The 57,154-nt window shown below is 70.9% G+C and carries 48 protein-coding genes and 1 tRNA gene; 27 read left to right on the forward strand and 22 right to left on the reverse strand.

What is annotated here, in order from left to right:
• A partial coding sequence (locus ACZ6R6_RS23585; protein ID WP_470096591.1) for an NF041680 family putative transposase occupies positions 1-1,339 on the forward strand: 1,339 nt, incomplete at its 5' end.
• Positions 1,340-1,526: 187 nt separating this feature from the next.
• Here ACZ6R6_RS23585 and ACZ6R6_RS23590 read toward each other — a convergent pair.
• On the reverse strand, positions 1,527-2,165 hold the full coding sequence (locus tag ACZ6R6_RS23590) for a GntR family transcriptional regulator (RefSeq protein ID WP_470096593.1): 639 nt from the start codon (positions 2,163-2,165) through the stop codon (positions 1,527-1,529).
• 110 nt (positions 2,166-2,275) lie between these two features.
• Between ACZ6R6_RS23590 and ACZ6R6_RS23595 the strand changes: the two genes are divergently transcribed.
• From ACZ6R6_RS23595 to ACZ6R6_RS23635, 9 genes are read left to right on the forward strand one after another with little or no spacing between them, the layout of a single operon-like run.
• Complete coding sequence (locus ACZ6R6_RS23595) at positions 2,276-4,273, forward strand: beta-galactosidase (protein WP_470096595.1); 1,998 nt, start codon at positions 2,276-2,278, stop codon at positions 4,271-4,273.
• Complete coding sequence (gene gcvPA, locus ACZ6R6_RS23600) at positions 4,270-5,601, forward strand: aminomethyl-transferring glycine dehydrogenase subunit GcvPA (RefSeq protein WP_470096597.1); 1,332 nt, start codon at positions 4,270-4,272, stop codon at positions 5,599-5,601. Before ACZ6R6_RS23595 ends, gcvPA begins: the two co-directional genes overlap by 4 nt.
• A complete protein-coding gene (gene gcvPB, locus ACZ6R6_RS23605; protein WP_470096599.1) occupies positions 5,598-7,157 on the forward strand; it encodes an aminomethyl-transferring glycine dehydrogenase subunit GcvPB in 1,560 nt (519 codons plus the stop codon). The genes gcvPA and gcvPB overlap by 4 nt, the downstream gene beginning before the upstream one ends.
• Entirely contained in the window at positions 7,154-8,383 is a 1,230-nt protein-coding gene (locus tag ACZ6R6_RS23610) for an ATP-NAD kinase family protein (protein WP_470096601.1), read from the forward strand. The genes gcvPB and ACZ6R6_RS23610 overlap by 4 nt, the downstream gene beginning before the upstream one ends.
• Positions 8,380-9,135, forward strand: coding sequence for an SDR family NAD(P)-dependent oxidoreductase (locus ACZ6R6_RS23615; protein WP_470096603.1), 756 nt, complete (start codon positions 8,380-8,382; stop codon positions 9,133-9,135). Before ACZ6R6_RS23610 ends, ACZ6R6_RS23615 begins: the two co-directional genes overlap by 4 nt.
• Positions 9,136-9,172: 37 nt before the next feature.
• Positions 9,173-10,471: an ABC transporter substrate-binding protein gene (locus tag ACZ6R6_RS23620; RefSeq protein WP_470096605.1), complete on the forward strand. Its 1,299-nt coding sequence runs from the start codon at positions 9,173-9,175 to the stop codon at positions 10,469-10,471.
• Between the two features lie 5 nt (positions 10,472-10,476).
• Positions 10,477-11,415 carry a carbohydrate ABC transporter permease gene (locus tag ACZ6R6_RS23625; RefSeq protein WP_470096607.1) on the forward strand — a complete coding sequence of 313 codons (939 nt, stop codon included), beginning with the start codon at positions 10,477-10,479 and terminating at the stop codon, positions 11,413-11,415.
• A 12-nt stretch (positions 11,416-11,427) separates the two neighbouring features.
• The gene (locus tag ACZ6R6_RS23630) at positions 11,428-12,288 is read left to right on the forward strand and encodes a carbohydrate ABC transporter permease (RefSeq protein ID WP_470096609.1); all 861 of its coding nucleotides are present in this window, start codon (positions 11,428-11,430) and stop codon (positions 12,286-12,288) included.
• A gap of 2 nt (positions 12,289-12,290) precedes the next feature.
• The gene (locus ACZ6R6_RS23635) at positions 12,291-14,099 is read left to right on the forward strand and encodes an amylo-alpha-1,6-glucosidase (protein ID WP_470096611.1); all 1,809 of its coding nucleotides are present in this window, start codon (positions 12,291-12,293) and stop codon (positions 14,097-14,099) included.
• Here ACZ6R6_RS23635 and ACZ6R6_RS23640 read toward each other — a convergent pair.
• Together ACZ6R6_RS23640 and ACZ6R6_RS23645 are read right to left on the reverse strand one after the other, a co-directional pair.
• Positions 14,090-15,076, reverse strand: coding sequence for a pirin family protein (locus tag ACZ6R6_RS23640; RefSeq protein ID WP_470096613.1), 987 nt, complete (start codon positions 15,074-15,076; stop codon positions 14,090-14,092). The two genes, ACZ6R6_RS23635 and ACZ6R6_RS23640, sit on opposite strands and share 10 nt — an antisense overlap.
• 134 nt (positions 15,077-15,210) lie before the next feature.
• Positions 15,211-16,596, reverse strand: a complete 1,386-nt coding sequence (locus ACZ6R6_RS23645) for a serine hydrolase (protein WP_470096615.1) — start codon at positions 16,594-16,596, stop codon at positions 15,211-15,213.
• Positions 16,597-16,776: 180 nt separating this feature from the next.
• On the opposite strand from ACZ6R6_RS23645, the gene ACZ6R6_RS23650 reads away from it, so the two are divergent.
• Entirely contained in the window at positions 16,777-18,552 is a 1,776-nt protein-coding gene (locus ACZ6R6_RS23650; RefSeq protein WP_470096617.1) for a sensor histidine kinase, read from the forward strand.
• A gap of 22 nt (positions 18,553-18,574) precedes the next feature.
• Here the strand turns inward: ACZ6R6_RS23650 and ACZ6R6_RS23655 are convergent, their stop codons facing one another.
• Positions 18,575-19,396: a spermidine synthase gene (locus ACZ6R6_RS23655; RefSeq protein WP_470096619.1), complete on the reverse strand. Its 822-nt coding sequence runs from the start codon at positions 19,394-19,396 to the stop codon at positions 18,575-18,577.
• 89 nt (positions 19,397-19,485) lie between these two features.
• Between ACZ6R6_RS23655 and ACZ6R6_RS23660 the strand changes: the two genes are divergently transcribed.
• The 3 genes from ACZ6R6_RS23660 (at position 19,486) to ACZ6R6_RS23670 (ending at position 22,442) form a co-directional block, all read left to right on the forward strand.
• Positions 19,486-21,027 carry a penicillin-binding transpeptidase domain-containing protein gene (locus ACZ6R6_RS23660; protein ID WP_470096621.1) on the forward strand — a complete coding sequence of 514 codons (1,542 nt, stop codon included), beginning with the start codon at positions 19,486-19,488 and terminating at the stop codon, positions 21,025-21,027.
• A gap of 72 nt (positions 21,028-21,099) precedes the next feature.
• Positions 21,100-21,687 carry a TetR/AcrR family transcriptional regulator gene (locus ACZ6R6_RS23665; protein WP_470096623.1) on the forward strand — a complete coding sequence of 196 codons (588 nt, stop codon included), beginning with the start codon at positions 21,100-21,102 and terminating at the stop codon, positions 21,685-21,687.
• Positions 21,681-22,442, forward strand: a complete 762-nt coding sequence (locus tag ACZ6R6_RS23670; protein WP_470096625.1) for an alpha/beta fold hydrolase — start codon at positions 21,681-21,683, stop codon at positions 22,440-22,442. The genes ACZ6R6_RS23665 and ACZ6R6_RS23670 overlap by 7 nt, the downstream gene beginning before the upstream one ends.
• 159 nt (positions 22,443-22,601) lie before the next feature.
• Here the strand turns inward: ACZ6R6_RS23670 and ACZ6R6_RS23675 are convergent, their stop codons facing one another.
• The 3 genes from ACZ6R6_RS23675 to ACZ6R6_RS23685 form a co-directional block, all read right to left on the reverse strand.
• A complete protein-coding gene (locus ACZ6R6_RS23675; protein ID WP_470096627.1) occupies positions 22,602-23,486 on the reverse strand; it encodes a phosphotransferase enzyme family protein in 885 nt (294 codons plus the stop codon).
• A gap of 141 nt (positions 23,487-23,627) precedes the next feature.
• A complete protein-coding gene (locus ACZ6R6_RS23680; RefSeq protein ID WP_470096629.1) occupies positions 23,628-24,554 on the reverse strand; it encodes an aminoglycoside phosphotransferase family protein in 927 nt (308 codons plus the stop codon).
• On the reverse strand, positions 24,551-25,156 hold the full coding sequence (locus ACZ6R6_RS23685) for an alcohol dehydrogenase catalytic domain-containing protein (RefSeq protein WP_470096631.1): 606 nt from the start codon (positions 25,154-25,156) through the stop codon (positions 24,551-24,553). Before ACZ6R6_RS23685 ends, ACZ6R6_RS23680 begins: the two co-directional genes overlap by 4 nt.
• A 55-nt stretch (positions 25,157-25,211) precedes the next feature.
• Between ACZ6R6_RS23685 and ACZ6R6_RS23690 the strand changes: the two genes are divergently transcribed.
• The 3 genes from ACZ6R6_RS23690 to ACZ6R6_RS23700 all read left to right on the forward strand — a co-directional run bounded on the left by ACZ6R6_RS23690 (position 25,212) and on the right by ACZ6R6_RS23700 (position 30,005).
• Positions 25,212-25,946 carry a carbohydrate ABC transporter permease gene (locus ACZ6R6_RS23690; protein ID WP_470096633.1) on the forward strand — a complete coding sequence of 245 codons (735 nt, stop codon included), beginning with the start codon at positions 25,212-25,214 and terminating at the stop codon, positions 25,944-25,946.
• A 24-nt stretch (positions 25,947-25,970) separates the two neighbouring features.
• Positions 25,971-26,414 carry an ABC transporter permease family protein gene (locus ACZ6R6_RS23695; RefSeq protein WP_470096635.1) on the forward strand — a complete coding sequence of 148 codons (444 nt, stop codon included), beginning with the start codon at positions 25,971-25,973 and terminating at the stop codon, positions 26,412-26,414.
• Positions 26,415-26,675: 261 nt separating this feature from the next.
• The gene (locus ACZ6R6_RS23700; protein ID WP_470096637.1) at positions 26,676-30,005 is read left to right on the forward strand and encodes an NPCBM/NEW2 domain-containing protein; all 3,330 of its coding nucleotides are present in this window, start codon (positions 26,676-26,678) and stop codon (positions 30,003-30,005) included.
• 189 nt (positions 30,006-30,194) lie between these two features.
• Here ACZ6R6_RS23700 and ACZ6R6_RS23705 read toward each other — a convergent pair whose 3' ends face one another.
• The gene (locus ACZ6R6_RS23705; RefSeq protein WP_470096639.1) at positions 30,195-30,581 is read right to left on the reverse strand and encodes a nuclear transport factor 2 family protein; all 387 of its coding nucleotides are present in this window, start codon (positions 30,579-30,581) and stop codon (positions 30,195-30,197) included.
• Positions 30,582-30,669: 88 nt separating this feature from the next.
• On the opposite strand from ACZ6R6_RS23705, the gene ACZ6R6_RS23710 reads away from it, so the two are divergent.
• The 3 genes from ACZ6R6_RS23710 (at position 30,670) to ACZ6R6_RS23720 (ending at position 34,167) form a co-directional block, all read left to right on the forward strand.
• The gene (locus tag ACZ6R6_RS23710; protein ID WP_470096641.1) at positions 30,670-31,233 is read left to right on the forward strand and encodes a TetR/AcrR family transcriptional regulator; all 564 of its coding nucleotides are present in this window, start codon (positions 30,670-30,672) and stop codon (positions 31,231-31,233) included.
• Between the two features lie 106 nt (positions 31,234-31,339).
• Entirely contained in the window at positions 31,340-31,831 is a 492-nt protein-coding gene (locus ACZ6R6_RS23715) for a hypothetical protein (RefSeq protein ID WP_470096643.1), read from the forward strand.
• Positions 31,832-32,556: 725 nt separating this feature from the next.
• On the forward strand, positions 32,557-34,167 hold the full coding sequence (locus ACZ6R6_RS23720) for a Coagulation factor 5/8 type domain-containing protein (protein WP_470096645.1): 1,611 nt from the start codon (positions 32,557-32,559) through the stop codon (positions 34,165-34,167).
• 268 nt (positions 34,168-34,435) lie between these two features.
• Here ACZ6R6_RS23720 and ACZ6R6_RS23725 read toward each other — a convergent pair whose 3' ends face one another.
• Together ACZ6R6_RS23725 and ACZ6R6_RS23730 are read right to left on the reverse strand one after the other, a co-directional pair.
• Positions 34,436-34,585, reverse strand: coding sequence for a hypothetical protein (locus ACZ6R6_RS23725; protein WP_470096647.1), 150 nt, complete (start codon positions 34,583-34,585; stop codon positions 34,436-34,438).
• A gap of 198 nt (positions 34,586-34,783) precedes the next feature.
• Complete coding sequence (locus ACZ6R6_RS23730; protein WP_470096648.1) at positions 34,784-36,040, reverse strand: hypothetical protein; 1,257 nt, start codon at positions 36,038-36,040, stop codon at positions 34,784-34,786.
• Positions 36,041-36,616: 576 nt separating this feature from the next.
• Here ACZ6R6_RS23730 and ACZ6R6_RS23735 point away from each other — a divergent pair.
• The 3 genes from ACZ6R6_RS23735 to trhA all read left to right on the forward strand — a co-directional run bounded on the left by ACZ6R6_RS23735 (position 36,617) and on the right by trhA (position 37,919).
• A complete protein-coding gene (locus ACZ6R6_RS23735) occupies positions 36,617-36,829 on the forward strand; it encodes a hypothetical protein (protein WP_470096649.1) in 213 nt (70 codons plus the stop codon).
• A gap of 120 nt (positions 36,830-36,949) precedes the next feature.
• Positions 36,950-37,198, forward strand: coding sequence for a hypothetical protein (locus ACZ6R6_RS23740; protein WP_470096651.1), 249 nt, complete (start codon positions 36,950-36,952; stop codon positions 37,196-37,198).
• A 46-nt stretch (positions 37,199-37,244) separates the two neighbouring features.
• Complete coding sequence (gene trhA / locus ACZ6R6_RS23745; RefSeq protein WP_470096653.1) at positions 37,245-37,919, forward strand: PAQR family membrane homeostasis protein TrhA; 675 nt, start codon at positions 37,245-37,247, stop codon at positions 37,917-37,919.
• Positions 37,920-37,950: 31 nt separating this feature from the next.
• Here trhA and ACZ6R6_RS23750 read toward each other — a convergent pair whose 3' ends face one another.
• Positions 37,951-39,162, reverse strand: a complete 1,212-nt coding sequence (locus tag ACZ6R6_RS23750) for a M20 metallopeptidase family protein (protein ID WP_470096655.1) — start codon at positions 39,160-39,162, stop codon at positions 37,951-37,953.
• A 113-nt stretch (positions 39,163-39,275) separates the two neighbouring features.
• Here ACZ6R6_RS23750 and ACZ6R6_RS23755 point away from each other — a divergent pair, with 113 nt between their 5' ends.
• Positions 39,276-39,833 (forward strand): HdeD family acid-resistance protein, encoded by a 558-nt coding sequence (locus ACZ6R6_RS23755; RefSeq protein WP_470096657.1) that lies wholly within the window; start codon positions 39,276-39,278, stop codon positions 39,831-39,833.
• Between the two features lie 131 nt (positions 39,834-39,964).
• Entirely contained in the window at positions 39,965-41,266 is a 1,302-nt protein-coding gene (gene lat, locus ACZ6R6_RS23760; RefSeq protein WP_470096659.1) for an L-lysine 6-transaminase, read from the forward strand.
• Between the two features lie 152 nt (positions 41,267-41,418).
• Here lat and ACZ6R6_RS23765 read toward each other — a convergent pair whose 3' ends face one another.
• The 8 genes from ACZ6R6_RS23765 to ACZ6R6_RS23800 form a co-directional block, all read right to left on the reverse strand.
• A complete protein-coding gene (locus tag ACZ6R6_RS23765) occupies positions 41,419-41,685 on the reverse strand; it encodes a helix-turn-helix domain-containing protein (protein WP_470096661.1) in 267 nt (88 codons plus the stop codon).
• 156 nt (positions 41,686-41,841) lie between these two features.
• A tRNA-His gene (locus ACZ6R6_RS23770) sits at positions 41,842-41,917 on the reverse strand.
• 73 nt (positions 41,918-41,990) lie between these two features.
• Positions 41,991-42,593 (reverse strand): oligoribonuclease, encoded by a 603-nt coding sequence (gene orn / locus ACZ6R6_RS23775; RefSeq protein WP_470096663.1) that lies wholly within the window; start codon positions 42,591-42,593, stop codon positions 41,991-41,993.
• A gap of 22 nt (positions 42,594-42,615) precedes the next feature.
• Positions 42,616-43,824, reverse strand: a complete 1,209-nt coding sequence (locus tag ACZ6R6_RS23780; RefSeq protein ID WP_470096665.1) for a DUF2510 domain-containing protein — start codon at positions 43,822-43,824, stop codon at positions 42,616-42,618.
• Positions 43,825-43,882: 58 nt separating this feature from the next.
• The gene (locus tag ACZ6R6_RS23785) at positions 43,883-45,268 is read right to left on the reverse strand and encodes a protein kinase family protein (protein WP_470096667.1); all 1,386 of its coding nucleotides are present in this window, start codon (positions 45,266-45,268) and stop codon (positions 43,883-43,885) included.
• Between the two features lie 20 nt (positions 45,269-45,288).
• The gene (locus tag ACZ6R6_RS23790; protein ID WP_470096669.1) at positions 45,289-47,016 is read right to left on the reverse strand and encodes a serine/threonine-protein kinase; all 1,728 of its coding nucleotides are present in this window, start codon (positions 47,014-47,016) and stop codon (positions 45,289-45,291) included.
• Between the two features lie 113 nt (positions 47,017-47,129).
• Positions 47,130-49,043, reverse strand: coding sequence for a protein kinase domain-containing protein (locus ACZ6R6_RS23795; RefSeq protein WP_470096671.1), 1,914 nt, complete (start codon positions 49,041-49,043; stop codon positions 47,130-47,132).
• Positions 49,044-49,119: 76 nt separating this feature from the next.
• A complete protein-coding gene (locus tag ACZ6R6_RS23800) occupies positions 49,120-49,764 on the reverse strand; it encodes a pyridoxamine 5'-phosphate oxidase family protein (protein ID WP_470096673.1) in 645 nt (214 codons plus the stop codon).
• Between the two features lie 67 nt (positions 49,765-49,831).
• Here ACZ6R6_RS23800 and pdxR point away from each other — a divergent pair, with 67 nt between their 5' ends.
• Positions 49,832-51,325, forward strand: a complete 1,494-nt coding sequence (gene pdxR, locus ACZ6R6_RS23805) for a MocR-like pyridoxine biosynthesis transcription factor PdxR (RefSeq protein WP_470096893.1) — start codon at positions 49,832-49,834, stop codon at positions 51,323-51,325.
• Positions 51,322-52,353, forward strand: coding sequence for a phosphotransferase family protein (locus ACZ6R6_RS23810; protein WP_470096675.1), 1,032 nt, complete (start codon positions 51,322-51,324; stop codon positions 52,351-52,353). Before pdxR ends, ACZ6R6_RS23810 begins: the two co-directional genes overlap by 4 nt.
• A 116-nt stretch (positions 52,354-52,469) precedes the next feature.
• Here ACZ6R6_RS23810 and ACZ6R6_RS23815 read toward each other — a convergent pair whose 3' ends face one another.
• From ACZ6R6_RS23815 to ACZ6R6_RS23825, 3 genes are all read right to left on the reverse strand, one after another.
• Positions 52,470-53,288, reverse strand: coding sequence for an alpha/beta fold hydrolase (locus tag ACZ6R6_RS23815; RefSeq protein WP_470096677.1), 819 nt, complete (start codon positions 53,286-53,288; stop codon positions 52,470-52,472).
• A gap of 101 nt (positions 53,289-53,389) precedes the next feature.
• Positions 53,390-53,827 (reverse strand): hypothetical protein, encoded by a 438-nt coding sequence (locus ACZ6R6_RS23820; protein ID WP_470096679.1) that lies wholly within the window; start codon positions 53,825-53,827, stop codon positions 53,390-53,392.
• Positions 53,824-56,835: a glycosyltransferase gene (locus ACZ6R6_RS23825; RefSeq protein ID WP_470096681.1), complete on the reverse strand. Its 3,012-nt coding sequence runs from the start codon at positions 56,833-56,835 to the stop codon at positions 53,824-53,826. The genes ACZ6R6_RS23820 and ACZ6R6_RS23825 overlap by 4 nt, the downstream gene beginning before the upstream one ends.
• Between the last annotated feature and the right edge of the window lie 319 nt (positions 56,836-57,154).

The following is a 57,154-nucleotide window of genomic DNA, read 5'->3' on the forward strand; positions in this document are numbered from 1 at the left end:
CGATGGACCGGTGCGCTCCCTGGTGGAGTTGTCGCTGGTCGGTGAGCATCGCCGTGGTCACGGGGCGTTGTATGCGGCGTTGGAGCGTGGCCGACTGGACATCGGGCGGCTGCGCCGGGCGTTGAGCACGGTGTCCCTGCCCAGAGCGGCTGACGGGCGGCTGGTGCTGGCGGTGGATGTGACCTGCTGGCTGCGGCCGGACGCGCACACCTCACCGGAGCGGATCTTGTGCCATACCTATGGGCGGGGCAAGGACCAGCACATCATGATCCCGGGCTGGCCGTACTCCTTCGTGGTGGCCTTGGAGGAAGGCCGCAGTTCGTGGACCGCGCCACTGGATGCGCTCCGGCTGACGCCTGGGGATGATCTGGCCGCGGTGACCGCTGCCCAGCTGCGCGAGGTGGTCGAGCGGCTGATGGCCGCTGGGCATTGGCGGGCCGGCGACCCAGACATCCTGATCGTGGCCGACGCCGGCTACGACGGCCCTCGCCTGGCCTGGTTGCTGCGTGATCTGCCGGTCCAGATCCTGACCCGGATGCGCTCTGACCGGGTGCTGCGGAGGAGTGCGCCAGCGCGTGTTGCGGGGACCAATGGACGACCGCCACGCCACGGCGGCGAGTTCATTTTCGGCGACCGGGCCAGTTGGGGTGACCCGGATGTGGCCACCCAGACCGACACCCGCCTATACGGACGGGCCACCGCCGCAGCATGGGATCGGCTGCACCCACGGCTCACCCGTCGTGCGGCCTGGGTCGACTCCGTGCAGTTACCGGTGATTGAGGGTACCGTGATCCGTCTGGAGGTGGACCACCTGCCCAGCGGGGCGATCCCGAAACCGGTGTGGCTGTGGTGGTCCCGCGTCGATGCGACGGCCGTCGAGGTGGACCGGATGTGGCAGGCCTTCCTCCGCCGCTTCGACATCGAGCACACCTTCCGGCTGTTGAAGCAGACTCTCGGATGGACGTGTCCCAAGATCCGCGCTCCACAGGCGGCGGATCGGTGGACATGGTTGATCTTGGCCGTCTACACCCAGCTCAGGCTGGCCCGCCCCCTGGCCACCGATCTCCGCCGGCCTTGGGAGAAGCCCGTTTCACCGCACCATCTTTCGCCCGCCCGCGTCCGTCGAGGGTTTCGGCACCTGCGCGCGGCCACGCCCAGCCCCGCCCAAGCGCCGAAACCCTCCCGGCCTGGGCCAGGACGGCCACCCGGCCGGCGCAACAACCAGCCGGCCCCACGCCACGACGTCTACACCACCGCCGGCCTGACCAGCGCGAAGGCCACAACGACGAAACCCAAGCCCAAGAAATCCACTAATCCGCGACCACGACGCACAGGTTAAAGATCAAGCTAGCGCGGCGCGGGACCCGCGCCGCGCCCTCCCGGGAGCCGCTCCGGAGGTGCCGTGGCGGCAGAGGATGCATGGGGACACCCCGGAGGTGCCGTGGCGTCAGGGGTTGCGAAGGGCCGTTCCGGAGGTGCCGTGGCGGCAGAGGACGCGCGGGAGTCGCTCCGGAGGTGCTTGGGTGTCAGGGGATGCGAGACATCATCCGCTCCATGCCGTTGATCCAGTTGTCCCTGAGGGCCGCCGCCGCGCCCTCCAGGTCGCCGTCGATCAGGCACTCGGCCACCCGGCAGTGCTCCTCGGCGGCGCGTTCCATCGGGGTGCTCTCCCCGGTCATCAGGTGGGCGTAGCGGCGCATGCCCGCCTTGACGCTGGTGATCAGGTCGAGTAGCCGCTCGTTGGCGCAGCCGCTGAGCAGCAGGTCGTGCCATTCGTCGTCGTGGCGCTCGATGTCCTGCCGCTCGGCGATGTCGGCCGAGAAGTCCTGGGCGAGCGCGAGCAGCTCCGGGGCGATCCTCCTCAGGTAGGCCGGGTCCGAGCTCTCCAGGGCGAGCACCTCCAGGGCCGCCACGATGGCGCACAGCTCACGGAACTCCTTGCGGCTGACCGGTGCGAATCGGAACCCCCGGCCCTGGTTGCTCTCCAGCACGCCCTCGCCGGCGAGCGTGATCAGTGCCTCGCGCAGCGGGGTGCGGCTGACCCCCAGCTCACCGGCGAGGGCCGCTTCGTTGATGTCGGTCCCCGCAGCGAAGTCGCCCCGGTCGAGCCGGAGCATGAGCTCCTCGCGGATCTGCTCGCGGAGGGGGCGCCGCTCGATCGGCATGGCACTCCTTGGGTTGATCTTGGGCCAAGCGTACCCACTTGACGTGATGCAAAATACTGCACTATGAATTCTGCATTCAAAATATTACATGTCATAGATCGGAGTTACGGGTGGGTCTGACCAGGGTTTCCGGTCTGCTGTTCGGCGGTGACTACAATCCCGAGCAGTGGCCGGAGCACGTCTGGGACGAGGACGCCAGGCTGATGGCCGAGGCCGGGGTGAACATGGCGACCGTCGCGGTCTTCTCCTGGTCCCGCCTCGAACCGAGGCCCGGGGAGTACGACTTCGGCTGGCTGGACCGGATCCTCGACCTGCTCCACGAGCACGGCGTGGCCGCCGACCTGGCCACCGCCACCGCGACCCCGCCGCCCTGGCTGGTGCGCGAGCACCCCGAGGTGCTCCCGGTGGACGCGGGGGGCACGCGCCTGGACTTCGGCTCCCGCCAGAGCTACTGCCCCAGCTCGCCGGTCTTCCGTGACGCCACGGTACGGCTGACGCGGGCGATGGCCGAGCGCTACGCCGACCACCCGGCGCTGGCCATGTGGCACATCGGCAACGAGTACGCCGACCACACGCTCGAATGCTTCTGCGAGGAGTCCGCCCGGCACTTCCGGCGCTGGCTCCAGGCGCGTCATGGATCGGTCCAGGGCCTGAACGCCGCCTGGGGCACCTCCTGCTGGGGCCAGCACTACACCGCGTTCGACCAGGTCAACCCGCCCCGCAAGGCTCCGGGTCCGGTCAATCCGGCCCAGGTCCTCGACTGGCGGCGCTTCTGCTCCGACGCGCTGCTGGAGTGCTTCGAGCTGGAGAAGGCCGTGCTCCGCGAGGTCACCCCGGACATCCCGGTGACCACCAACTTCATGAGCATCCTGCACGGCCTGGACTACTGGAAGTGGGCCGAGGCCGAGGACGTCGTCAGCGACGACGCCTACCCCGACCCCGCCGACCCCGCCTCGCACGTGGCGATCGCGCTCAGCTACGACCTGATGCGGTCGCTGAAACGACAGCCGTGGATCCTGCTGGAGCAGGCGTCGAGCGCGGTGAGCTGGCGCGAGGTCAACGCGCCCAAACCGCCGGGCATGATGCGCCTGCACAGCCTCCAGGCCCTGGCCCACGGGGCCGACGGCGCGATGTTCTTCCAGTGGCGGCAGGCCAAGTACGGTCCGGAGAAGTTCCACTCCGCGCTGCTGCCGCACGGCGGCACCACCTCGCGCGGCTGGCAGGACACGCTGCGGCTGGGGGCCGACCTCGGGCGCCTGGCCGAGATCGCCGGGTCCGAGACGCGCGCCGACGTGGCGCTGGTCCTCGACTGGGACAGCTGGTGGGGCCTGGAGGCCCCCGAGTCGATGCCCTCCAACCGGCTCAGGCTCAAGGAGCTCCTGCAGTCCTGGTACGGGCCGATGCACGCCCGCGGCATCGCGGTCGACCTCGTCCCGGTGGGCCGTGACCTGTCCGGCTACCGCGTGGTGATCGCCCCCAACCTCTACATGTGCACCCCGGAGCAGGCCGAGTGGCTGGCCGCGTTCGGCGGCCACCTCGTCGTCGGCCCGTTCAGCGGCGTCGTCGACCCGGCCGACCAGGTCCACGACGGCGGCGCCCCCGGCCCGCTGCGGGAGCTGCTCGGCCTGGCGGTGGACGAGTTCTGGCCGCTGCCCGACGGACAGCTCCAGCGGGTGCGGTTCGGGGCCGGGGACGGCGGGGCGCCGGCCGTACCGGCACGGACCTGGGCCGAGTGGCTGCGCGTCGAGGACGCCGAGGTGCTCGCCCGCTACGAGGGAGGCGACCTGGACGGCCAGGCGGCGATCACCAGGCGGGGGCGGGCGACCTACCTGAGCTGCCTGCTCGACGATGTCACCCCGGTCCTGTCGGAGGTCCTGGCGGCCGCGGGCGTCCAGCCGGTGGCCGAGGTGCCGCACGGCGTGGAGGCCACCCGCCGGGGCCGCTACCTCTTCCTGCTCAACCACTCGACGACCCCCGCCCCGGTCGACCTGCGGGAGCCGGGGACCGACCTGCTCACCGGCCGCCACCTGAGCGGCCGGATCGACATCCCGCCCCGCGACGCCGTGGTGCTGCGCACCGAGGTCGAGCCAACCGAAGGAGAACGGTGACACACCCCTACATCCCGAACGCCGAACCAGGCGTGCGGGCCGAGATGCTCGCCGCCATCGGCGCCGCGAGCGTCGAGGACCTCTACGCGGTCATCCCGGCCGGCCTCCGCCTCGACCGGCCGCTGGACCTGCCCGAGCCGATGGCCTCCGAGCACGAGCTGGTCGCGCACATGCGCGGGCTGCTGGCGCGCAACACCGACACCACCGAGGCGCTCAGCTTCCTCGGCCACGGCTGCTACCCGCACCACGTCCCGGCCGTCTGCGACGAGGTCAACGGGCGCGGGGAGTTCCTCACCGCCTACGCGGGCGAGCCGTATGAGGACCACGGCCGCTTCCAGGCCATGTTCGAGTACGTCAGCATGATGGCCGAGCTGCTGGAGATGGACGTCGTCAACGTCCCGACCTACGACGGCTACCAGGCGGCCGGGACCGCCATCAGGATGGCGGTCCGCTACACCGGCCGCTCCAAGGTGCTGCTCAGCGGGGCCGTCAGCGCCGACAAGATGAGCAAGCTGCGCGACTTCCTCGACCACGACGTCGAGCTCGTCATCGCCCCGGTCGGGGCGGGCGGCGAGATCGGTGACGTGGAGATCGACGAGACCTTCGCCGCGATCTACCTGGAGACCCCGAACGTCTACGGCGTCGTGGAGACGCGCGGCCGCGAGCTCGCCGACCTCGCGCACGGCGTCGGCGCGCTCCTGGTCGTCTCGGCCGACCCGATCTCGCTGGGCGTGCTCGCCCCGCCCGCCGCCTACGGCGCGGACATCGCCTGCGGGGACATCCAGTCGCTCGGCATGCACCAGAGCTACGGCGGCGGCCACGCCGGATACATCGCCACCCGCGACGAGGAGCGCCTGGTCGCCGAGATCCCCTCGCGGCTGTTCGGCATCGCGCCCACCGCGGTGCCCGGCGAGTACGGTTTCGGCGACGTCTTCTACGACCGGACCTCCTTCGCCCACCGCGAGGAGGGCAAGGAATGGGTGGGCACCGCGGCCGCCCTGTGGGGCATCACCGCCGGGGTCTACCTCGCGCTGATGGGGCCCGAGGGCATGCGCGAGCTCGGCGAGACGGTCCTGGCCCGCACCCGCTACGCGATGGACCGCCTCGCGGGCGCCGGAGCCCGGGTGCTCCACCCCGACGCCGTCCACTTCCGCGAGTTCGCGATCGAGGTGCCCTCCTCCGACGGGCTCCTGGCCGCGCTGCGCGAGCGCGGCATCTTCGGCGGCGTCCGGCTGGACGACCGCACGCTGCTGGTCTGCGTGACCGAGCGGCACTCCAAGGACGACATCGACCGGCTGGCGGCAGCCGTACAGGAGGAACTGTCGTGAGTGGGCACGCGGGAGAGTCGTTCGCGGAGCTGCCGGTGGCGCCCAAGCCGCCGCTGCGCCGCTTCCACCAGGCTCGCTGGGACGAGCCGATCATCTTCGAGCAGTCGCGTCCCGGCCGCCGGGGCATCGCCGTACCGGCCGCGGGGGTGCCCGCGGTGGAGCTGCCCGCCTCGGTACGGCGGGCCGAGCCGCCCAAGCTGCCCGAGATGTCGCAGCTGCACGTGCTGCGGCACTACGTCCGGCTGTCGCAGGAGAACCTGGGTGTCGACCAGGCCATCGCGGTCGGCCAGGGCACCTGCACCATGAAGTACAGCCCCAAGGTCAACGACCGCTTCGTCAACGACCCCAAGGTGGCCGAGCTCCACCCGCTCCAGCCCGACGACACCGTGCAGGGCGTCCTGGAGGTCTACTGGCGGCTGGAGAAGATCCTGGCCGAGATCTCCGGGATGCACCGGGTCTCGCTCCAGCCCGCCTCCGGGTCGGCGGCGATCTACGCCAACATCGCGATGATCCGCGCCTACCACGCCTCGCGCGGCGAGGGGCGGCAGCGGGACCAGGTCATCACCACGATGTTCTCCCACCCGTCCAACGCGGCCTGCGCCAAGACCGCCGGGTACGAGGTCATCACGTTGATGCCCGACGAGAACGGCTACCCCGACATCGAGGCCCTGCGCGCCGCCGTCGGCCCCCGCACCGCGGCCCTGATGATCACCAATCCCGAGGACACAGGCATCTTCAACCCGCGCATCGAGGAGTTCGTCTCCCTGGTGCACGGGGCCGGCGGCCTGGCCTGCTACGACCAGGCCAACGCCAACGGCATCCTGGGCATCACCCGCGCCGCCGACGCCGGGTTCGACCTGTGCCACTTCAACCTGCACAAGACCTTCTCCACCCCGCACTCGTGCGGCGGTCCGGCGGGCGGGGCGAGCGGCGTCTCCGAGCGGCTCGCGCCGTTCCTGCCCGGCCCGACCGTGGAGTTCGACGGGTCGAGGTATCACCTCGACGCCGACCGCCCGCAGTCGGTCGGCAAGATGCGCCCCTTCCTCGGCGTCACCCCGAACGTGGTCCGCGCCTACGCCTGGGTCATGGCGCTGGGAGCCGAGGGCCTGCGCGAGGTCGCCGAGACCGCGGTGCTCAACAACAACTACCTGATGCACAAGATCCTGAGCATCCCCGGCGCCTCGGCGCCCTGGGGCGAGAAGCGCCTGGAGCAGGTCCGCTACTCCTGGCAGGGGCTGTTCGAGGAGACGGGCGTGCACTCGGAGGAGATCGGCGTCCGCGCCGCGGACTTCGGCGTGCACTACTGGACCAGCCACCACCCCTACCTGGTCCCCGAGCCCTTCACCCTGGAGCCGACGGAGTCGTACTCCAAGGAGGACCTCGACGAGTACGCCGCGATCCTCGCCCACGTCGCCGACGAGGCCCGCCGCGACCCCGAGCACGTCAAGGGCGCCCCCTACAACCAGACGGTCCACAAGATCGATCAGACGTCACTGGACGACCCCAAGCAGTGGTCGCCCACCTGGCGCGCCTACACCCGTAAGCACCTGGCATGACCGCTGACCGGCCGACGCCCCCCGCCGCGTCCCGGGTCCTCCCGGGACCGGCGGCCTCCGCCCCGTCTCCCGCCGCCCCGGCGGCGCCCGTGCCCGCGGGCGGAGAGGTCCTCACGGTCGGGCTGATCGTCAACCCGGTCGCGGGGATCGGCGGACCGGCCGGTCTCAAGGGCAGCGACGGTGCCGACGTCCAGCGGGAGGCCCTGGCCCGGGGGTCCCGCCCCGGGGCCGGCGACCGCGCGGCGCAGGCCGTGCGGACCCTGCTGGCCCGGCGTCCCGGCACGCGGATCCGCACCGTCGCGGGGTCGATGGGCGAGGACAGCGCGCGGGCGGCCGGGGCGGTCCCGGAGCTGCTGCGGCTCGTCCCCGGCGACCCGTCGTCTTCGCGGGACACGGTGGCGGCCGTCGAGGCCATGAAGGACGTCGACCTGCTGCTGTTCGCCGGAGGCGACGGCACCGCCAGGGACGTGCTCGACGGCTCGCCGTCCTGCCCGGTGCTCGGCGTCCCGGCGGGGGTGAAGGTCTACTCCGGCTGTTTCGCGCTCAGCCCCGCCACGGCGGGGGCGACGGCCGCCGAGTTCGACGGGCGGACGGCCGAGGCCGAGGTGGTGGACCTCGACGAGGAGACCTACCGGCGGGGCCGGGTCGGTCCCCGGCTCTACGGCACCCTGCGCGTGCCCGCCGCCAGGGCGCGGCTGTCGGGCCGCAAGGTCGGGTCGTCCTCGGCCGCCCCCGGGTCGGCCGAGAGCATCGCCCGGGAGGTCGTGGCCCGGATGCGGCCCGGCGTCCGCTACGTCCTCGGCCCCGGCGCCACCACCATGGCCGTCGGCCGCCGGCTCGGCCTGGCCACCACGCTGCTCGGCGTGGACGTGGTCCAGGACGGCGAGCTGGTCGCCGCCGACGTGACCGAGCGGGAGCTTCTCGATCTCGCCGGCGGGGGCGAGACCCACGCCGTCGTCTCGGTGATCGGGGGCCAGGGGTTCGTGCTCGGCCGGGGCAACCAGCAGATCAGCCCCGCCGTACTGAAAAAGATCATGACCTCCGGAGGGCTGACCGTCCTGGCCACCCAGCAGAAGCTCGCCGGCCTCGGCGGGCGCCCGCTGCTGGCCGACACCGGAGACCCGGAGGCGGACGCCCTGGTCGGCGGTCACGTCTCCGTCATCACCGGATATCGCGAGAGCGCGATGTACCGGATCCGTTCCGCGACTGAGGAGTTCCCGGCATGACCACCCTGACTGACAAGGTCGCCATCGTCACCGGCGGTGCCTCCGGCATCGGCCGGGCCACCGCGCTGCTGTTCGCCCGCCAGGGCGCGGCCGTCGTGGTCGCCGACCTCGACGGCCCCGGTGCCGCGGCGGTGGCCGGGGAGATCGAGGCCGAGGGCGGCAGGGCCGTGCCGGTCACGGCGGACGTGGCCGCGGAGGAGGACTGCGCGCGCGCCGTGCGGACCGCGGTGGAGACCTTCGGCGGCCTGCACGTGCTGTTCAACAACGCCGGGATCATCCGCCGGACCACCGCCCTGGACATCACGGCCGACGAGTGGGACCGGGTCATGGCGGTCAACGTCCGCTCGGTCTTCCTCATGTGCAAGCACGCGATCCCCGCCATGAAGGACGGCGGCTCGATCGTGAACACCGGCTCCGGCTGGGGCCTCAAGGGCGGCGGCAACGCCATCTCCTACTGCGCGTCCAAGGCCGCCGTGGTCAACATGACCCGCGCCCTGGCCATCGACCACGCCAAGGCCGGCATCCGCGTCAACTCGGTCAACCCCGGCGACACCGACACCCCGATGCTCCGCGAGGAGGCCCGCCAGCTCTCGGAGGACTGGGCCGCCTTCGCCGCCGACGCCGCCGACCGCCCGATGGGCCGCTCCGGCACCCCGGACGAGATCGCCCAGGCCGTCCTCTTCCTGGCGAGTGACGCCGCCAGCTACGTCACCGGCGCGGCCCTGGTCGTCGACGGTGGCGGACTCGCCTAACCCACCCCCCGAAAATCCCACCCCCAGGAGGCACACCGTGTCTTTCCCCATTTCCAAGAAGGCCATGGCCGCAGCGGCCCTGGCACTGCTCACCACCGCCGCCTGCAGCGGGAACGGCGGCTCGACCGCCAGTGGCCCGGCCGCCGGCGGGAAGGTCACCATCCGGTGGTCGACCTGGGGCTCGGCCGAGGACGTCGCGCTCTACAAGGGCTTCAACGACGACTTCATGAAGCGCCACCCGAACATCGTGCTGAAGATGGAGACGGTCCCCAGGTACGAGGACTACCACCCCAAGCTCCTGACCCAGCTCACCTCCAAGACCGCGCCCGACGTCTTCTTCGTCGGTGACGACAACGTCGGCAAGTTCGTCGCCGCCAGGGTGCTCGCCCCGCTCAACGACAAGCTCGCCGGCCCGGACAGCAAGAGCAAGCCGGAAGACTTCTTCGACGGCATCTACGGCGGGGCCAAGAAGGACGGCCAGATCTACGGCGTCCCGAACGACACCAATCCCGAGGTGCTCTGGTACGGCAAGAAGGCGCTCAAGGAGGCCGGGATCACCGAGGACCCGGCCGAGCTGAACGCGGCCGGCAAGTGGACCATGGCCAAATACCTCGAGATGAACGCCAAGCTCAAGGCAGCCGGCAAGGCCGGCTCGATCTTCTGGAACTGGTACGGCTCGACCTACAGCGTCATCAGCGGTTTCGGCGGCAAGGTGTGGGACGGCGGCAAGTTCGTCGCCACCACCGACCCCAAGTCGCGCGAGGCCCTGCAGACCCTGGCCAAGGGCTACGCCGACAAGACCTTCCTGTCGGCGGACGTGCTGCCCGCCAGCAACGGTGCCAACACCCAGTTCATCCGGAGCAAGGCCGGGTTCTTCGCCGGTGGCCGGTGGATGATCGACGTGGTGAAGAAGGGCGGCGACCTGCCCAACTACGACATCGTGCCGTTCCCGTCGGAGACCGGCCAGCCGATGCCCGGCGCGGTCGCGGCCTCCTACCTGGCGCTCAACAAGGACTCCAAGAACGCCAAGGAGGCCTTCACCTTCCTGACCGAGTTCGTCAGCAAGGAGGGCCAGCTCCTGCGCCTGAAGAACGGCGGCGCGGTCCCCTCGATCAAGGGCGCCGAGCAGGTCGTGCTGGAGGGCGGCTACCCCGCGCACGCCCAGACGTTCCTGGACGTCCGTGACACCGGCTTCGCCAACTACTCCGACGAGGTCGCGGTGCCCGGCCTCACCAAGGACATCAACGACCACCTGCTGAAGGTCTGGACCGGCAAGGTCGCCTTCGAGCAGGGCATGACCGAGCTCCAGTCCCTCGTCGACGGCAAGCTCGGATAGCGGCCGTGGGCGCCGTCACCTCGGCGCGCCCCGCCGCCAAACCCCGGCCCGCGCGCGCGACGACGCGCGTGCGGAGCCGGGACGGCTGGTGGGCCGCGCTCTTCCTCGCCCCGCAGGTCCTCGGCCTGCTCGCCTTCCTGGTCCTCCCGCTCGGGTTCGCGATCGCGCTCGCGTTCATGAAGTGGGACGGGCTGGGTGAGATGTCCTGGGTCGGCTTCGACAACTTCGCCGCCCAGCTCTCCGACCCCGACTTCGGCACAGCCGTCTGGAACACCGTCAAACTCGCCGTCCTGACCGTCCCGGTGGGCCTGGTGCTCGCGCTGCTCGTCGCGATCGCGCTGAACAACGTCCGGGGCAAGACGTTCTACCGGGTCGTCTACTTCATGCCGGTGGTGACCAGCTCGGTCGCGGTGGCCGTGATGTGGCAGGTCATCCTGGCCAGCGGCGACTACGGCGTGCTCAACAGCACCGTCCACGACTGGTTCGGGATCACGTTGCCCAACTGGCTGGACGACCCGGACTGGGTCATCGTGGCCATCGCGATCGTGACCGTCTGGTCCTCGCTCGGCCTCAACGTCGTGATCTTCCTGGCCGGGCTGCAGACCATCCCGCCGTCGTTGACGGAGGCCGCCCGTATCGACGGCGCCGGCCCGGTCCGGATCTTCCGGTCGGTGACGCTGCCGATGATCTCCCCGACCATCTTCTTCTCCACCGTGGTCGCGGTGATCAGCTCCTTCCAGGCGTTCGACCAGATCTACGTGCTGGTCAACCCCGACCACAACGACGGCGCCCGCACGATCGTCTACCAGGTCTACGACCTGGGTTTCCAGAAGTTCGAGTTCGGCATGAGCAGCGCCGCCGCGCTGATCCTGCTGGCGCTGACGCTGCTCGTCACCCTCGTCCAGTTCGGAGTGCAGAAGCGCTTCGTCCACTACGACTCCTAAGGGGATACGTCGATGGCTGTGATCCCCCGCCCCTCCGGCGTCCCCGTCCCCCGCCGGCTGGGCCAGGTCGCCCTGCACGCCACGCTCGTCGCCGGCGGGCTGGTGATGCTGTTCCCGTTCGTCTGGATGCTGCTGACGTCGTTCAAGGGCGCGCACCAGATGATCAACTCTCCGCTCGACTGGCTGCCCAACCCCTGGCGGGCGCAGAACTATCCCGACGCGTTCGGCGCGCTGCCCTTCGCCCAGGCTTACTGGAACAGCTTCTACATCGCGGTCGTCAACGTGGTCCTCACCCTGATCACCTCCGCGATGGCCGCCTACGCCTTCGCCCGGATCCGCTTCCGCGGCTCCGGCCTGCTGTTCGGCCTGTTCCTGGCGACCCAGATGGTGCCACAACAGGTGATCATCGTCCCGCTCTACCTGATGCTGTCGAAGCTCGGCTGGATCGACTCCCACCTGGCGCTGATCGTGCCCGGCTTCGTCAATCCCTTCGCGGTCTTCCTGCTGCGGCAGTTCATCCGGGCGGTCCCGATCGAGCTGGAGGAGGCCGCCCGCCTCGACGGCGCCGGTCGCTGGACGATCTTCTGGCGGGTCGTGCTGCCCAACGTCAGACCCGGTATGGGCGCGCTCGGCATCATCGTCTTCCTGGCGAGCTGGAACAGCTTCTTCTTCCCGCTGATCTTCCTGAACTCGCCGGAGCTGGCCACCGTGCCGCTGCTGGTCAGTCAGTTCGCCGGGCAGCACGGCGCCACCGACTACAACCTCATCCTCGCCGCCTCGGCCATCTCGGTCATCCCGATGATGATCGCCTTCCTGATCGGCCAGCGGCGCATCCTCAACAGCATGGCCATGTCCGGCCTGGGAGGACGCTGACAATGCTCGACCTTCGCGAGCGGCCCTTCACCGAGCGCGGCTCCCGGCTGCTGGTGATGGCCGCCGATGACGGCTCGCTCTGGATCGCCCGCGCCGAGTACGAGACCCGGCTGTCGGAGACGACCGTGCTCACTGGCCTGCGGGTGTTCTCCGGCGGTGCGGAGCTGCCCGTACGGCAGGCGCGCGCCGACCGCGTCTCCTTCGAGGGAGGCGTGGACCTGGTCTTCGCCGACGCCGAGACGCTGGTGCTGACCGGTTCGGGGGCCCGCGCGGTCTGGGACGGCGGCGCGGTGGAGATCGACGGAGCCCGCGTGCTGGTGGGGGAGGCGCGACCGTACGACGGTGCCGCCCTGCTGGAGAGCGCAGCGCGCCGCTGGCGGGAGTGGTCCGGCCGGATGCCGGCCGTGCCGGAGGGGCTGCGGGAGCGGGCCGAGCAGGCGTGGTGGACGCTCGGCGTGAACCTGCTGCCCATCGGCTCCGCGGGCGGCCGGGAGGGAGTTGTCCCATCCAAGTTCGGATATGTCGGCATCTGGAACTGGGACTCCTACTTCCACGCCGTCGCCCTGCGCCACGCCGATCCCGAGCTGGCCCGTGACCAGATCCGCATCCTGCTCGACCACCAGCGTCCCGACGGCCTCATCCCCGACGTGGTCCACGACCTGGGCGTGCTCGCCGAGACCACCGACCTGCCCCGCTCCGACCACATCCGCCTGGCCCAGCACGTCGGCCAGGCGGGAGGGGCGGACTCCGAGGGCGCCCGGCCGGTCGGCGGAGCCGAGCCGGTCGACGGGGCGCGGGGGGAGGACCCGGGGCGTCCGGAAGGGGCCGCCGAGCCGATCGGCGGCGTCGTCCCGGTCACCAAGCCCCCGCTGACGGCCTGGGCCGTCTGGAAGATCCACGAGGTGGCCCCGGACCTGGACTTCCTCGCCGAGGTCTACGGGCCGATCGCCCGCTCGCACGAGTGGTGGCTGACCGTCTCCGACCCCGACGGCGACGGGCTGGCCGAGTATCTCCATCCCTACTCCTCCGGTCTGGACGACAGCCCGATCTGGGACCACGGTCCCCGGGCCGAACCCCCGGACCTCAACTCCTACCTGGCTCTGCAGGCCGACCGGCTGGGCGACATCGCCGAGGCGCTGGGCCGTACCGGGGAGGCGCGGCTCTGGCGGGAGCGGGCGGCCGAGCACGTCGAGCTGCTGGTGGCCAGGCGCTGGAACGGCAGCCGCTTCGTGACCCTGTCGAAGGCGGCCCGCCGTACGGCGGCGCCGGACGCCACCGCCCGGCCGACCGCCGTGGTGGCGCCGTCGGCGAAGGTCGCTGCGGAGGCGGGGACGCAGGAGAAGGTCACCGGACAGGTCCGCGCGCCGGGGAACGCCGCCGGGGCGGCGGGGGCGCGGGCGGGCGAGGTGGAGGTGGCCACCCGGACCCCGCTGGAGCTGATGCCGCTGTTCACCGGCCGCCTCCCCGAGGAGATCGCCGGGCGGCTGGTGGCCGACCTGCTCTCCCCGGCTTTCTGGGCCGAGCGCCCGGTGCCCACGGTCGCCTTCGACGACCCGGCCTTCGACCCCGACGCCATGTGGCGCGGCCCGGTCTGGCTCAACGTCAACTACCTGTTGATCGAGGGTCTGCGCCGCTCGGGCCACGCCGAGGTCGCCGACGAGCTGACCAGGCGGACCCTGGACATGGTGAACGCCGGTGGCGGCCTGTACGAATACTGGAACCCGCTCACCGGCGCCCGTGCGGCCCGCGCGACCAGCGGCTTCGGTTGGTCCTCCGCCCTCTTCCTGGACCTGGCCGCCGCTCAGGCGTGAGCGGCGGGGATGGTGCCCAGGCGGCCGGCCTGGTAGTCCTCGAAGGCCTTGACCAGTTCCTCCTGGGTGTTCATCACGAACGGGCCGTAGTGCGCGACCGGCTCGCCGATCGGGCGGCCGCCCAGCACGATGACCTCCAGGTTGGGGCTGCGGCTCTCCTGGGTCGCCGACGCCGAGACGGTGACGGTCTCACCGTCGGTGCCGAGGCCCGGCAGGGTGCCGAAGCCGTCGAAGACCGCCAGCTGGCCAGACTCGATGGGCTGCCGGTCGGCGCCGACCGAGCCCCGTCCGGACAGGACGTAGGCGAGGGCGTTGAAGTCCTTGCGCCAGGGCAGCGTGAGGCGGGAGCCGGGGCTGAGGGAGGCGTGCAGCAGGGTGATCGGCGTCCTGGTGCTGCCGGGGCCGGTGAAGCCGCCGACCTCGCCGGCGATCAGGCGGACCAGCGCCCCGCCGTCGTGGCTGCTGAGCAGGACGACGTTGGACCTGCCGATGTCCTGGTAGTTGGGCGCGACCATCTTCTGGCTGCCCGGCAGGTTGACCCAGAGCTGGATGCCGTGGAACAGGCCGCCCTGGTTGACCAGCCACTCCGGGGGAGCCTCCTTGTGCAGGATGCCCCCGCCGGCGGTCATCCACTGGGTGTCGCCGTCGGAGATCGTGCCGCCGCCGCCGTGGGAGTCGGCGTGGTCCATCACGCCGTCGATCATGTAGGTGACGGTCTCGAAGCCCCGGTGCGGGTGCCAGGGAGTGCCCTTGGGCTCACCCGGCGCGTACTCCACCTCGCCCATCTGGTCCATCATGATGAACGGGTCGAGATACTGGGGCTTGATCGTCGCCAGCGCCTTGCGCACCGGGAAGCCCTCGCCCTCGAATCCGCTGGGCGCGGTGGTCACGGCCAGCACCTCGCGCTCGCGCACGGCGTCGAGCGGCTGGGTCAGCCGGGGCAGGGTCAACGGGTTCTCTACGGTCACGGCGGGCATATCGGGCTCCTTCCTGCGAGACTCGCTGGTACCAACTCAGTTGATTCTTCAACTATTCCGCAGGGGGCGAGGCCGTGACGCGGAGCGCGCCACGGCCTCGGAGCCGGCCGGGTCAGGTCCCGGCGGTCACCGGATCATCGGGTCCTGAACAGGGCGAACGCGCCCCGGCTCAGCGAGATGAGCTCCGGGGCGGCGGTGTTCTCGTCGATCACCGTCCGGGGGTCGCTGGTCAGCGTGGTGACGACATAGGACTTCCCGGACTTCCCGGCCTTCCCGGCGGGGCGGGCGAGGTAGCCCAGGTCCAGCACGCCGAGCTCGGAGCCGCCCTTGAACCAGGTCGCCGACCACTTCGCGGGGTCGAGACCGAGGCTGCCGTCGTTGGCCGACAGCGTCTCGTGCAGCCGCTTGGAGTTCAGCGCGGTCAGGCCGGCGTAGGCGCGGCAGACGTCACGCGGGGAGCCGAACCACTCCAGCGTGTCGATCTCGCGGGGCTTGGTCCAGTACTTGATGTCCGACAGCGACTGCTTGGCGACCGTTCCCTCCAGGTAGGCGAGCTTCTTCGCGGGACTGAGCGCGAGGTAGGACCTGGCCTGCTCCGGATAGTTCACCCCCTTGAGCAGGAACAGCTCCCGGGTGGTGAGGAAGGGGATGTTCAGCTTGGCGTGGCCGGACCACTGCCGCACCTTGGCCTCGACGGCCTTGCGTCCGACGGTGTGGATGAGGATGTCGGTGGCGGTGTTGTCGCTGATCGAGATCATCAGTTTCGCGGCCTCGTGGACCGTGGTGGTGCTGTTGTCGGGACGCTCGAACAGGCCTCCCTGGCTCGGGCTCTTCCACTCGGGCTTGATGGTGAGCTTGCCGTCCCAGCTCAGCTTGCCGTCGCGGATCTTCTCGGCCACCGCGCCCAGCACGTAGAACTTGAACATCGAGCCCAGCGGCCGCGGCCGGTCCGGCGCCACGGAGTGGACGATCCTGCATCGGCCCCGGGAGTCGATCTCGGCGGCGAGGAAGCCGACCTCGGGGGCGACCTTGCGCAGCCGGGTGTCGAGCTCGCTCCAGCTCCCGGGGACCGGGGGGATGGGTACGTCCTCGGGGGCGATCCGCAGCGAGTCGATCTTCCCGTCGCCGTCCACGGCCAGTGTGAGGACGAACTTCTGCCCGGCGACGGTCACCGGTCCGACCAGGAGGTCGGGCTTGACGGTGGTCAGCTTCTCCAGCGTGAGCCCCTTGAGCTGCGCGGTGAAGGCGTTGAAGTCGGCGGGCGGGACCGTCTTGAGGAATTTCGCGCTGAGGTGGTCCTGCAGCTCGCTCTCGGCGATGGGCGCCCTGGGCACGGCGTCGAGGAACCAGCTCAGCTGCCGGCCGGCCGGGCTGTCGGGGATCACCGGAGCCGCGGCGACCACCGGTGCGGCGGAGACGGCCGCCGCGGCCTGCCCACCGGCCGCGAGCACCGCCAGCGGCGCGGCCGCGGTGGCGAGGGCGAGGGCGAGGATGCGTGCCTGTCTGAACGGAAGTCGCACGGAAAGCTCCTGTCGGACCGGGGACGTCACCACCTCTCCGGTGGCCTTGATCCCAAACTAGGCAGGGCCGCGCGGCCGCGACACCCGGCCACCCTCCGTCCCGCGGGGTGCGGCAAACTGCAACGGATGTGCGGACAACCCCATAGACGGAGACTTCTGCGGCAGGTCACGCTCCCTTTCATGACTGCCGCGACCTCCTCCCGTGTGCTCGCCGCGGCGGCGGCCGCGGTGGCCGCGGCCGCGATCGTCGCGGGCGGCCTGCTGGAGACCGGCCTGCCCGCGCCGTTCAGCCAGTGGCTGTTCATCGTGGTGTGCCTGACCCTGCCCGCGATCGGCTGGCTCATCGCGGACCGGCGTCCCGACAACGTCTACGGCTGGCTGCTGCTGGCCACCGCGGACTGCCTGGGCCTCGGCGCGCTCGGCACCAGCCTGCTGCTGCGGGAAGGTATCGGCCAGGGCCCGCTGGCCGGCGTCGCCGCCGTGCTCGCCTCGCTGTTCACCGTCTTCTACGGGCTGTCCTGGGTCTTCATCCCCATCATGTTCCCCGACGGGCGCCTGCCCTCGCGCCGCTGGCGGGCCGTCGCCTGGATCGCCGCGGCGGCCGTCACCGCGCACTGGGTGGGTGTCCTCCTGTCTCCCGACGAGCTCTACTACTCCACCTTCCCGGGCGGCAACCCGCTCGGGCTCAGCGGGACGGCCGGGCTGGTCGTCGCCGCCGTGGGCGGCCTGGGACAGCTCGTGACCTTCCTGGTGGCGCTGGCCGTACTGATCTCCCTGATCGTCCGCTGGCGGCGGAGCGCCTCCACCGAGCGACGCCGGCTCCGCTGGATGGTCGCCGGGACCGTGGGCGCCCTGGGCGGGTTCGTGCTGATGGCCCCCTCCGCCTTCGAGGCAGGGGAATACAGCCCGGCCGTCTGGGTGGGTGTCATCAGCGCCACGGCCGCGCTGCCCGCCGTGATCGCGGCGGCGGTCTTCCGGCACAACCTCCTCGACGTCAGGGTGGGGATCAGGGGCTCCCGGCTCTTCCTGGTCTTCGACCTGCGGCCCACGGTGGATGAGCTGCTGACCGAGCTCGGCCCGGCGCTGGAGGAGGCGGAGCCGGTGGAGCAGCTCGGCAGGCTGGCCGGGGCCGTCCAGGCCGGGCTGGAGACCCGGTGGGCCGCCGTCGAGCTCGCCGACGGCACGCGGGTGGTGGCGGGGGAGGAGGACGGCGAGGCCGTGCTCAGCGTGCCGGCCGGGCTGGGGCGCATCGCGTGCGGCCCCAGGACGGTGGGGCGCTTCACCACCGAGGACCGGCGCCTCCTGCGGGCGCTGGCGGTGCCGATCGGGCTGGCGATCCAGAGCGCGGGGCTGGCGGCCCGGCTGGTCAACGCCGAGGAGGCCGAGCGGCGGCGGATCGAGCGCAACATCCACGACGGGGTCCAGCAGCAGCTCGTGGCGCTGATCGCCGGGCTGGAGCTGGCCCGGGCGACGGGCGGCGGTCCCGACAGCCTGGCGCTCCTGCGCGAGCAGGCCCGGCAGACCCTCACCGACCTGCGGGAGCTCGCGGCGGGCATCCACCCGTCCGTGCTCAGCCAGGGCGGCCTGGTGGAGGCGGTCGAGGAGCGCTGCTCGCGGCTGCCGGTGGCGACGATGGTGGCCGCCGACGCGGTGCTGCGGGCACGGCGCTTCCCCGACGAGATCGAGGGCGCGCTCTACTTCGCGGTGAGCGAGGCGATCGCCAACGCGCTCAAGCACGCCGCGGCCTCCCGGATCGAGGTACGGCTGGCGCAGGCCGGCGGGCGGCTCCAGGCGGTCGTCTCGGACGACGGGAAGGGCTTCGACCCGGCGCTGACCGGCCGCGGGGGGCTGGGCCCGCTGGCCGACCGGATGGCCGCGCTCGGCGGGGGACTGGAGCTGACCGGCAGCCCGGGAGAGGGCACGCGCCTGCGCGCCTGGGTGCCGGCGCCCGGCTGACGGCCGTGCGGTCCGGCCGCGCTCAGCCGAACACCGCCGGCGGCGGGACGGGCACGACGACGGGGTCGCCGTCGTTGAGCGGGGGCGCTCCGGCGACGAACCTGGTCAGGTCGTCCCCGTAGACGCACCGGGCCTGGGTGAGGCCCCCGGCGGCCCGGCGGACCAGGCCGGTGAGGGGCAGGCCGGTGCGGGAGGCGGCGACGATCAGGTTGCCGAAGCGGCGCCCCCGCATGACGCCGGGGTCGGCGAGCAGGGCCATGTGGGGGAAGACGCGGCCCACGGTGGCGAGCACCCGGCGCGCGAAGGCCAGGCCCTTGCCGTCGGCGATGTTGACCAGCAGGGTCCCGGCGGGGCGCAGGACACGGGCGACGTCGCCCATGTATTCGGAGGTGGCCAGGTCGAGCGGCATCGTGGCGCCGCTGAAGGCGTCCAGCACGACCAGGTCGGCCGAGCCGTCCTGGAGCCCGGCGGTCGCCGTACGGCCGTCAAGGATCTTCACCTTGAGCCGCGGCACCGACTTCAGCCTGAGTTGGTCCCTGACGAGCTGCACGAGGCCGCCGTCCGGCTCGGCGACGGTCTGCCGCGACCCCGGGCGGGTCGCCGCCACGTAACGGGGCAGGGTGCAGGCGCAGCCCCCCACGTGCACGGCGTCGAGCGGGCCCTCGTCGAGAAGGTCGATCACGGTGGCCATCAGCCGGACGTATTCGAAGTCGAGGTAGGTCGGATCCTCCAGGTCCACGTAGGACTGGGGCACGCCATCCTTGGAGATCACCCAGCCGGAGGGCCGGTCGAGATCCCCCAGGAGCTCCACCTCGCCGAAGGTCACCGGATAACGGCCTGGCATCGGCCCTCGCGGTTCCCGCCTGACCATCACCTTTGATCCTCTTTCCTCTGATATACAACAACCCGGGGGACACCCTTGGGAGAAACCGTATGCGTAGTCGAGCGGTCCTCACACTCATCATCGTCGTTCTCACCGTCATCGCCGCCGGCGTCTACGTGCTGGTCCGCCCGAGGGAGGCGGAGGGGCGCAAGGTGGCCGGCCCCGAGGAGACGGCGCTGGCCTATCTGACGGCCTGGGAGAACAGCGACATCGGCGCGATGGGCCGCCTGGTCGCCGACCGGCCCGCCGACTTCGCCGAGCGGCACCGCGCCCTCGCCCGGGATCTGGAGATCGAGACGCTGGAGCTGACGCCGGGCACGTTGAGGCGGCAGGGGGACCGGTCGGCCGAGCTGCCCTTCCAGGGAGTCAGGGAGATCAAGGACCTCGGGGCCTGGCCGTTCTCCTCGACACTGCGGCTGGCCCTGCGGGAGGGGCGGTGGAAGGTGCTCTGGGCGCCGGAGACGCTCCACCCGGCGCTGAAGGACGGCGGGCGGATCCGGCTCAGGGAGACTCCGGCGCCCGCGGCCGAGCTGGTCACCCGCTCCGGCGCGCGCTTCCCGCGCGACAGCGGGGCCGAGCGCTACCTCGACATGCTGGGGGCCGACCTGGACGAGACCGACAGCGGCTACGTCCTGGAGGCGGTCCAGGCGGACGGGACGGCACGGGAGCTGACGGCGTTCGCGCCGCCGGCCGTCGAAAGGGTCCGCACCACCTTCTCCCGGCCGGTCCAGGCCGCGGCGGCCCGGGCGCTGGACGGCGTGGACCGGCCCGCGGCGATCGTCGCCGTCCGGACCGACACCGGCGAGGTGCTCGCGGTCGCCGACCGGCTGGGCCGGGAGCTGGGCGGCCAGGCCGCCATCCGCGGCCGCTACCCGCCGGGCTCGACGTTCAAGGTGGTCACCGCCGCCGCGCTGCTCGCCGGCGGCCTCACCCCGGACTCGCCGGTGACGTGCCCGGCGACCTACACGCCCCCGAACGGCCAGGAGGTCACCAACGCGGGAGGATCCGGCATTCCCGGGGCCCTCACGCTGAGCGGCGCCTTCGCGGCCTCCTGCAACACGACCTTCGTCGAGCAGTCGATCCGCCTGCTGTCCGACGGCGGCCTGGTGCGGGCCGCCGAGCTGTTCGGGTTCAACAAGGACCTCAAGGGCCCCGGGGTCTGCGGCGAGATCAGACCGCACACGGACCTCGACGGGCTCCGCTCCGACGCCATCGGCCAGAACTCCGTGGTGGCCAGCCCGCTCTGCATGGCCCTGGCCGCCGCCGCCGTGCGGGACGGCGCCTGGCACCAGCCGATCATGGCGAGGCTGCCGGTGCGGACCGGCGAGGCGGTCCCGCTGCCGCCGGGCGTGGCCGCGGGCCTGCGCACGATGATGCGGGAGGTCGTGACGGCCGGCACCGCCTCGGCCGTTCCCTTCCCGGCGGGTACGGCGGGCAAGACGGGGACGGCCGAAGTGGGAGGGGGCGGACGGGAGCACGCCTGGTTCGTCGGCTACCGCGGCAAGACCGCCTTCGCCGTCCTGGTGAAGAACGGCGGGAGCGGCGCGGAGGCGGCCGCGCCCATCGCGGCGCGCTTCCTGCGGGCGCTCTGAGGCCGCCCGGCGGGGCTGCCCGCCGCGTGCTACGCTGTGAACAAAAAACTGATCTGTTCATATGGAGGCATTGTGCCGCCGGCGTTCTCCGCGGAAGAGCGGTTGCGGATCACCGAACAGTTGCTCGACACCGCCACCCGCCTCTTCTCGACCCAAGGATTGCGCAAGACGTCCCTGGAGGAGCTGACCGCTCCCGCGGGCATCGCCAAGAGCTCGCTGTACACCTTCTTCGCCTCGAAGGAGGAGCTGTACTTCGAGGCGATGCTGAGGCAGAGCGAGGAGGTACGGCGGCGCGTGATCGACGAAGGCCTCAACCGCGGCAGCGACACCCGCGACGCGCTGCGGCGCTTCCTGCACGCCACCGTCGCCGAACTCAACGTCAACCCGCTCTACCGCCGCTTGATGTCCCACCCCCAGGAAATGGCCACCGTCGCCGCCAAGCTCACCCCTGAGCGCATGGCCGCCGCGGCGGGCGGCCCGATGGTCGACGTGCTGCAGTTCCTCGACACCCATCTGGAAGGCGACCCTCAGATACTGCTGGGCGTCCTGCGCGCGGTCCTGCTTACCCCGCTGCATGCCGAACACCTGGGCGCCGAGATCTACCCAGCGGTGATGGACCGCCTGATCGACGCGGTCACAGACGGGATCACCACATGCTGAACGGCCTGCCCTACCTGTCGGCCGGTGAAGGGGCGCCCCTGGTCGTCCTGCTCTACACCCCGCAAGCGGCCAGCCCGACCGGCCTGGCGCGCTGGTCCACGATGCGGATGATACGACCGTTCACCAAGCACTTCACCGTCTACGTCGTCAACCGCCCACCAGGGCTGCCGCCGACCACGACGATGCCCGACCTCGCCGCCGTCTATGCGCAAGCGATCAAAACCACCTTCGAAGGCCCGGTGAACATGCTGGCCGTCTCCACCGGCGGCTCCATCGCCCTGCAACTCGCCGCCGACCACCCCGACCTGGTCGACCGCCTGGTCCTCGTGGGCACGGCCTGCACTCTCGGCCCGGTCGGCAAGCGAGCCCAGCGCGCCTACATCGGACGCGCACGCCAAGGCAGGCGGCCAAGCCCCGCGCTGGCCGAGATCGTCACCGAATCGGCCGGCGGGCGGAGACTGCTCAAAGGCCTGCTGTGGCTGTCGGACAGCGGCCAGAAGGACCACACCGACGCCGTCACCGTGCTCAACGCCGAGGACGGCTTCGACCTGCGCGGCCGGCTGCACGACATCAAGGCTGCCACGCTGCTGATCCAGGGAGGCAAGGACCTCGTCTACCCGCTGGAACTGGCCCGTCAGACAGTCGAGGGCATCCCCGACGCCCAACTCGTCGTCTACCCAGGCCGCAGCCACAGCGGCACATTCACCGACGAGCGCTTCGCCCCCGACGCGCTGGCCTTCCTGACAGACACTTGATCAAAGCTGACCGTCGCCCGCCGGATCTCCCCTACTTGGCAGGCTTCGACCGCCCACCTGGTGGCTGCCGCCCCCCTCCCTGACCGCCTAGTTATGTCAGGAAACGTCGTGGCTGCGGTGGCCGCCGTCCGTGGGCTCCCGGGTCTGTGCCAGCCGCTGTCAGGGGCGCAGCCGGTGGAACAGCTCTACTCGGGCGCGGTGGTATTCGACGTCCTCCTCGTCGTGCATCACCCCCGAGCGGACGGTTCTGTGGAAGTAGGCGTACTCCCTGCGGAGCTTGTGCCTGACGAGCTGAGCGAGCGACTCCTCGTCCAGGCGGGCTGCCGTGCCGCCCGCCTCGTGGTAGGCGGCCACGAACTCCTTGCTCGGCCCGGCCAGGTCGTCGCCCCACTCCAGGGCGGCGGCGGCCAGCTCCAGCTCAGGGGCGCCGACGAAGGTCTCGTCCCAATCGAGAACCGCCACGATCTGGCCGTCCCTGGCCAGGGTGTTGCCGGTGTAGAAGTCGCCGTGCAGGGGATGACGCACGGGATACTCGGCGTGGAAGGCGGCCAGCCAGCGGTCCAGGTCGGGGTCGTCCAGCTCGGCGGCGTCCTGGGGCGGATCGCCGTACAGGCCGGACTCCTGGAAGGCGGGCACCGGGCGCGGGCCGGGCCGGAAGTCTGCCAGGGACCTGTGAAGCCTGGCCAGCAGCCGGGCACCGGCTTCGCGTTGGGCCGGGATGTCGGAGTCCGGCCAGGCGCCCTCGACATACGGCCAGCAGGAGATCGGGCGGCCGCCCACGACGACGACTGTCGTCCCTTCGCCAGCCGGCAGCGGGGCGACAGCCTCGGGGAGGCCGGCGGCGGCGTGCCGGGCGATCGTGTGGCACCACTCCGACTCGGCGGCGGCGCGCCACGCCGGGCCGACGCGGATGACGTGCCCGTCGAGGCGGTAGGCGGCGGATTCCTCTCCGCCGTGCAACCGCTCACCCTCTCCCGTGACGCCCCAGGTCAGGGCCACGGCTTCGCGTATCTCACGGGTGAGGGGCGTGCTGACGTAGATCATCTCGCCAGCCTACGTGCTTCCGTTACTCTCCCCGCCCGGACGCCCGGACCTGCTGCCGCCTCGTCCGTCAGCCGGGGTGACTCACCGTTCTGAGCAGGGGCGTGGCGCAACGAACCCGGGCTTCACCGGTGACCAGGCGGGCTACGGAGTAGGCGCCCAACGGCGTAGCAGAGTCATGCCAAGGGCGACCTGGGCCGGTTCCAGCGTGGTCTTGCCGTCCTCGATGTCCCACAACGCGTTCTGCAGGATGCGGCCAAGCGTCCACCCGGTCGCCCGCTGCCGGTCCAGGCCGAGCACCTCGGTAAGGAGGTCGAAACGGCGGAGGACCGTGCGGGTCACGTCGCCGGTCGCCACCACCGCCTCCTCCCATCGGCTGTCCAGCGCCGGCCACAAGTCGAACCCGGGGTCGCCGGCCAGCGGTTCGGGGTCGATGGCCAGCCATGGTTCCCGTTGCCCGGCGAGGATGTTGTCGTAGTGCAGGTCCCAGTGCAGCAGACGCTCGCCGGGTTCGCCGATCAATTCGGCCACGGCGGACGCGCAGGTGTGCACCAGTTGCTGCTCGGCCGGGTCGCGCAACGCCGGTACAGCGCGTGGAACCTGGTCCAGCATGGCGGCGGCGATGTCGGCCAGGTGCCGCAGACCGGGTGGGGCGGGCACCGCGACCAGGCGCGCCATCAGCTCGGCGAGGATCTGCATGGCGGCATCGTCGTCAACCACCGATGACAGCGGCCGGGCCGCGTCCAGCCGTTCCAGCAACATGGTGCCGGTGTCCGGGTCGTGGTCGAGCAGGTGCACCACGCCGTTGCCGTTCCATGCCCGCAGACCGAGCGCGGCGCCGGCGTTGTCTTCGCTTACCTGCTGGAATTTCAGCACCGCGGGCGCACCATCCGTGCGGATCACCGGCAGCACGAGCGAGGCCATGCCGTGTTCTGCGGGGCCGTCCGGCCGTAGCGTCCAGCGGTCCAGGAAGTCCGCGGCCAGCCGGGGCAACCCGGCGATCCAGGCACGGCCGGACGCGTTGTTCTCACCGTACGACGCGGCGAACGCGTCGGGGATCGACATGCTCATGTCGGGTGTCTCCTTCGTGGGTTCCGGGTTGCTCGGGATACGAAGGAGGTCACGGGGGTGCCCGACTTCCGGGCGGGCGTCAAAACATACCTCAAGCCTAGCCGAACACGATCATGTTCGGCTCCGGAGCGTGGCGCTTGGCGCCTTCTGCGTCCACGGAGACCGGGGTCGAGAAACCCGGGAACAGCCGTTGGCGCTGAGAACGATCTTGCGCGAAGTGCGACGTCCGACTTCGCCGTGCGATCGCTCCACCTGGAGGTTTCTGGCCCGTGGACGATGCGGTGGATGGTGGAGCGTCCGACGCTGTACTCGGTGGCCAGGTGATCGGGGATCGGCACGAGCGCGCTTTCGTCGAGCAGCGCGAGCTCGGTGAGCATGCCGTCCAGTGAGCCGCCCAGCTGCGGCAGGTGCTGGAGGCCGAACGGGCCGTCCTGCCAGCTAGGGAACAGGGTGGCCGTGACCCTGTCGTCGATCTTCGCAGTACGGACGCCGGGGCCGACCGCGACAACCTTGCCGACCCCATCGGAGACCGGCACCACATCCGGTTTGGGGGTAGCTCGTCCTCGGTGAGTGCCTGAGCTGGGCTTTATGGGCGTGACCATTTTATCGGGGAACCGTCTTCTACCGTGGGCGCAGGCGTGTGAGGCGGTGGTGACAGTGGGTTCGTTGCTGGAGGAGCCGGCGCGGCGGGAGGCTGTGGTCCGGCAGCGGATCGCCGGGTTGGAGTCACGGCTGGAGGCTGAGCAGGACCGGTTGTCACGGCTGCTGATCACGCGGGAGACCGTTGAGGAGATCTTGAGCGAGGCGGCCCAACTGGTCCAGGAGCCCGCAGGTGATACTGCGGTCGTCGACGCCGCCGACGTGGCCGACTCGATGCAGGTGCGGCCGCCGTCGCTTGGTGTGGTGACAGTGCCGCCGTGGCAGCCGGGCATGAAGGTGGCGGTGTTGCCGCGCGCGTACCGGGACGCGGTGGAGATCATGATCGATGCCGGCAGGGCGTTGCGGGCCGTGCAGGTCCCGCTCATGCTGGGCCTGGCGCTCGCCCTGTCGGTCGCGTTCAACCCGGCGCTACTGCGGTTCCGCTCGTTCGTACGGCTCGGCTTCTTCCTGCCCATCGTCACCAGCCCGATCGCCTACGGCCTGCTCTTCGCTGTGCTGCTCGACCCGCAGTCCGAGCTGGTCAACTGGGCGCTCGGCATGGACATCCCGTGGCTGACCGACAAGTTCTGGGCCCGCATCGCCCTCAGGCTGGCGTTGGCTTGGCACTACGTGGGCTACAACGCGATGATCTACCTCTCGCGGCCGCAGGCACTGCCCGGCGACCAGTACGACGTGGCCATGATGGGCAGCGCCGGGGCCTGGCGGTGTTTCTGGCACATCACGCTGCCGTGACTGCAGCCGGTCATCCTGCTGACCGTGGTGATGGCCACGATCGCCACCCTGCAGGAGCGCGTCGGCTTCAGCCGTACGATCCTCAACTCCCTGCTCAACTCCGGCCTCTACACCCTGGCCGCTGGAATGGTCTGCGCGCTGGCAGAGTACGGCTCCGCAGTCTACGAGTTCCACGGCGAGGAACTCCTGCTCGGCCTGGTCGTCCCCGCCCAGGTCACCCTGGTGCCGCTTTTCAAGATGATGCCAGCCATGGAATGGCTCAACGCCTACCAGGCCATCATCCTGCCCAACCTGGCGCTGCCGTTCGGCATCTTCCTGATGCGGCAGAGCATGTCGGCCCTGCCCAAGGAGCCGTTGGCCGCCGGCCGCGCCGACGGCTGCGGCTATTCGTCCAGGTGGCGCTGCCGGCCATGCGGCCCGCGCCGGCCTATGGCCATCTACCTCTTCCTCTACCAATCCATGGAGTGACTCCTGTGGGGGTGTGATGTTGGCCAGGACGCTACACCCACTCTTGCAAGAGTTCAATGAAAATTTTCGCTCGATCGAGCCATTCCATGCCGAGGGCAGGCCGCCTCGCCCGTATACGCGCATGGGCGCGCGAAGGATAGCCGCCCTCGTCCAACTAAACAACTGTTGACATTGATCTTCGTGAAGCACTCAATAGGCCCCATAGTTCAACATCTTCCAACGCAGCGCTCCGGCTTCCTCGTCGAAAGGAATCGATTCCAGATGCGCCGTCTCACCCATGCGCTCCTGGCCTTGCTGGCTTCGGCCCTTGCCGTATCCGCCCTCCCCGGATTACCGGCCGAAGCGGCGGAGCCGTACGTTGTCGAGGCCGAGAGCATGGCGCTGTCCAACTTCACGACAGCCAGCGTGGAACACACCTTCAACGGCGCGCCGGTCGAGACCGTGAATTACATCCAGGGCGTTTCCGGCCATTCGAGCACCGCCACCAAGGCATTCAGCGGCGCCGCCGGCACCTACGACCTCATCACGCGCTACAACGGCAAAACCGCGGGTGGAGTCACCTACACGCTCGCGGTGAACTCCACCACCGTGGATTCGTGGGCCACGTCGCAGCGAAATGGTCGCGACTACACCGATCCCGCGAACATCGACACCCATACGTCGAGCAAAGTCAGGCTCAACAACGGTGACACCGTCAAGCTGACGGCCGCGTCCGCCAACGAGACACCGCGCGTCGACAAGATCACGATCCAGGAGTACGTGGGGCCGCCGACCAGCACGCTGAGTATCGATTCACCGAACGCGGCACTGAACGAGGGCTTCACCTGGGGCAAGAACCGGGCTTTGGGCATGACGTTCTACCCCGGGAACCCGATGATGGGGCACGAACCGGAGTGGTGGCGGCTGAAAGATCCCACGCACACCACGGTGATGCCCGGTTACTGGGGCGCCTATCTGAACCGGGAGTCCTTCTATAACAGGGACATCGCCCATCAGTCGGATGGCGCGCACGCGCTCGGCCTGGACGACGAGACCTTCGCCATGCTGAAGACGTTCGCCGGCGATGCCGACGATCCGGGCCAGAACGGCTGGCCGCTCTGGGCGCACAGCTCCTACGGGAGCATGTACTACATCGACGGCACGGGGTTTCGGGAACTGCCGTCGCCGTTCAACGTGATGGCCAAGGCCTACAAGCAGTACCAGTGGACGGGAAACCAGAACTGGATCAACGATCCGACCCTCTCGGCGTACTATGACTCGACCATGGGTTCGTTTCTGACCAACCACGAGGTGACGTGGAACGACGCGAATCCCGCCAGCGAGCAGCCGGTCGCGAAGATGCAGCCTGGCGAATACACGGCGACATTCTTCGAGTTTCCGAACGAACATCTCGTCTCCGCCGCCGATGCGCTGGGCTACCAGTACCAGTCGATGATCGCGTATTCGGCGATCCTGAAGGAAAAAGGCGACAACGCCAACAGCACGAAGTGGGCCGACCGCGCTCAGCGGGTACGCGACCACTTCGAGACGGACTGGTGGGATTCGGCGACCAACCGCTACATCCGCGGCAAGGACGCCGACGGCAAGGGTTACAGCAGTTGGGGGCATGAGGCCAGCTTCCTGATGATGTTGGCGGGGCTGGGCGACCACGGCTCCAGGACCGGCGACTACCTGGACTTCATCGCCGCCAACGACGACGACCTGAATGTCGAGGCGACCTCCTATCTGCCGGAGATGTACTACCAGTACAACCGTCCTTCGCAGGGTTGGGCGTGGCTCAAGAAGCTCATGGCCGACAAGAACGGATATCCGGAAATTTCGTTCATGGTGGTCAGCAGCACCATCGACGGCATGATGGGGGTGCAACCGGACGCCCCGCACAACAAGGTGGCCACCGTCCCGCGGTTGACCTCTGAGGTGCCGTGGGTGGAAATCGACCATCTCAAGGTCGGCGGCAACGACCTCAAGCTCAAGCACACCGGCACGACGGCCTCCACACTGACCAACAACTCCGGCTCCACCATCACCTGGGAAGCCCAGTTCTACGGGACCCTCTCCACGATCAACGTGAACGGCACTCCGCAGACGCCGCAGACCAAGTCGCTGTACGGCCGGACGGTTTCGTACGTGACGGTGCCAGTGACCGCCGGCGCGTCGGTGACCGCGACCGCCGGAAGCGCAGGGGGTGACACCACGGCCCCTACCGCGCCGACCCGCCTCGCGGCGAGCAAGGTGACCTCGAACAGCGTGGATCTGAGCTGGGCGGCGTCGGCTGACAACGTCGGAGTGACCGGCTACAGCATCTACCGTGGCACCACGCTGATCGGTTCGTCGACGGGCACGAGCTTCACGGCGACCGACCTTTCCGCCTCGACGCCGTACACGTTCACGGTGAAGGCGAAGGACGCGGCCGACAACAACTCGGCGGCCAGCGACGCGGTCAACGTCACCACCGCCATCAGCGGAAACGGGCAGACAGCCGATCTGAGTGATCTCACCTGGGTCAATGCCGTGAGCGACTTCGGCACCGTTCAGAAGAACAGAAGCGTCGGGTCAAACCCCATCAAGCTGGCCGGGACCGCCTACACCAAGGGCATCGGCACGCACGCCAACAGCGCCATCACCTACACCTTGAACGGCGGGTACGCGAAGTTCCAGGCGGAGGTCGGCGTGGACGACGAGATCTCCGCGGGCGCGACGGTCAGGTTCCAGGTCTGGGGCGACGGCGCCAAGCTGTACGAGAGCCCGTCGGCGCTGACGGCGTCAAGCCCGGCCCAGTCTGTCGACGTGAGTATCGCCGGGGTGACCTCGCTGGTGCTGAAGGTGACGGATGCGGGAGACGGGATCAACAGCGATCACGCCGACTGGGCGAACGCTCGACTTGTCGCTGCGGACACCCAAGCGCCGACGGCGCCGACCAACCTGGCGTCGAGCAACGTCACGTCGGGCAGTGCCCAGCTGAGCTGGACGGCGCCGACCGACAACGTCGGGGTGACGGGCTACGACATCTACCGCGGGACTGCGCTGGCCGGCTCGTCCACGGGGACGAGCTTCACAGCGACCGGGCTGTCGGCTGCGACGCCGTACACCTTCACGGTGAAGGCGAAGGACGCCGCCGGGAACGTGTCGGGTGCCAGCAATGCGGTCACGGTCACCACCTCCAGCGGCGCCGCGGTGTTCCTCAGCGATCTGAACTGGACCGGTACTCCCACCATCGGGTGGGGCACCCTTCACAAAGACCGGAGCGTCGATGGGCACACCCTCACCCTGAACGGGGCCACGTACGCCAAGGGGATGGGCACGCATGCGACGAGCAGCATCACCTACCCCCTGAACGGTGCCTATTCCCGGTTCCAATCGGATGTCGGGGTCGATGACGAGGTCGGCGCGAATGCGACGGTCACGTTCGAGGTCTGGGGCGATGGCGCCAAGCTGTACGAGAGCCCGTCGGCGCTGACTCCGTCCAGCGCGGCAGCCTCCATCGACGTCAGCGTGGCCGGGGTGACCTCGCTGGTGCTGAAGGTGACGGATGCGGGAGACGGGATCAACAGCGATCACGCCGATTGGGCGGGAGCAAAGCTAATACCATAGTGCGCCAGACCAGCGGGGAGCCCTTCCAGGGCGACCCGCCGGAGGCGAAAGTCGTGTCCACGATGGCCCGCCAGGCATTCATGTCCCCGGCCCAGGCCGGGCTGGAGATCGGGATGATCCTTGATCGACAGACCGGCGATCCCGGCCCCGCTGTTGACGTGGTAGCTGCGCATCAGGGGATCCCGTCCTTCAGCCGTCGGTGGCCAGCGGGACTTCGCCGGCGGTCTTGCTGTAGCCGAGAGCCTCGATGATCTGGCCGTCGCGCACGTGCATGAGGTTCACTCCGCTGACCCAGTCCGAGGGGCCGGGGCCGTAGTGGTAGTTCCAGCGGATCGTCGCCCGTTCTCCCGCGACCACGACCTCCTGCGGCTCGAACCGGCTGGTGCGGTCGTCCACGAGCGCGCCCCACCAGTCCAGGCAGGCCTGGCGGCCTGTGACGCGTTCCCCGGTGGGGGCCGGCTGGACGGACTCCATCACACAGTCCTCGGCGACCAGGTCCGTGAGCAGGTCGCGGTCGCGGTCGACGAAAGCGCGGTTGAAGCGGTCGATGACCTCGGCGGTGGAACGGAAGGACACAACTCCTCCAGATTTAGATAGATCGATCGGTCTACGTATATATATCGACCGGTTGATCTACTTGTCAATCCATGGGAGCCTGGCCTTCATGAGCGTTCGCACACAACCGGGCCCGCGAGAGCGACTACTGGCGGCCACTCACCAGCTGATCTACAGCCAGGGCGTGAACGTCGGCGTGGACGCGCTGCTCAAGGCGGCGAACGTGGCCAGACGATCGTTGTACGAGCACTTCGGAGGCAAGGACGGCTTGATCGTCGAAGTCCTCAGATCCGCCGCCGCCGACGACGCCGCCGACTACCGGCGCACCATGGACGCCGCCGGCGACAACCCGCGTGAGCGTCTGCTGGCCGTGTTCGACCGGCTCGGCGAGATCACTGCGATGCCCGGGTTCCACGGCTGTCGCTACCTGGCCGCCGACCTCGCCCTGACCGACCCTGACCACCCTGCGCACGAGATCACCCGCGACTACCGGCAGCACGTGCACGACCTCCTGGAGCGCGAACTGGTCGCGCTCGGGCACCTACGGCCCGAGCGCGGCGCCGACCAGCTCTTGCTCCTCATCGACGGCATCCTCGCCGCCGGGGCGACCCGCCCCGGCACCGACCCGGCGGCCGCCGCGCGGGAACTGGCCGAACGCGTCATCGCCCCGTGACCCGCGCGGCCGGGATGTCTGCAGGGTCCCCGCCCGGGTCGGCGTCCCCAGGAGAAAAGTAGCTCGACTCGGAACCTTTACCGGCGTTCCGCAGTCAAAGCAGAACATGATGAAGACGATGATCGGGGCCTCGCTCCTCGCCGGCTCGCTGCTGGTCTCCGGCGCCACCACGGCGGACGCCCAGACGGAGCCGACGCTGGGTCCCTACGGTTACGGCGCCGTCAAGTTCGGCATGACCGTCAAGCAGGCCAAGTCGACGGGGGACGTCGTCAAGAAGACGCCGGGCAACGGCGGCTGCTCCGGGTGGGACCTGAAGAAGTTCCCGACCCCCAAGGACTCGGTCGGCCTCTACATCTCGCCAAAGGTGGGACTGGCCGCCATCTTCGCCGCGAAAGGCATGAAAACCCCGGAAGGTATCAAGATCGGCTCCACCGCCAGGCAGGTGAAGGCGGCCTACCCGCACATCAAGAAAGACGTCCACGGCTTTTATGTGATCACGGTCCCCGGCAACAAGAAGGCTTACTACACCTTCGGCGTCACGCACGGCAAGGTCACCGAGTACGGCATCGCGCTCAAAAAGCAGGACTGTTTCAACTAGTGGAGTAAGTCTCCTGAGTCAGGTCCTCCGCCCGACCGGGACATCCGGGAGGGCCGGGCCGACTCGGAGACCGATCCCATCCGCGTCGACGGGCCCGCCCGCCAGCGAGTCACCGCGGTCCCGTCCCAGGTGATCGACGGCCGTCCTGTCAGCTCCGGCGCGCCGACCGGCATCCGGTGCGGCCGGGGGCTCGACCACTGGAACGAGCGGAAATACGCCGACGCCGTGGTGACTGCCACCGACGAGGACGGGCGCCGATGGCTGATCATGGTCAAGCGTTCCGATGGCCACGGCTGGGCGCTGCCGGGCGCTATGTGGATGAGGGTGAGGATCCGGCGTCGGCGGCGGTCCGGCACCCCACCCTGGGCTGCTTCCTCACCTGGGCCCCTGTGGAACTCACCATGCTCCAGCGACTGCTCGCCACCCCCTCGCCGCAGGGGCGCGATGGGGAGCCGTCCTCCTGCTCTCACTCGTCGTGCCGACCGTCCTCGCAATCGACAGAGCCGTCCAGCGGCGGGCTCGAAAAATCGCCTGGCCAGGGAGCCCGCCGATCAGTGGTGAGCGTGATCTCGCTCTCCATTCCTGGCCGGGGGCGCGCCGGGGGCAGAAGTGGATGCCGTGCTCGAAAGGCGGAGCCCGATCGCACTGAATTCGAGTCGGACTTACATCTTGACCGGCGAGTAACAAAGGTGGACCCTGAATCAGCCGATTCGTGAGGTGCGCTCATGTTACGCAACATCATCAGGATCATCGGGGTGGCTTTGCTGGCCGCCCTGTCTCTGGCGGGGACCACCGCCACCGCCCAGACCGCCCCGGAATCTGAGGTCGGGGCAGTCGGGCAACCAGCGGGATCCGCGGACCCGGTCCGCGGCTTCGTCGACGGCCACAGCCATCTCATGGCAGACGAGGCATTCGGCGGCAGTCTGATCTGTGGCAAGCCGTTCGACCTCGACGGCATCGAGCACGCCCTGGTCGACTGCCCCGACCACCAGCCCGACGGATCGCTCGCCTGGTTCGAGAACTTCACCCGTCACGGCACCCCTGTGGGCAAGCACGACCCGGTCGGCTGGCCGACGTTCAAGGACTGGCCGGCCCACGACTCCCTCACACACCAGCAGGGCTACTACAAGTGGCTCGAACGGGCCTGGCGCGGCGGGCTCCGGATCTTCGTCAACGACCTGGTCGCCAACCGGCAGCTCTGCGAGATCTACCCGCTCAAGCACAACACCTGCGACGAGATGGCCATACTCAGGTTGGAGGCGCAGCGCACCTTCGAGCTGCAGGACTACATCGACGCCCAGAGCGGCGGTCCGGGCCAGGGCTGGTTCCGGGTGGTGAAGTCGACCGCCGAGGCCAGGCAGGTGATCGCGACCGGCAAGCTGGCCGTGGTCCTGGGCGTCGAGACCTCCGAGCCGTTCGGCTGCCGCCAGACCTGGGGCGTCCCGCACTGCACCAAGGCGCAGATCGACCGCGGCCTGGACGAGATGTACCAGATCGGCGTCCGCAGCATGTTCGTCTGCCACAAGTACGACAACGCCCTGTGCGGCGTCCGGTTCGACTCGGGGACCACCGGCGTGATCGTCAACATCGGCAACTTCCTGTCGAGCGGCTCCTTCTGGAACGCCAAGACGTGCACGGGCCCCGAGCACGACAACACGATCGACCCGGCCGGAGTGCTGCCGCCCGAGGTGGCCAAGTGGCTGCCGTTCGGCGTCGGCCTGCCGGTCTATCCCCCGGCGCCGCACTGCAACACCAGAGGCCTGACCTCGCTGGGCGCCCACATGGTCCAGGGGATGATGAAACGCGGCATGCTCGTCGAGCTCGACCACATGAGCGTCAAGGCCGCCGCCCAGACGCTCGACCTGCTGGAGAGCGCCAAGTATCCGGGTGTCATCTCCTCACACAGCTGGGCGGACCCCAGCTACTTCCGCCGTATCTACCGGCTCGGCGGCATGGTGACCGCGTACGGCTCGCCCGCCGACTCCTTCACCGCCGGCTGGCGCGCGACGAAGCCGCTACGTGACGAGTTCGGTCACCCCGGCTACGGCTACGGCCTCGACACCAACGGCATGGGCCCACTCCCGGGGCCCCGCCAGGGCAGCGCGGTCACCTATCCGTTCACGTCGCTCGACGGCGCGGTCACGCTCGACCGCCTGCGCACCGGTGACCGGGTCTGGGACGTCAACACCGACGGCGTGGCCCACTACGGCCTGGTCCCCGACTGGATCGAGGACATGCGCGAGTACGCCGGTGACGAGTTCGCCCAGGACATGCTGGCCGGAGCCGAGGCGTATCTGAAGGCATGGGGAGGAGCCGAGGCCCGCAGGCAGACCTGACGCCTCGAGCCCCTGGCAGGCCACTCCTATCGGGCGCCTGCCGGGGGCTCGTCAGGCTCGACGCCTACGCCCACCAGGCCCGCGAACCGCTCCATGCAGGTCAACGCCGTATCCGTTGGGAATTTCTTCATTGCTACCGGGACCCCTGAGGAACAGAGGTCACCACGTGCGTCCGCGCGTAAGGAACTCCGGAAACTCCACGAACTCCATGTATCCCCCGGCCGCCCGCTGAGAGCCCCGTCACCGGCGGGACTCTCAGTCGTAGGGGTCAGCTGCCGGCGGAGGCGTCATTGGGCAACGGCAGGTTCGGGCAGCTTTGCGCGAGTGCGGTCAGGGCGTCCTGCTCGGCGGGATCGGCGGTCAGGGACCAGCGCCACCTGCCCGCGGTCCACTCGCTGAAGTGCATCCTGAACCGCATGCGCCCCCCGGGCTCGGCCGCCCAGGTGGCCCGCTGGAGAACCTGCCCGATGACGTCGCCTTGACCCGGCGTGACGCTCCCGAGCTGACCAAGGACGGACGCCGGTGCTGTTCGAGGCGATGATCACGCTGGAGTGCCCCCGAGGGGGGCATGGGGACACCCTGCCCGCGCTGCGGCAGCACGCCGCCGATCACCCACTCACCAGCTTCTGTAATCGGCCTCCACCCTGGACACCCTTATGGCCCCGTAGCTCCTCTTCCCATCCTCATGCATGTGGATCACGCATACCTCTGCGCCATCTGACATGGCGATCCACCGATTCTCCTCCCCCCCGGAGAAGGATTGGTTCCGAAACATTCCTGTCTCGGCGTACACAGCGCCGAGTCGTGGGGTGTCGGAGTAGGTGCCACTGGCTACCTGTATGCCATTTTGAGGAAAGGTGATCCATCCGTCGCGCAGACCTTTTCCCTGGACCCGGTCGGTATTCACCTGGTCGGCGGTGATTTTGTTGGCGTTGACTATCCCGGTGGCCAGGCTGCTGACGGTGGCCTCGCCGGCGTGCAGGGCCCCGCCTTCCTGGGAGGCGAATTCGCGCCGCACGTGCATCGCGCCCTGGGAGAAGGTGAAGGCTCCGTCGCCCTTGGTCGATCCCTGTACCCACGGGGTGGTGACGCCATTGACGGCGGTGAGGGTCTCCAGGACGGGATTGCGCACCTGAACGGTCGTGGTGAAGGTGTGCCGCTGGGTGCCGAAGCTGGCGATGAGGGTGTAGGCGGTGTCGCGTTTCGGGGCGTCGGCGGCCTCCAGCACCACGGAGTACGGGCCGTGCGCCCCGGTGTGCTTGACCTTGCGAACGGGCTTCCGGCCCCCCGGGAACAGGATCTCGTATGTGAAGTCGTCGGATCCCTCCCAGCTCAGCGTGACCTGTGTTCCGGCGTCCACCACGGCGTTGTCGGCGAGGAAGCTGTGCGGCGCCGGGAGCTCCTTCGGAGCGGTCTTCACCAGCGCCACCGCCGCGAAGCCGGGGCTCAGGCGCCCGGTCTTGGTTCTGCCGGCGTTCTCGGTCACCTTCAGCACGGCCAGCCCGGCGGCGGGGGTGACGGTGACGTTCTCCAGCCTCAGCACCATGTGGTCGCCGGGGGCGAAGGAGGCTCTGCCGCCGGGGGCGGTGGCCTGGAAGGCGTTGGAGCTCTGTGGTGCCGGCCGGACGTTCACCGATGACCGGGGGCCTGACCGCGGGCCGTACTCGCCCTTGGGGTCGATCTTGTCGAAGTCCGAGGTGAGGTCGCCGGCGCCGTCGCCGACGGGCACCTCCACCTCGATCGTGGACCAGTACGCCGCCTGCTGCCCGGTGTTGGTGACGAGCAGGTACACCGTTCCCGTGGACGGCCGCCCGGCCGCTGACGCCTCCAGGGGCGCCGGGTCGGTGAGGACGGTGTAGGTCAGCAGGGTCATGGTCACGACTCCCTTTTCTTGGAGGACGGCGCAGGCCGATAACCCGTCCGCGGCAAGAGGTCCGGGCCGGGCAGGACGGGCGGTGACATGGGTGGCGCATCCGGAACCCGCCTGTGACGCACCGCAGAAGATCACCTCTGGATCCAATCGCCCGGCGTTGGAGCGTGACAAGCCCGCTCAAGGCGGCCATAACAGGGCGGTCCGGCAATATCATCAGCGTCTTGACAAGCATCGGGGCCATGCGTCGCTGGCGTCCGTGAACGCCCGCCGTTCCCATCAGAACCTTCGCTCCCTACGACGAGCCCCGGCGACCGGCCCCGCTCTCCGGAGCTGTCCAGCCCAGAAAGCGGACCAAGGTATCTCCCGATACCGGGGACCTCAGTGGTATCGGGGAAATTTTCAACGGACATGCAGGTCAGCGACCCATTGCCAGGATGTTGCCGCAGCACTCCAAGAGCGCCCTGAGCTGCATGTCCGTTGTTTTCACGGCGACTGCTACCGGGACTCCAACCTCGAGGTGCGCCACATCCCACGCTGGCCGTGGAACCCTGCAAGGTGGACAGCGTTTAACGGATCATGACGAGCGATGAGAAGTCGACCAGTCGATTCCAGCGTCTGCCTGAGCGGCCGGACCCTGCGACCTGGGTGCCGGGCCGGGATGAGGAATCGTTGCCGCAGGCGATCGCCGAGCCCTGGAATCCAGGCGACGCGACGCAGTGGGTGGCGCCCGAACTGTATGCGGCACAGCAGATCAGCGATGCGATCATCCGGCGTCGCTCCCGCGACTGACCGCAGGGTTCGGCTGCCGCGCAACAGCTCGGCCATCGGCAGCTGGACCGGTTACTCGGCCAAGGTGGTGTGCCGAGGTTAGCTGTCCCGCAGTCGCGTGCAGGGCCTGATGAGCCGCTCGTGCCGGGCGACCTCCTGGTCCTTGGAGTCGTGCAGACACCGGCCGCACCAGTCGCGCAGGCGGGGCGGGAGTCCGGCGCCGGGGTCTGGGCGCTGTTCGACGGGGAGCGGCCGGACTTCGGCCATGACGGTGACACGGTCGGCCAGGCCGCGGCGCTGCGCGTCGTCCCGGACGCCGGAGTGGCGGTGGCACTGCCGGCCAACACAGACGTTTTCGGTTGTTCCTCGACCCCGGACTCGGTTCTGTAGGACAGATCACAACCTACGGTAGAGTAAGTTACGCTACCGTAGGTTTATGACCACGACTGCTCCCGGGAGGCTCACCCTCCCAGAGTCGATCAAGCCACGCCTCCGCGGCTGGCTGCACGCCGGAGCCCTGCCCGTCGCGCTCGTCGCCGGATTCGTCCTGGTGGCGCTGGGGCCCACGCTGCAGGCGCGGCTCGCCGCCGCGATCTACGCGATCACCTCGGGCCTGCTCTTCGGCATCTCGGCCACCTACCACCGGGGCGCGCTCTCCCCGCGCCTCGGGGAGGTGCTGCGGCGCCTGGACCACGCCAACATCTACCTCATCATCGCCGGGACCTACACGCCGTTCGCGATGCTCGCCCTGGACGGCCCCGCCAGGGCGGCGGTCCTCGGCGTGATCTGGACCGGCGCGGTCGCCGGGGTGCTGTTCCGGGTGCTGTGGACCGGCGCCCCCCGCTGGCTGTCCACCGCGCTCTACATCGGCCTCGGCTGGACGGCCGTCTTCGTGCTGCCCCAGCTGATCGCGGGCGCGGGGGTGGCCGCGGTGGTCCTGGTCTTCGTGGGCGGGCTGCTCTACACGGCGGGCGGAGTCGTGTACGGCCTGCGCCGCCCCGACCCCTCCCCCCGCTGGTTCGGCTTCCACGAGGTCTTCCACGCCCTCACCGTCGCCGCCTACCTGGTCCAGTACGTGGCGGTGTCACTGGTGGTCTACGCGGCGGTGTGACGCGCCGGGCGCAGTGGCCCGGCGGGCCGGGTCACTGCGGCGGGCAGAGCGGGGCGAGCCCGAGACGGCGCACCGCGAGCTCCGCGTAGAGCGCGGCGCCGTCGGGCAGCACGGCGTCGTCGAAGCGCGCCTCGGGGGAGTGGTTGTAGGCGGCCCTGCCCGCGTCGGTGTCCGAGGGGCACGCGCCGAGCGCCACGAACGCCGACGGGATCCGGTCGGCGACGAAGGAGAAGTCCTCCGATCCGGTGAACGGCTGGGGGGCCTCGACGAAGCGCTGCTCGCCGTACACCTCGCGGATGGTCGCGCCGACGAAGTCGGCCTCGGTGCCGTTGTTGACCGTGACCGGGTAGCTCACCTGGTAGTCGGCCTCCACCTCCAGCCCGTAGGCGGCGGCGATCCCCCTGACCAGGGTCACCGCCCGCTCCTGGATCCGCTCGTGGGAGGTCCTGGAGAACGACCGGATCGTCGCCTCGAACCGGGCCTCGTCCGGGATCACGTTGTCGGTGGTGCCGGCGTGGAAGCTGCCGACGGTGACGACCACCGGGTCGAACACGTCGAACCCTCGCGTCACCATGGTCTGCAGTGCGGTGACCATCTCGCACGCGACGGGGATCGGGTCCTTGGCCCGGTGCGGCGCCGAGCCGTGGCCGCCCGCGCCGCGCACGGTCACGACGAACTTGTCGGCGGCGGCCATCATGGGGCCGCCCTTGGTGATGAACACCCCCTGGGGGAGCGCCGCGCTGATGACGTGCAGGGCGTAGGCGGCGACCGGGCGCTCGCCGGCCGCGTCCAGCACGCCCTCGTCGATCATGATCTTCGCGCCGCCCTGCCCCTCCTCGCCCGGCTGGAACATGAAGATCACGTTCCCGGCGAGCTGGTCCCGCCGGGCCGACAGCAGGTGGGCCGCCCCGGTCAGCATGGTGGTGTGCAGGTCGTGGCCGCACGCGTGCATCCGGCCGTCCACCTGCGAGGTCACCTCCGCGCCGCTGCGCTCGGAGACCGGCAGGGCGTCCATGTCGCCCCGGAGCAGCACCGTCGGGCCCGGCCGGGCGCCGCGCAGCACGGCCGTGACCGAGGTGAGCCGCTCGCCGAGCCGTATCTCCAGGGGCAGGCCCGACAGGGCGGCCAGCACCTTCTCCTGGGTCCGGGGCAGGTCGAGACCGATCTCGGGCTGCCGGTGCAGGGCATGGCGGAGACGGACCAGCTCATCTCGCATGTCGGCGGCGGACTCGCGAAGGGACACGGCACTCCTCCTGGCGATTGCGTGATCTGAACGCACGATATCCCCGATTTGACCGATTTGAGGTCTCGGGTTGGCGATCTTCTGGAAAGGAATGGATCACACGAGGAGGGCACATGGAAGAGCTGGCTCGCACCTGGTGGGTGCATCTGGTCCGGGGTCTTTGCGCGATCCTGTTCGGCGTGCTGGCGATCGTCTGGCCCGGGATCACAATCTACGCCCTGGTCATCGTCTTCGGTGCGTATGCCGTGGTCAACGGCGTGTTCGCGCTGTTCAGCTCCGGGCGCGGCGGCTCCCGGATGTGGATGATCATTTATGGCGTCGTCAGCATCCTGGCCGGCGTCCTGGCCTTCGCCCGGCCGGGGATGACCGCGCTGGCGCTGCTGTACGTCATCGCGGGCTGGGCGATCGTCACCGGTCTCATCGAGGTCGTGGCGGCGATCCGGCTGCGCAAGGCCATGGAGGGGGAGTGGATGTTCATCGTCAGCGGCGCGCTGTCGGTGCTGTTCGGCATCCTGCTGTGCATCTGGCCGGGCTCGGGCGCGCTGGCCGTCGTCTGGCTCATCGGCACCATGGCCATCGTGTACGGCATCGCCCTGATCGCGCTGGCCTTCAGGGTCAAGTCGCTCGGCGCGCACCGGGCGGGTCCGTCGGGGAACCCGCGTGTCGCGTAGTCACCGTCAGGGAACCCGTGTGTCACGTAGTCACTGGAGAATCTTCACAAAAATCGGCCTATATGCGTAATGTCTCCATATAGATGCCCTGTTGGCGGGGAATCATCTGTCCGACTCACTGTGGAGGGGACATGGACGTGCACGGCCGTCTCGCTCGTCATCTACTCGTCGACGGCTACCGGCTGGTGCTGGACCTCGAGCGGAGCCGGGGATCCCGGCTCGTCGACGCCCGCACCGGCCGGAGCTACCTGGACTTCTACACCTTCTTCGCCTCGGCGCCGCTGGGTGTGAACCCGTTCGACGACGACCCGGACTTCCTCGCCCTGCTCGGCCGGATCGCCGCGAACAAGCCCGCCAACTCCGACCTCTACACCAGCCATCTCGCCGACTTCATCGAGACCTTCAACCGGGTCCTCGGCGACCCCGAGCTGCCGCACCTGTTCTTCGTGGAGGGCGGCGCGCTGGCCGTCGAGAACGCCCTGAAGTGCGCCTTCGACTGGAAGAGCCGGCGCAACGAGGCAGCCGGCCGTTCCCCGGAGCTCGGCACCAAGGTGCTCCATCTCACCCGCGCCTTCCACGGCCGCAGCGGCTACACCCTCTCACTGACCAACACCGACCCGGTCAAGACCGACCGCTTCCCGACGTTCGGCTGGCCCCGCATCGAGGTGCCCGCCATCCACTTCGGCGGCGTCGAGGCGGCCGAGGGGCGGGCGCTGGCCCAGGCGCGGGCGGCCTTCGAGCGGCACCCGCACGACATCGCCTGCTTCATCGCCGAGCCCATCCAGGGCGAGGGCGGCGACAACCACATGCGGGCCGAGTTCCTGCGGGCCATGGAGGAGCTCTGCCACGACAACGACGCGCTGTTCGTCATGGACGAGGTGCAGACCGGCGCCGGGATCACCGGTACCCCCTGGGCCCACCAGCAGCTCGGCCTCCGTCCCGACATCGTGGCCTTCGCCAAGAAGATCCAGGTCGGCGGGGTCATGGCGGGCCGCAGGGTCGACCTGGTGCCGGACAACGTGTTCCAGGTCAGCGGCCGGATCAACTCCACCTGGGGCGGCGGCCTGGTCGACATGGTCCGCTCCCGCCGGATATTGGAGATCATGGAGCGCGACGGCCTGATCGCGCGGGCCGGAGAGCTCGGCCACGGCCTCCTCACCTCGCTGCTGAAGCTCCAGGCCCGCTTCCCGGAGGTGGTGGAGAACGCCCGGGGCCGTGGCCTCATGTGCGCCTTCGACCTGCTGGATCCGGCCGAGCGCGACCGCCTGGTGACCCGGCTCAGGCGTGAGGAGGGCGTGCTCGTCCTGCCCTGCGGCGAGCGGTCGGTACGGCTCCGGCCCGCCCTTTCGGTCACCCCCGAGGAACTGGCGGAGGGGGCGGCCGCCATCGGCCGGGCTCTGGAGGACTCACAGGACCTGCGGCTGTCGGCCTAGGCGGGCAGGCCCCACCTCCGGTCAGTGGCCGTCGGCGCACCCGTGGTCCCGTCGCGGACGTGGTCACGGGTGCGCCGTCCGGGCATCCCGGGCATGATCGGCCGGGGGCGGTCCGGCACCTGGGTCCGTGACGCCCGCGCGGTCCGCGTGGCTCACGGGACCGGTGTGCGCGATGGGGGATCCTCGCGGGCGGCCCGTCCCAGCCAGAGGCCGATCGCGGTCACCCGGGAGTCCGCGCCGAGCTTGGCGTAGATCCGGTTCACGTGGTTCTTCACGGTCTTCTCGCTGAGGAACAGGTGCTGGGCGATCTGCCCGTTGGAGCGTCCTGTGGCGATCAGCTCCATGACTTCGGTCTCGCGCCTGCTCAAGCCCGTCTCGACTCTGGGTTCTGCGTCGAACGGGGCGTCGTCGACTCTCATACGGCCTCCGCGGCAGCAACACGGTCAGGTCGCCGAAACCCCCGGTCTTACGGCGTAGCGATAGCAGCGAGCATAACCCGCAATATCCATCTTTGGTGGGTAAGTCGAAAGTGAGGAAAAACAGAACGGCCGGTCCTGTAGGACCGGCCGTTCCTCTGGGGTGAGCGAGGGGACTTGAACCCCCGGCATCCAGGACCACAACCTGGCGCTCTGCCAACTGAGCTACGCCCACCATGTCCGCCGCAGCAGCACATGGAAAGTGTAGCGGTTTTCAGGAGTCTTTTCGCACTCCGTTCCGCACGCGCTCAGGTGACGGGGCTGGAGACGCCTTCGGCCAGCTTGCGGGCGGTGAGGGAGTCGGGGCCGGGCTGGGCCACGAAGACCGCCGCGCGGTAGTAGCGCAGCTCACGGATGCTCTCGGTGATGTCGGCCAGAGCCCGGTGACCGCCCTGCTTCTCGGGTGCGGCGAAGTAGACCCGTGGGTACCACCGGCGGGCGAGCTCCTTCACCGACGACACGTCGATCATGCGGTAGTGCAGGAACATGTCCACGGTGGGCATGTCGCGCGCGATGAACGAGCGGTCGGTGGAGATGGAGTTGCCGCACAGCGGCGCCTTCTTCGGATCCGGGATGTGGCTCTTGATGTAGTCGAGCACCAGGGCCTCGGCCTCGGCCAGCGTGACGCCGCCGCCCAGCACGTCGAGCAGCCCGGAGGCGGTGTGCATCTCCCGGACCACCTCCGACATCTGCTCCAGCGCCTCGGGCGGAGGCTTGATGACCACGTCGACGCCCTCGTCCAGCTGATTCAGCTCACCGTCGGTGACCACGCAGGCCACCTCGACAAGCGCGTCCCGGCCGAGGTCGAGCCCGGTCATCTCACAGTCGATCCAGACCAGCAGGTCACTCATAGCCTTCAGGGTAGTACTCCCTTCAGGAGAGCTTGAGCGAGTCGACGACTCGGTTGGCCAGTGAAACGTCCAGATTGTCGGGCACGGACACGTACACCAGTCCCGGACGCGCGCCCGCCCCCCGGTCCACGATCACGAAGGCACCCCGTTCCTTCTTCCACTTCCAGCCGTTGGCCTCCGACTCCTTGGAGAAGTCCAGATCGAACATGAACAGCCAGGCGTCCTTGCCGTCGATCTTGAGGGCCTTGTTCTGCACGATCTTGCGCCGGTGGCTGGGGCTGTAGAAGGTCTCCTCGGTCGCGTGCAGCAGCGTCGCGGCGGTCGCCTGCATGCTCTGGACCCCGTCGTAGCCGAACTTGTCGGGAAGCTCACCGACGAAGATGTTGCCGAGCCAGTTGTTGCCCTGGCCGTCGTAGTTCTCCTGGGAGGTGGCCACGGCCGCGCTGGACCACGTGAACCCGAGCGGGTCGCCGCCGACGCTGTCGGGCACCTCCCACGGTGAGTCGGGGAACTCGTAGGACAGGCCGGTCACCGGGTCCTTGAGTCGCCCGTCCTGTGGCTGGGGCAGCTCGGTGACGCGGTCCGGGTCCTCCTGCGAAGGCGAAGGCGAAGGCGTCGGCTCGGAGGTCGGCTCCTGGGACGTCACCGTCGGGGCCGGGCTGGGCTCGCTCGCGACCGGCCTGCGCCCGGGGCTCACCAGGAACATGGCGGCGACCACGATCCCGATGAGCACGATCACCGCCCCGCCGCCGCCCAGGATCCACGGCCAGGGGCTGCTCTTGCGCGGCGGCGGGCCGGCCGGGAGGCCGTACTCCCCGGCGGGCAGCCGCATCGTGGTCCCGGCCTCCCAGCGCGGCTGCCCGGCCTCGGGCGCCCCCGGCCCCTGCGGCTGGGCGGGGGGCTGGTTCCACGGCCCCTGCGGCTGTGGCTGCTGCTGCTGCGCGGGAGATTGGTTCCACGGCCCCTGCCCTTGCGCCTGCTGCGCGGGAGATTGGTTCCACGGCCCCTGCCCCTGCGCCTGCTGCGCGGGGGGCTGGTTCCACGGCCCCGTGGACCCCGGTGGCGGTCCCGCCGGCTGAGGTGACGGCCCGCTCTGCGGTGCCTGGTGCGCGGTCTGCCCGGCGACGTCCGCCGGGTGGGTGGCGTCAGTCCACTGGTTGCCGTCCCACCATCGCAACTGTGGTGAACCGTAGGGATCGGGATACCAGCCGGAGGGGGTCTGCGTGGTCATGGCCGCCAGAGTAGTAAGAACCGGTTTGTCGCGCATTGCTGACCTTGATGGTCATATGTCAACACCTGAAGGTGAAGGCCGCCTTGTCCTGGAGCTTCTTGCCTCCGGGCAGCGGGGAGAGCAGCCGGAGAGTGGCCGTCCCCTTGAAACTTCCCTCGCCCTTGACCACCCACTGGAGGATCACCTCGTGCGAGGTCTTCCCGGACGCCACGGTGTCGGTCTGCTCGATCGTCTCCTTGCGGTCGCTCCGCTTCCACTCGTAGCGGATCTCCCCGGCCGAGCCGTTGGTGGTGAGCAGACCCTTGATCTTGACGGTCGCGCCGCATCCCTGCGTCTTCTTCGGCGCGACCACCTCCAGTCCCGTCACCTCCAGCGGGACCGTCGAGGAACGGAGCAGCCAGGCCGCCAGGGCGGCCACCAGCATCAGCGCGAGCGCCACCGAGGACAGGGCCGTACGGCGGCGCCGCCGCCCGGCCGGAGCGCCCAGCATCCGGAGCTTGCCGGAGGGGGGCTCGGTCGGCTGCTCCCGGCCGGCCCGCCAGAGCTGCGCGGCCGTGGTCTCCACGGGCACCCCGGGACCGAACCGCATGACCACATCCTCGGTACGGCTCTCGCCGGTCCGCGGAGCGCGCAGCAGCGTGACGATGTCGCCCTCGTCCGGAACGGCCGGCGCCGCCACCGGCTGCCCGCCCCGGGGCCGCGCGTCGTGCGCCGACCACCGGTGCAGGGTCTCCACCAGCCTGTCGTGGGTGGTGAACCCCGGCGGCAGCAGGTCGCGCCCGGCGAGCACGGCGTCGCGGGCCGGGGCGAGCCCATGGGTGGAGGCCGTCGCCGCCGCCCGCTCGAACAGCTCGGCCGCCCGCGGTGCGGGCGCGGCCCAGTTCGCGGCCAGTCCCCGGGCGAGCGAGGCCCAGGCCGCGACGTCACGCTCCGGGGAGGGGGGACGGCCGTATATCGCGTCGGCCAGACCCCGTTCGGCGAGCAGCGCGGACCCGTCCGCGGCGATCACCACGTTGCCGGGGTGCAGTGCCCCGTGGGCGAGCCCGGCGGCGTGCAGGGCCAGCAGGGTCTGCGCCGTCTCCACCAGGACGGTGGCGGCGGCGCCCGCGTCGGGCCGCGGGACGCCGGGCGTCTCGGTCAGCAGGTCGGTCACCGCCGGGCTGACCGGCTCCGCGGTGAGCAGCCAGACCTCGCCCTCCGCCGCGACCAGGTCGGCGACCGGGACCAGCCCGGTCAGGCCGTCCTGGGCCAGCCTGCGGTCGGCGACGACGGCCGCGACCAGGCGGTCACGCACCGCCGGATCGGCGACCAGCCGCGGATCCAGACTGAGCGCGCTCCCCGGCCGCCCGTCGGCGGCGACCGCTGACGACCAGGTCCCCAGCTCGCCGGTCCAGGTCCGGTGGGTCAGCCGGAATCCGGCCAGACCCCTCCGGTCGGCATTCATGATCGTGTCCGTCCCGCCATCTACCGCCGCCTCCGGTGCCGGCCGGCCACCCTTTGCTTCACCGCCAGTGTGAACGGCACGGCGCCGCTCGTCACCAGGCCGAGGGCGAGGAGGGCCGAGGGGACCGTCTCGACCGGGGGCATGGGCGAGGAGGTCAGGCTCGGCGACCCCCCGCCGTCGGTGGGGCTCCCCCCGCCCGTCGGCTCGGTGTCGGTGGAGGTGTTGGAGGGGCTCGGCTGGGTCGAGGTGGAGGCCGTGGTGCTCTGCGTCGGCCTGGCCGTCTGCGTGGGGGCGGCCGTCTGCGTGGGAGTCGGCTTCGCCGACGGGGTCCTGGACGGACGGTCGCCGGAGCTGTCGAGGGTGGAGCTCTCCTCTGCCGTGGGAGTCGGAGAGGGCGACCTGGTCGGCTTCCTGGCCGGTCTCCTGGTCCGGGTCGCCGACGGCGTGGGCGTCGCCGAGGGCCGCGCGGTGGGCGTGGCCGGCGGCGGGCTGGCGGCGGGGCTCCCGGTCGGCGCCGGCGTCGGCGTGGGCGTGGGCTGCGCCGACGGCTCCTGCGACGGCTTCTTCGACGGCTCCTGCAGGGGCTCGTCGGGCTCGTCGGTCTCATCGGCCGGGATGATCGACTCCACCGGGTCCGAGAAGGGGTCCGAGGGCTGCGTGGCGGCCGAGCTCTGCGCCCGGACCGGGACGCTGTCACCGGAGTTGACCAGCACCGCGCTCACCCCGCTGATCACCGCGATGCACCCGATGCCGATCAGGATCTTGGCGCTGGTCCTGCTGAGCACGGACGTCCTGTCGGAGGCGGAGTCTGCCTCGCGCCCGCCGAGCTCCGTCTCGGCCAGCGAGGTGCTGGTCTCGGGCCGCTGGAGCTCCAGCGGGAGCAGCGAGGCCAGGATCCCGACGAGTCCGGCCAGGCGGCGGCGGCCGCGCTCCTGCCAGTCCGGGCCGTAGGCGTCGGCGGCGACCGCCTCCAGCTCGGTGAGGAAGGCGGTGGCGGTCGGCGGCCGGTCCGCCGGGTGCTTGGCCAGACCCCGGTCCACCAGCCCCTGCAGGGCCGGTGGCACCTCCTCGACAGGCGGGGGCGTGCTCTGGTGCTGCCTGGCCAGCGCGGCGATGTTCGTCGCGCGGAAGGGCCGGGTGCCCGTCAGGCACTCGAAGAACACGACGGTGGCGGCGTAGACGTCGGTGGACGGCCCGGCCGGGGCGCCCGCCCACTGTTCGGGGGCCATGTAGGGCGGCGTGCCCGCGGGGGTGTCCCCGTCGCCGGAGCGGACCGCGATGCCGAAGTCGACGAGCCTGCTCGTGCCGTCGGTCTCGACCATCACGTTCTCTGGCTTGAAGTCACGGTGCACGATGCCGGCCGTGTGCGCGGTCGCCAGCCCGAGGAGGGCGCCCTTGAGCACGAGCAGCGCGGCCTCGGGACCGGTCGGCCCCTCCGAGCGGAGGATCGCGCGCAGGGCGACGCCGTCCACGAGCTCCATGACGATGGCCGCGCCCTCGCCGGTCTCGATGTAGTCGTACAGCCGGACGGCATGCGGGCTGTCCAGGGTGTTGAGCACCCGTGCCTCGTGCCGGAACCGCGCCACGAAGCCGACGTCGCTCCTGAGCTCGTCGGACAGGTATTTGATCGCCACCAGGATGTCATCGGCGTCGTGTCGTGCCATGACCACGCGCCCGGCGGCGCCCGCACCCAACTCGCGAATCTCGGTATAACCGGGGACTCGCCAGGCTGATGGCGTGCCGTACATAACGGTCTCCTCAGATGTCTGGGCCCCCACCCATAAAAGACGGACCGTAGCTTAGCGATAGATCATCAATTTCTGCTCATTAATCACTAAACAGCGGCATGCGGCCGTAACGATCAGCGGTTGTCCGGTGGGACGGGGTCGGCGGACGGTCCGGCCGGCCCCGCCGAAGAGGGCTCCGGGGAAGCGGGCTCCGGGGCGGGCCGGGTGGCCGGGCGCGCCGTCCTGGAGGCCGGTCCGGCGCTCTCCCCGGGCCCTTCCTCCGGCTCCCCAGCAGGGCCGGGGGTCCGCGTCGGCGGGTCCGGCGGCTCGGGGGTCTGCGGTGGCTCGGCGGTCGGCGTCGGGTCGGGTGTGGGCTCGGCGCACGGGGCGGTCCGGCCGCTCGCGTCGCCGGAGCCGCCCGGCGGGACGCTCGTCGCCGTCACGCTCCAGGTGGACCCGCAGGGCACCCTCGGGAAGGCGAACCTGACCGTCCGGGTGTAGCTCGTCGCCCCGGACAGCGGCACGACCGCCCGCTGGACCGCCCGGCCCACCCGGAAGGCCACGCGCAGACGCACCTGCCCGCGGTTGCCGGTGTCGACGGCGACCGTGACCACGGCCGCGCCCCGCGCGTCGACGCCTGCCCGCAGCACGTCCACCCGCCGCACCTCCGGCCTGGGCGGCGCGGGGGTGGGGGTGATCGTGGGCGTCGGCGTCGGCGTGGGGGAGGGGGTGATCGTCGGCGTCGGCGTCGGCGTGGGGGTGCGGGACGGCACCGGGGACGGGGTCCTGGTGGCTGTGGGGGTGGGCCTGGGCGTCCGGACCGGCGGCCCCACCGGCCCGGTGGCGGTCGGGGAGACCTGGGGACCGGTGGAGGACGGCCCGGAGGTGGGTCCACCCTCCTCGGCGGACGCCGGCGGGGACGCGGAGGGAGAGGGCGGCGGCGAGAAGGCCGCCGGACTCGACGGCTCACTCGACGGCTCGGGGGACGGTGAGGGCTCGGCGGCGGCGATCTCGATCCGCTGGACCTCCGGTGCCCGCCCGCCGGCCAGCACGTACGCGCCGACGCCGCCCGCGACCACCACCAGCCCCGCTCCGACCGCGATCCCCGTGGCCCTGCGGCGCAGCGTGCCGAGCACGGTGCGGAAGAGCGTGGTCCCGGCGGTCGGATCGGGGGCGTGGAGCCGGAACAGCAGCGGCAGCAGCAGGGCCAGCGCCGCCAGCCGGTCCCTGCCCCGCTCCTCCCAGTCCTCGCCGTAGGCGGCGACGGCCGCGGCCTCCAGCTCGGCCACGAATCCGGCGGCGGTGGCCGGCCGGTCCGTCGGGTCCTTGGCCAGCCCCCTGGCCACCAGCTCCCTGAGCGGCTCCGGGACCTCTCCCACCGGGATCGGCGCGCTGTGGTGCTGGTGCATCAGCACCATCCGGTCGATCGCCCGGTACGGCCGGCGGCCGGTCAGGCACTCGAAGAAGACCGCGGTCGCGGCGTATACGTCCGTGGCGGGGGAGGCGGCGCCGCTCACCCACTGCTCGGGCGCCATGTAGGGCGGAGTGCCCGCCGGGAGGTCCACCGCACCCGCGTGCACGGCGATGCCGAAGTCGACGAGCTTGCTGGCGCCGTCGGCCTGGACGAGCACGTTCTCCGGCTTGTAGTCCCGGTGCACCAGACCGGCCAGGTGGGCGGCGGCCAGCCCCATGAGCGAGCCCTTGAGCACGGCGAGGGCCGCCTCCGGCCCGGTGGAGCCGTGCTCGCGGAGCATCTCCCGCAGGGAGACGGCGTTGACGGCCTCCATGACGATGGCGGCGCCCCGGGCCGCCTCGACGTATTCGTAGATCCGGACCACGTTGGCGTCGGTCAGCTCCACCAGGAGCCTGGCCTCGGCCCGGAACCGGGCCAGGAAGTCCGGATCCGCCCTGAGGCGCTCGGCCAGGTATTTGATCGCGACCTGGACGCCTGACTCGTCGTGCCGGGCGAGCATCACCCGGCCACCGCCGCCCGCGCCGAGCTCTCGCAGCTCGGTGTAGCCGGGCAGGTGCCATCCACTGACCGTCATCGCGGCCTCCAGCGTTCCGGGTGAAGGTCCTCCCTGTGAGACGTGCGTCCGGCGGGCCCGGTTTGCCGGGAAAGGCTTACCGAATGGATATGGTTCGGGAGGCGATGTGCGTGGGAACGTCCACATCCACGATCATCGCCGGGTCGGTCTCGGGGGCGCCCCACGACGAGTGGAGCGGCAGGACCCCGGCCCAGACGGGCAGCGCGTAGTCCTCCTCGTCGTCGACCGGCGGCCCCTGCCGCACCTTCACCGACGCCTCGGCCAGGGAGAGGGCGAGCACGGCGGTCGCGGCGAGCTCCTTCCTGCTCGGCGGGCGCGCGACGTCCCACTGGCCGGGGGCGAGCTGCTCGGTGATCGCGCGCAGGCCGGCCAGGCGCTCCTCGTCGTCCTCGACGAGGCGGGGGCGGCCGTAGATCATGGCGGAACGGTAGTTGACCGAGTGGTGGAAGACCGAGCGGGCCAGCACGATGCCGTCCAGGTGGGTCACCGTGACGCAGACCTCGCCGGTGCCGCGCAGGGAGCTGGAGCCGGTCGATCCGTGCAGGTAGAGGGTGTCGTCGATCCGGCCGTAGCCGGTGGGGACGACCATCGGGGAGCCGCCGACCACGACGCCCAGGTGGCAGACCAGTCCGGCGTCCAGCACCGCGTACAGGTCATCGCGGTCGGTCCGGGCCCGATTCTTCGAACGGCCGAGGGTGGTGCGGGGAGTCGTAGAGAGCATGGCTCTAATCTAGGGAGAAGTGGATATCGAGAACATGTCCACTTCTTGCCGCTTCTGGGAGACCACTTTGCCGCGCACCCCTGTTGACCTGCCCGTCTCGGTGGACCGTCAGGCTTCCGTAGCCCTCACCGTCCAGCTCGGAGACCGGCTCCGCACCGCCATGCGCGAGGGCACCCTCAAGTCCGGCGAGCGCCTGCCCTCCACCCGTGCCCTGGCCCGCCAGCTGTCCATCAGCCGCACCGTCGTCACCGAGGCCTACCAGCAGCTCTACGCCGAGGGATGGCTCGACGGCCGGCACGGCTCCGGCACCTACGTGGCGGACCTGGTCATCCACACGCCGGCCGCCGCCCCCCGGCGCGGCCCCGCCGCCCCCGGCGCCCAGGACGCCCGCGCCGGGGACGGTGCCGGCCCCGCGCCGTCCGGCGTCCCGGCCGCGCCGCTCCCGGCGGCCGCGCGCGGGCGCGGCGGGCAGGTGATCGACCTGCGGCCCGGCCGGCCCTGGGTCCGTGACTACGACGAGGCGGCCTGGCGCAGGGCCTGGCGGAGGGCGGCCGACCTGCCGCCGGGGGACAGCCCCGACCCCTACGGCCTGCCCAGGCTCCGCCGGGCCCTGGCCGAGCATCTGCGCAGGACCCGGGCGATCGCCGTCGGACCGGAGAACATCCTGGTCACCCGGGGCACCGGCAACGGCCTCGACCTCGTGGCCGCCACGCTGCTGCGCGCCGGCGCCCGGGCGGGCGTCGAGGAGCCCGGCTACCGCGTCGCCAGGAACGTCTTCGCCGCGCGGGGCGCCGAGATCGTGCCCTGCCCGGTCGACGAGGACGGTGTCGTCGTCGACGGGCTCCCCGACGACCTGCGCGTCCTCTACACCACCCCGGCCCACCAGTACCCCCTCGGGGGACGCCTGCCGGTCCCGCGCAGGGAACGCCTCCTGGCGTGGGCCCGCCGTACCGGCGCGATCATCGTGGAGGACGACTACGACGCGGAGTTCCGCTACGACGTCGCCCCGCTGCCCGCGCTGCACGGTCTCGACCCGGAGCGGGTGGTCCTGCTCGGCACGCTCTCCAAGTCCCTCGCCCCCGACATCGGCGTCGGCTGGCTGGTCGCCGAGCCGGACCTGCTCGCCGCCGTCGCCGGGACCCGCGAAAATCTGGGCGACCGCACCAGCGGCCCGGCCCAGCAGGCGGTGGCGATCATGCTGGAACGGGGCGACCTGGACCGCCACCTGCGCCGCATGCGGCTGGAGTACGCCCGCCGCCGCGCCGCCGTCGTGGACGTCCTCGGTTCCCTGGTCACCGGTGACACCGCGGGACTGCACGTCATGGTGGAGCTGCCGGCCGCGGCCGTCCCGTCCCTGCTGAAGGAGGCCGCCGAGCGCGGCGTGCTGCTGGATTCGACGGCCGTCCGCCACCATCACGGCGATGTGCGCAGGCACGGGCTGGTGCTCGGGTACGGCTCCGCCTCGCTGGCCGACGTCAGGCGGGGGGTCGCGGTGATCGCCGAACTGCTCGGGCCTTGGCTGGCGGACGGAGCCGAATGGCGTTCTAATGGTGGGCTATGAGCACGCCTGGTATCAACTGGCCCCACCTGGTCGCCTGGATGGCCGCCAACGTCGCCGAGGTGGGGGAGCCCACCGGCGTCTCACTCATCTCCGGCGGCCGGTCCAACCTGACCTACCGGGTCGAGACGCAGGCCCGGCCCCTGGTGCTGCGCCGCCCCCCTCTCGGCCACGTGCTGCCCACCGCCCACGACATGCGCAGGGAGTGGCGGGTCATCTCGGCGCTGGCGGAGACGGAGGTGCCGGTGCCCGAGCCGGTCGCGCTCTGCGCCGACGAGGACGTGATCGGAGCGCCCTTCTACCTGATGGGGCACGTCGAAGGCGAGGCCGTCCGCAGCCGTGACGAGGCGCGGCTGTCGCCCGCCCAGGCCAGGGCGCTGTCGGAGCGGCTCGCCGAGGTTCTCGCGGCCATCCACGCCGTGGACTACGGCGCGGTCGGCCTGGGCGACTTCGGCCGTCCCGACGGCTACCTGGCCCGCCAGCTCGAACGGTGGGGCCAGCAATGGACGCGCTCGAAGACCCGTGAGCTCCCCGAATACGACCGGCTCGCCGAACGCCTGCGCCGGCGCCTTCCCGGCAGCTCCCCGGCCGCCCTCGTGCACGGGGACTACCGCCTCGACAACACGCTGGTACGGCTCGCACCGGAGGCCGTCCCCGAGATCAGGGCGGTGGTCGACTGGGAGATGTCGACCCTGGGAGACCCGATCGCCGACCTCGGCCTCACCCTGACCTACTGGCAGGATCCGGGGGACACCGAGCGCTCCTCCATCCCGCTGGCCGGCGACATCACGCTCACCCCGGGCTTCCTCGACACCAAGGAGTTCGCCGAGCACTACGCGCGGGCGTCCGGGACGGACCTGTCCGATCTGGACTTCTACGTGGCGTTCGGAAACTTCAAGCTGGCGGTCATCGTGGAGGGCATCCACGCCCGGTTCATGCAGGGCAAGACCGTCGGCGAGGGCTTCGAGCACATCGGCGCCTCCGTGCCCACCCTGATCACCCGGGCCCACCGGGCACTCGACGGACGCTAGGACCCGACCCCGGGAGGGGCCCGCCGGGCGTGGCGTGCCGGCTGCCGGCCACGGTCCACGGCGGGTGCTCGCCCTTCTCCGGGCCCTTCTCCGGAGAGGTCCCGGTCAGGACGGGCTCATCGCGGATCCGGACCGCGACCGCCCAGGACCTTCCGGGCGTGCGCCTCGATCACGCGGGCGACCTCGTCGGGCGCGCGCAGGTGAGCGCCGTGCCCCTGCCCGCGCAGCACCACCCGCTCGGTGCGCGGCATCCGGCGGGCCAGGGCGTCGAGCCGCTCGGCGAGGTGCGCCGGGCTGCGGTCGCCGCCCAGCAGCACGGCCGGCGCCTCGATCCTGGCGTACGCCGCCAGCCGGTCGCCCAGCTCGTCGATCGCGGTGAGGTCGGCGATCTGCCGCGGGGCCAGCGCCCGCATCCTCGGTGTGACCGCGACGAACAGCCCGACGAGCCGCGACGACAGCGCGGGCAGCCGCACGACATGCCGCGCGAAGATCTCGATCGCCTTGCCCGGGCGCCCGGCGGCGACGGCGGCGCGGGCCCGCCGGGCGGCCTCCCCGCCCAGGGGGGAACCGGCCACGATCGGCGGCTCGTACAGGACCGCGCCGGCGAAGGCCGCGGAAGCGGCGGCCATGGCCTCCAGCGCGGCCACCCCGCCGGAGGAGTGGCCGACGAGCAACACCGGTCCGCCGCCGATCGCCGAGGCCATCGCCACGACGTCATCGGCCTCCTGGGCCATCGTGCAAGGGCGGCCGAGGTCGAGCCGGTACTGCCGGCGGTGCAGCCGTACGACCCGGAAGCGCGGGCGCAGGCGCCGGGCGACCTTCTCCCACTGCGAGCCGTCGTCCAGACCCGCGTGCAGGATCAGGACGGGCGGCCCCTGCCCCTCGTCGACGCCCCGGACCTCGGTGCCGTCCGCCGATACCGTCGTCGTGATCACGGAGCCTCCTCAGCGATGTCAGGGGGAGCTTGGCGCCGGCGGGCCGGCCTCTCCCGGGCGGCGCCGGTGCGGCGCCCGCGGGTCCCCCCTGGACCGATCATCTATGCGGCGTCCGGCGAGCGGGCCGGGCCCTGCCCGGCGCGATACTCGATGCGGTCGCGCCGGGCACGCCGTGCGGTGAGCCGTGCGGTGAGCCACGTGGTGAACAGCGCCCCCAGGGCCGCGGCCGAGGTGACGCCGGCCAGTGCCGTCACCGCGGCGGGCATCGTGAACCTGCCGCTCAGGAAGAACGCCTCGCTCACGATCACGCCGGTCGAGACGCTGAGGGCCACCGTGAGCGCCATGCTCTCCAGGGCGTCTCCCGCGTGGTCGCGGCGGCCGAGCAGGGGACGGAACAGGGCCAGCACGGCGGCGCCCGGGCAGGTGAGCAGGTAGACCACCGAGACGGCGACCCGCACCGGGCCGGCGCCCACGACCTCCGTCATGAGGAGGACGAGCCACCCGGAGGCGGCGAGCAGCAGCAGGCGTAAGAGGCTCATGGCTTCCTCGGGACGAGTTCGTAGACGACGCCGCCGGAGTTGCGGATCAGCACCCGGAAGCGGTCCGACGCGGCGACCTCCCGGCCCAGCCGGTCGACCGTCCCCCGGGGGAAGATCCCCGCGGTCTCGGTGGCGCTCTTCTGCACGCGGTTGAGCACCAGATACGCCCTGGCCCCCGGCGGCACCTTCGACATGAGGCCGACCAGCGACGGCAGCGGATCGCCGACCAACTCCGGCAGGGTGGGGACATGCTCCGGCAGGCCCCGTACGGCGGTGCGCGACGGCGGCAGCTCATCCAGCCAGGTGTGCTCGTACCGCTCGTAGTAGTCGTAGGCCCCGGGGAGGAAGAACGTGGGCGCCACGATCAGCGAGCCGGGCGGCGCCACCCGGTGGACCTCCCGGACCAGCCGGACCTCGTCGGCGGTGAAGTAGTTCGACTGCTCCTTGCCGTAGTTGCCGAAGAAGAAGCCCGCGACCATGAGCAGCAGGACCGGGGTCAGGACCAGCGCGCGGGCCCAGGCCCTGCGGGAGGGCAGCAACAGCGCCGCGGCCAGGAACGCCGTCAGCGGCAGCGTGAACAGGTAGACGCGGAAGATGATCTCACCGCCGTAACTCCCCGCGGCGAGGAACAGCAGCGGGCTCAGCCCGATCATGAGCAGTGGCAGGCCCGAACGCCTGAGCCAGCCGCGGCGCGCGAGGGCGCCGGCGGCGGCCAGCAGCCACACCCCGCCGGAGAGGGCGCGATCGGCGTAGGCGACGATCACCTGCCCCGGGGCCGCCGAGCCGAGAGTGATGAACCCGTCGTCCAGGTTGCCGCCGGCGTCGCCGAGCGAATCGATGATGTCGCTGAACCTGCTCTCCAGGAGCTGCCAGGCGGCCACCGCGTCCCATGCCGCCACGGTCAGGCCGGTGACGAGCAGGATGCCCAGATTGCGGTGCCGCCGCAGCAGGAACAGGGCGGTCAGCCCGACCGTCAGCACCAGTGGCGTGAGCTGGTGGGACGAGGCGATCGCGATGATCGGGACGGACAGCACGCACGTCCAGAGCAGGCGGGTGGAGGCGCCGGTGACGGGCGGCGGCTCCGCGGCCAGCCCCCGCGGGTCGCCGCCCGCCCTGATCGGCCCTCGCCGGAAGCGCCTGACCACGACCGCGAGCACGGTGAGATACAGGACCAGGGTGGTGGCCTGGGGGGAGAAGTAGTCCTGTCCGACCCAGGAGCAGGAGAAGTAGACCCACACCGCGCCCCAGACCAGCTGGCGGTTGCGCGTCACCGTCCGGAAGAGCAGCAGCAGCGGCAGCAGCAGCGCGGCGTTGAAGGCCGCCGGCCCCCAGACGGCGATGCCCAGCGCGTCGTCCAGCCCGGCCGTCTCCGTCATCAGGGAGAAGAAGGAGAAGAATCCGGGCCACTGGTGATAGGCCGACAGCGGCCCGATCTCCGGATCGGTCGCGCCGTGCCGGATCAGGTAGTCGATGACCGAGACGTGTTTCCAGGCCCACGAGTAGCGCAGTGACGGATAGAGCAGGGCGGGCGTCGCGTGCAGTACGGCGATCAGCGCGAGCGCGTATCCCGCGTGCCAGAGTTCGAGGGCCCGCCGGTCGCCGAGCAGGGCGACGAACCCGACGACCAGGACCGCGATCGCGCCCCAGAACGTGGCGGGCAGCACGGTGAGCAGCCCCAGGTCGGTCATCCGGTCGAGGTCGACCCGGCGGAGCGAGAATCCCCAGAGCACGATGGCGGCCGGCAGCGCCGTACGGGCGAGCAGGCGCGTCCAGAGGCTCGCCCGCCGGGCGGTCCCGTCGGTCCGCGTCGTGCGCAGCCGCCCGGCCGCGTAGCCGAGGCCGGCCGCGGCCAGGCCCAGGAGCATGACCAGCAGGGCCTTCCAGCCCTTGACGTCGGCCGGCCCGGTGAAGGTGACGGCGCGGAACACCGCCCTGGGCAGTCCCCTCCTGACCGGGGCCAGATGGGCTCTCAGCCCTTCCCGCCCGCCGGTCCGCCGCCGGACGCCGGCCTGCGATCGGCCCTCGGCCGCGCACCGGGCCAGGAAGTAGGACAGCCGGGCCCGGTGCGCCGGCACGTTCAGCCGCACGACCGCCGAGGGCTGGTGGAGCAGCTCCGCGCCCGGTCGCAGCTCCCGCAGGCGGGACCGCAGCTCGGTCGCGGTCCCGCCCGGTGGTCCGGCCGCGGCGTCGCCAGGCCGGCGCTCGCCCCTCTCGGCGGAGCCGTCCGTCTCCGGGAAGCCGCCCGCCCCGGCCAGCGCCTCGCGGCGGAAGGACAGGGCGCCGCCGTACAGGTCGTCGATCGGGGCCGCCTCGGCGGGCGAGCCGGTGCACGGCACCCCCAGCACCCACGCCAGCTCGGCGGGGTACCAGTCGGGCTTGCCCGTGCTCCAGCCCACCGCGACCCTGCCGCGCACCCCGATGACTCGGTCGTCGGCGTAGGCGGCCCGCAGCGACTCCGACCAGCCGGGCGCGGGGAAGGAGTCGTCGCCGAGGAAGGCGACCACGTCTCCTCGCGCGCTCGCCAGCCCCAGGTTGCGTGCTCCAGCCGGGCCGACGGCCTCCTCGCTGTGCACGACCACGACGCCGTCGAGCGTGGCCTCGGCCCAGGCGACCAGCTCGGGACAGTGGTCGACGGCCAGCACGATCTCCTCCGGAGCCGGACGCTGGGCGCGTAACGCCGTGACGACGGAGGACAGGCGGGGCCCCGCGTCGGGGGAGTCGCTGACGATGACGGCCGACAGGGACGGGCCGGTGGTGCCCCCGGTGGCGTGCGGCTCCTCGTCGCGGGCCGGGACACGCCAGGTGATGACGGCCGAGATGTCCTCGGCGGGCCGCGGCCCGGTCACCGTGTCGCCGGGCCGGGTGTCGCCGGGTTGGGTGTCGTCGGCCTCCGCCGGGGCTCCGGCTCTCTCCGGTGCGCGGAGATCCCGGGTGTTCTCGGAGCCGTCCGGCTGCCCGCGCTCGGCGGGGTGGCCGGCGGCCCGGAGCCCGGCGAGAGCCGTGATCACCGTGGTCGGCTCGCCGTCGGCCGGGTCTCCGGTCTCCGCCGAGCCCTCGGGGCTCCTCGCCGGGCGGCCGTCTTCGGAGAGCGGGGCCGGGGCGGGGGGTGATCCGTCTCCGGGGGGTGGGACCGGGCCGTCTCCGGGGGGTGACCCGTCTCCGGGGGGTGACCCGTCTCCGGGGGGTGGGACCGGGCCGTCTCCGGGGGGTGACCCGTCTCCGGGGGGTGGGACCGGGCCGTCTCCGGGGGGTGATCCGTCTTCGGGGGGTGGGACCGGGCCGTCTCCGGGGAGCGGGATCCGGCCGGGAGCCGGTCTTCTCATCGGG

The organism is Streptosporangium sp. NPDC048886 (genome assembly GCF_055586905.1).

Excerpts from the sequence above, each read along its gene's own strand:
- ACZ6R6_RS23590 (WP_470096593.1), bottom strand. The coding sequence starts at position 2,165 with ATGCCGATCGAGCGGCGCCCCCTCCGCGAGCAGATCCGCGAGGAGCTC.
- ACZ6R6_RS23610 (WP_470096601.1), top strand. The coding sequence starts at position 7,154 with ATGACCGCTGACCGGCCGACGCCCCCCGCCGCGTCCCGGGTCCTCCCG.
- ACZ6R6_RS23615 (WP_470096603.1), top strand. The coding sequence starts at position 8,380 with ATGACCACCCTGACTGACAAGGTCGCCATCGTCACCGGCGGTGCCTCC.
- ACZ6R6_RS23630 (WP_470096609.1), top strand. The coding sequence starts at position 11,428 with ATGGCTGTGATCCCCCGCCCCTCCGGCGTCCCCGTCCCCCGCCGGCTG.
- ACZ6R6_RS23635 (WP_470096611.1), top strand. The coding sequence starts at position 12,291 with ATGCTCGACCTTCGCGAGCGGCCCTTCACCGAGCGCGGCTCCCGGCTG.
- ACZ6R6_RS23640 (WP_470096613.1), bottom strand. The coding sequence starts at position 15,076 with ATGCCCGCCGTGACCGTAGAGAACCCGTTGACCCTGCCCCGGCTGACC.
- ACZ6R6_RS23650 (WP_470096617.1), top strand. The coding sequence starts at position 16,777 with ATGACTGCCGCGACCTCCTCCCGTGTGCTCGCCGCGGCGGCGGCCGCG.
- ACZ6R6_RS23655 (WP_470096619.1), bottom strand. The coding sequence starts at position 19,396 with ATGCCAGGCCGTTATCCGGTGACCTTCGGCGAGGTGGAGCTCCTGGGG.
- ACZ6R6_RS23660 (WP_470096621.1), top strand. The coding sequence starts at position 19,486 with ATGCGTAGTCGAGCGGTCCTCACACTCATCATCGTCGTTCTCACCGTC.
- ACZ6R6_RS23670 (WP_470096625.1), top strand. The coding sequence starts at position 21,681 with ATGCTGAACGGCCTGCCCTACCTGTCGGCCGGTGAAGGGGCGCCCCTG.
- ACZ6R6_RS23675 (WP_470096627.1), bottom strand. The coding sequence starts at position 23,486 with ATGATCTACGTCAGCACGCCCCTCACCCGTGAGATACGCGAAGCCGTG.
- ACZ6R6_RS23680 (WP_470096629.1), bottom strand. The coding sequence starts at position 24,554 with ATGAGCATGTCGATCCCCGACGCGTTCGCCGCGTCGTACGGTGAGAAC.
- ACZ6R6_RS23685 (WP_470096631.1), bottom strand. The coding sequence starts at position 25,156 with ATGGTCACGCCCATAAAGCCCAGCTCAGGCACTCACCGAGGACGAGCT.
- ACZ6R6_RS23700 (WP_470096637.1), top strand. The coding sequence starts at position 26,676 with ATGCGCCGTCTCACCCATGCGCTCCTGGCCTTGCTGGCTTCGGCCCTT.
- ACZ6R6_RS23710 (WP_470096641.1), top strand. The coding sequence starts at position 30,670 with ATGAGCGTTCGCACACAACCGGGCCCGCGAGAGCGACTACTGGCGGCC.
- ACZ6R6_RS23715 (WP_470096643.1), top strand. The coding sequence starts at position 31,340 with ATGATGAAGACGATGATCGGGGCCTCGCTCCTCGCCGGCTCGCTGCTG.
- ACZ6R6_RS23720 (WP_470096645.1), top strand. The coding sequence starts at position 32,557 with ATGTTACGCAACATCATCAGGATCATCGGGGTGGCTTTGCTGGCCGCC.
- ACZ6R6_RS23725 (WP_470096647.1), bottom strand. The coding sequence starts at position 34,585 with ATGCGGTTCAGGATGCACTTCAGCGAGTGGACCGCGGGCAGGTGGCGC.
- ACZ6R6_RS23730 (WP_470096648.1), bottom strand. The coding sequence starts at position 36,040 with ATGACCCTGCTGACCTACACCGTCCTCACCGACCCGGCGCCCCTGGAG.
- ACZ6R6_RS23735 (WP_470096649.1), top strand. The coding sequence starts at position 36,617 with ATGACGAGCGATGAGAAGTCGACCAGTCGATTCCAGCGTCTGCCTGAG.
- trhA (WP_470096653.1), top strand. The coding sequence starts at position 37,245 with ATGACCACGACTGCTCCCGGGAGGCTCACCCTCCCAGAGTCGATCAAG.
- ACZ6R6_RS23755 (WP_470096657.1), top strand. The coding sequence starts at position 39,276 with ATGGAAGAGCTGGCTCGCACCTGGTGGGTGCATCTGGTCCGGGGTCTT.
- lat (WP_470096659.1), top strand. The coding sequence starts at position 39,965 with ATGGACGTGCACGGCCGTCTCGCTCGTCATCTACTCGTCGACGGCTAC.
- ACZ6R6_RS23765 (WP_470096661.1), bottom strand. The coding sequence starts at position 41,685 with ATGAGAGTCGACGACGCCCCGTTCGACGCAGAACCCAGAGTCGAGACG.
- orn (WP_470096663.1), bottom strand. The coding sequence starts at position 42,593 with ATGAGTGACCTGCTGGTCTGGATCGACTGTGAGATGACCGGGCTCGAC.
- ACZ6R6_RS23780 (WP_470096665.1), bottom strand. The coding sequence starts at position 43,824 with ATGACCACGCAGACCCCCTCCGGCTGGTATCCCGATCCCTACGGTTCA.
- ACZ6R6_RS23785 (WP_470096667.1), bottom strand. The coding sequence starts at position 45,268 with ATGAATGCCGACCGGAGGGGTCTGGCCGGATTCCGGCTGACCCACCGG.
- ACZ6R6_RS23790 (WP_470096669.1), bottom strand. The coding sequence starts at position 47,016 with ATGTACGGCACGCCATCAGCCTGGCGAGTCCCCGGTTATACCGAGATT.
- ACZ6R6_RS23795 (WP_470096671.1), bottom strand. The coding sequence starts at position 49,043 with ATGACGGTCAGTGGATGGCACCTGCCCGGCTACACCGAGCTGCGAGAG.
- ACZ6R6_RS23800 (WP_470096673.1), bottom strand. The coding sequence starts at position 49,764 with ATGCTCTCTACGACTCCCCGCACCACCCTCGGCCGTTCGAAGAATCGG.
- ACZ6R6_RS23810 (WP_470096675.1), top strand. The coding sequence starts at position 51,322 with ATGAGCACGCCTGGTATCAACTGGCCCCACCTGGTCGCCTGGATGGCC.
- ACZ6R6_RS23820 (WP_470096679.1), bottom strand. The coding sequence starts at position 53,827 with ATGAGCCTCTTACGCCTGCTGCTGCTCGCCGCCTCCGGGTGGCTCGTC.